This is a genomic window from Mitsuaria sp. PDC51, assembly GCF_900113225.1.
Classification (GTDB): domain Bacteria; phylum Pseudomonadota; class Gammaproteobacteria; order Burkholderiales; family Burkholderiaceae_C; genus Roseateles.
On record NZ_FOZE01000002.1, the window covers coordinates 1,918,432 to 1,975,821 of the forward strand.

The window sequence follows — 57,390 nt, forward strand, 5'->3', positions numbered from 1 at the left end:
CCGTCGCCGCCGCGGTCGCCGGACGCGCCCAGCCGCCGAACAGGCGATCGGCCAGCGCCTTGAGCTCGTCGGCCGAGATGTCGCCCGCCACCACCAGCGCGGCCTGGTCCGGCCGGTAGTGGGTGGACCAGAACTGGCGCAGCGCGGCCGCGTCGGTGGCCTTGATCGCCGTTTCATCGCCCAGCGAGGCCTTCGCCAGCGGATGGTCCTCGCCGTAGACCACCCGGTTGGCGACGATCGCGGCCACGGCCGGCGGCTGCTCGCGCTGCTGCTGCAGCGCGGCCAGGCGCTGGTTCTGCATGCGCGCGATCTCGGCCGCATCGAACGCCGGATGCAGCGCCACGTCCGCCATCAGCGCCAGCGTCTGCGGGAAATTGCGCTTGAGGCTGCTGGCTTCGATGCGGGCCTCGTCGCGGCCGGCGCCGCTGCTGATCGCGGCGCCCAGTGCGGCGGCCTCGTCGGCGATCTGCTGCGCGGTGCGCGTCTGCGTGCCCTGCTGCAGCATGCCGGCGGTGAAGCTCGACAGGCCCGGCCGGTCCGCCGGATTGGCGGTCTGGCCCGCGCGCACGACCAGCGTCGCGCTCACCAGCGGCAGTCCCGGGTTGGGGATGTGGATCAGCGTCAGGCCGTTGGCCAGCGTCAGGCGCCGGCCCTCGGGCAGCACCGGCGCCTTGGCCTTGCCGCCCTTGGGCGGCGTCTTGCGCCAGGCGACGTCGGGGTTCATCGACTCGCGCTCGCCCTGGGCGGCCTTCGTGGGCGCCGGCGGCGTCGGCACCTCGGCGGCGAGCTTCTGCTCGCCCGGCGTGGCCAGCACGACGACGCGGGCGTTCTTCTTCAGCTGCTGCGCCACCACGTCGCGGACCTGCGCCGGCGTGATCGCCTGGTAGCGGGCCAGGTCCTTGCCGATGTAGTTCGGGTCTCCGGCCTGCTGGTTGTAGTAGTTGATCTGGTCGGCCAGGGCCTGGACCTTCTCCAGCCGCGACAGCGTGCCGGTCTCGATCGCGGCGCGGGCGCGGGCCATCTCCTCGGGCGTGGGCGGATTGGTGGCCAGCTCGGCGACGGCGTCGTCGACGATCTTCTGGATCTCGTCCAGCGACTTGCCGGGCCGCGCCACCACCTCGATCGAGAACACCGAGCCCAGCGACAGCGAGTACTGCTGCACCTGCACCGACTGCGCCAGCTGCTTGTCGTAGACCAGCGTCTTGTAGAGGCGGCTGGACTTGCCGCCGCCCAGCACGTGCGAGGCGATGTCCAGTTCCGCGTCGCCCGGCTGGAACACGGCGGGCGTGTGCCAGGCCACGTCCAGGCGCGAGAGTTCGATGCGGTCGGTCACCTCGATGCGTTTTTCCTCGGTCAGCCGGGGCTGCGTCACGTGGACCGGCGGCACCGGATCACCGGCCTTGAGCGGGCCGAAGTATTTCTGCACCAGCCGCTTGGCCTGCGCCGGGTCGAAGTCGCCGGCCAGCACCAGCGTGGCGTTGTTGGGCCGGTAGTAGCTGCGGGCGAAGGCCTTCACGTCCTCCAGCTTGATCGACTGGATGTCCGCATGCGAGCCGATCACGGTGGCGCGGTAGGGATGGCCCTCGGGGAACAGCGCCTGGTACAGCGCTTCCTCGACGATGCCGTAGGGCCGGTTCTCGACCGACTGGCGGCGCTCGTTGCGGACCACGTCCTGCTGGTTGGCCAGCGACACCGAATCGACCTCGTCGATCATGTAGCCCAGCATGTCGGACTTCAGCCACAGGCCGAGTTCGAGCTGGTTGGACGGCAACGTGAAGAAGTAGTTCGTGCGGTCGAAGTCGGTCGTGCCGTTGGAATCGGTGCCGCCGGCGGCGTCGATGATCTTGTCGGCCTGGCCGCGCGGGATGTGGCGGGTGCCGGCGAACATCAGGTGCTCGAACAGGTGGGCGAAGCCGGTCTGGCCCTTGGCCTCGTTGCGGGGACCCGCATGCACCCACAGGTTGAAGGCCACCAGCGGCAGGCGGTGGTCCTCGACCAGGATCACCTCGAAGCCGTTGGGCAGCTTGACCTTCTCCAGCTTCACGTTGAGCGTGCCGCCGACGGTGGAGACGGCGCTGGTGCCGGCGGCGGCCGCCGGCGCGGCGACGGCCGCGTGAAGGCCGCCGAGCGCGGTCAGGACAGCCAGGGTGATGGCGGCGGGCGCCGCGGGCATGAATCGCATGGTGGGACGCTTCCCTTCAAGGTTGGTGCGGCGCACGCTATCCAAAGCGGGCGGCCCTCACAAGTGCCGGAACTCAGGCAGATCAAGGCGGGGCGAGGGTACCGCGCCCGCGCGGCCAGCGGGCGTCAAGGCCGCGTCGACGCGGCGTCGATAGGGCGTGGATATGGTGTCGACATGGCGTCGACATGGCATGGAAGCGGCACCGATACGGCACCGCAGCCGCCTCACAGCGGGCGCAGCATCCATTGCTGGTGCAGCGGCTGCGGCACCGCCCCCAGCGCCCGCAAGGCCGCGCCGCCGAGGTCGTCGCGCTGCAGCTGCGGCACGCGCAGCCGGCGCTGCGGATGCACGGCCACCAGCGCCTGGACCAGCGCGCGCGCGTCGGCCTCGCGCGGGGCGACCAGGCTGTGGACCATGACGGTCTCGTCGGGCAGGCTGAAGACGACCTGCGCGGTCGCGTCGCCGCCGGGCGCCTCCCCCTCGCCGGAAGCCCCGACCTGCCAGGCGTGGTAGTCGACGCCATGGCGCAGCGTCGCCGCGGTCACCTGCAGCGGCAGCTCGGGCAGGCGCTGCTCCGCGGCTTCCAGCCAGGCGAGCGCGACCGGCATCTCCACCGCATGCGGCGCGGCCCGGCCCTGCGGCGGTGCCGTCGCGATCATGCCGGGCTCGGCGGTGTAGCCGTCCAGCCGATGCCGCGCGGTGAAGCCCCGGCCCTCGTAGAGCCGCCGCGCGCGCTCGTTCTGCGCGAAGACCTCCAGCTCCACCGCGCGCAGCCCGGCGGCGGCGGCGCGGGCGATGAGGTCGTCCAGCAGGGCCGGCGCGGCGCCGGTCCCGCGCGCGGCGGGCAGCGCGCCCATCGTGGCCAGGCGCCAGCGCCCGGCCAGCGGCCGCGGCGCGACGAACGCGAAGGCCAGCGCCGCGCCCGCCGGGTCGAGCGCCACCCGCGACAGCGCCAGGTCCACGCCCTGCCGCGCCAGGAACATCGGCCACTGCGCCGGCGGGATCTGGAACGGGCCGATCAGGTAATCGGAGAAGGCCACGGTGAAGGCGGCATGCAGCGCCTGCGGGGCGATCTCGTCGCCGCGGACGAAGGCGAAACGCGGGGCGGAGGTGCTCGTCGGGTCGGAGGGCGATGCCGTCATGGGGCTCCTAACGATCGGTGGGAACGGCGATGGTGCCGCGCGCGGGCCGCGGCGCCGCTCGTCACGGCGCGCCGGCGCCGTCCAGCCAGGCGGGGATCGCCAGCCACAGCGGCGCGGTGAGCGCGAACAGCAGCGTGCCCACCACGATGGCGCCGGAGGCCTCGGCCTCGAGCGTGCGATAGCGCTGCGCGAACATCATCGCGTTCGATCCGGGCGGCAGCGCCGCCATCATGACGATCACGGCGAGCGGCATGCCCGACAGGCCGAAGCCCCAGTGCGCGATGCCCAGCACCAGCGCCGGCAGCACCAGCAGCTTGAGCGCGGCCAGGCCCAGCAGCGAGCGGATCGCGCCGCGCGGCAGGCCGTAGTAGGCCAGCGACATCCCGATCAGCACCAGGCACAGCGGCACCACGGCGCTGCCCAGCATCTGCAGCACCTCGTCCAGCACGGTGGGCAGCGGGATGCCGGTGAGGTGCCAGGCGAAGCCGCACAGCACCGGCAGCACCACCGGATGGATGACGGTGTTGCGGATCGTCGTGGCGACGGTGCGCCCGAGGCTGGCGCCGCCGGCGCTGTGGCGCGCCAGGTCCATCTCCACCAGCACGGTGGCGACGGTGAGCAGCGTCAGCGCGTGCAGGCTGACGACGGTGATGTGCACCGCCAGGCCGCTCTCGCCGAAGACGCCGGCCACCAGCGGCACGCCGACCTGCAGCGTGTTGCCGAAGCTGGCGGTGATGCTGCGCACCGCCGGGGCGGCGGGGCTGTCGGGATGGCGCTGGCGCTCGTAGAGGTAGACGGCCACCAGCATCAGCACCACCGGCGCGAAGAAGGCGGCGACGGTGAGCCAGGGCAGGGCGGAGAACTCCACCCGCGCGGTGGTGCGGAACATCAGCGCCGGGACGAACAGGTAGAACGCCAGGTTCGAGAGGATGCGGGCGGGGTCGTTCTCGCCGCCGGCCTTGCCCAGCCAGCGCATGTGTCCGACGAACCAGCCCATCCCCGCGGCGATGAAGATCGCCAGCAGCTTGTAGAACAGGACGGCAGTCATGGCCGGGGAGTATGCCCAAGCGCCCGCGCGAGCCGGGCGCCGCCCGCACAGCGGGCCGGGGCCAACGCAAGGGCCGTGTGGCCGTGAGGCCGGGGACCCGTGTAGCCGTGTAGCCGTGAGGCCGCGGACCCGGGGGCTGGGCTACGAGGCCAGCGGCAGCTCGAGCGCGAAGCTGAAGCGGCTGCCCTCGTCCACCGAGGTCTGGACGGTGATCTCCCCGCCCATCAGGCGGACGAGCTGCTGGCTGATCGCCAGGCCCAGGCCGGTGCCGCCGGCGCGGCGCGAGAGGTCCGCCACCTGCTCGAAGGGCTGGAACAGCCGCTCCATCTGCTCGCGCGCCATGCCGATGCCGGTGTCGGAGACGGTGAAGCGCAGCATCAGGCTGCTCGGGCCCTGGGCCACGACGTCCACCGACAGCCCGATCCGGCCGTGGTCGGTGAACTTGACCGCGTTGGACAGCAGGTTCAGCAGCACCTGGCGCAGCCGCTGGCCGTCCGCGCGCACCCGCGTCGGCAGCTGCGCGTCGAGGTGGACGTCGAAGGCCAGGCCCTTCTCGGCGGCGCGCGGCCGCATCGATTCGCTGCAGATCTCGAGCAGCGCCCGCAGGTCCAGCGGGCTGAGCTGCAGGGTCAGCTTGCCGGCCTCGATGCTGGCGACGTCCAGCAGGTCGGTGATCAGCACCAGCAGGTGCTCGCCGGACTCGCGCATCAGGCGGATGCGTTGCTGCTGCGCCTCGCTGAGCGAGGCATCCATCTGCAGCAGCTGCGCGAAGCCGAGGATGGCGTTGAGCGGCGTGCGGAACTCGTGGCTCATCGTCGCCAGGAAGCGGCTCTTGGCCTGGTTCGCCGCCTCGGCGCGCTGCTTGGCCTGGGACAGCTCGACGGTGCGCTCGGTAACCAGTTCCTCGAGGTGGTCGCGATGCTGGGTGAGTTCCTGCTCCGCCAGCCGGCGCAGCGTGATGTCGCTGACCAGGCCCTCGATGCGCGGCGCGCCGTCGAGCACCAGGTGCAGGCTGAGCTCGACCCACAGGTCGCGTCCGTCTCGCGTGGTCACCAGCAGCGGCACCTGCTGCAGCAGCCGGTGGCGCTCCAGCGCGAGGGCCAGGCGCCGGTACTCGTCGCGCTCGATGCGCACCACGCGCCGCAGCGTGACGCCCTGCGCGTCCTCGGGCCGGCCCAGTCCCAGCATGTGGGCCAGCGCCTTGTTGACGCGCAGCAGCCGCCCATGGCCGTCGGCCTGGAAGATGCCTTCGGCGGCGTTCTCGAACAGGCTGCGGTAGCGCTGCTCGCTGCTGCGCAGGCCCTCGGCGAAGTCGCGCAGCTTGGCGCTCATCGCGTTGAGCTGGTCGGTCAGGTCGCCGATCTCGTCGGCATGCTCGGGCTGGATGTGGGCGCCGAGCTCGCCGCTGGCCACCCGCTGCGCCAGGCCGCGCAGGCGCGAGACCGGCCGCTCCACCAGGCGGCGCACCAGCACGTAGCTGGTCAGCGCGATCGCCGCCAGCACCGTGGCCAGCAGGCTGGCCACCAGACGGCGCGTCTCGCCCAGCGTCTGGTCGATGTAGCTGCGGGTGTAGACCAGCGTCGCGCGGCCGAGCGCCCCGGCCGCGCCCTGGGCGCCGGCGCGATGGCTGAGTTCGAATTCCAGCGTCAGCGGCCGCACCGCCGGCGTCTCGCGGGCGCGCTGCAGGGTTTCCAGGCCGGGCGCGGCCAGGGTGATGGACTGGACCTCGGGATCGGCCATCACCGCGTCCAGCAGCTCGGACAGCGCCGCGCTGTCCAGGTTCCAGACCGGTTCCGCGAAGCCGCGCGCCACCAGCTGCGCCATGCGCTGCTGGCGCTCGGTCAGCGCCTCGTTGAGTTCGTGCTCGTGGCGGTCGACCCAGTACAGACCGATCAAGCCCACCAGCACCGTCGCGCTCAGGCTCAGCGCGGCCACCAGCCGCGTCTGGATGCTCAGCGTCGATCGGCCCATGACCGCATGCCCTCTCCTGACTCGCACGTTGTTTGCGGCCGAGTGTCGCGCAAATGCGGGAGCGCGCCCGGCACGCAGGCACGAACCGGCCCCCAGGATTTCACGGGTTGCGATTCGAGGGCGCGCGAAAGGGGCGCCGCGGGCACTCGCGGCGCCTGGGCTGCGGCCACCGCCGCGGATGCCGCGGACGCCGCTAGGGCGCCGGCTCGAACTGCGGCGCGAGCTGCGCGGCGCTCCAGCGCCACGGCAGCGCGCCCGGCCGGCGCAGGCCGGCGGTGACCCGCAGGCGCAGCCCGCGCGCGTCGTCCCGCCAGACGATCTCCGCATCCGCCGCCAGGTGGAGCAGCTCGCCGCCGGCGTAGTCCGGCACCAGCAGCCCGGCGCGCGGATGGCGCAGCAGGTTGCCCAGCGTCATGAAGAAGCGGTTGCCGGGGAAGTCGGGGATCAGCAGTTCGATTCCGCCATCCAGCCGCCGCTGCACCGCGACGAAGCCCGGCGGACCGCCGCGATGCGACACGTCCACGCCCTCGGCGCGACCGTCGCCAGGCACCGGCGCCGAGGCGCTGGCGATGAAGAGGGTGTCGGCGGCCTCGATCAGCGCCAGCGCGCGGGCATCGAGCGCCGCGCCCAGCGGCTGCGCCAGCGCCGGCGGCGTGTCGTCCCAGCGCAGCGGGTCGCGCGCCTGGATGTACTTCGGGCAGTTGCCGAAGCTCTGCACGACGGCCACCTCGAGCCCGCCTTCCGACATCGCCGCGAGCCGGCCGTTCATCCGGTTGCGACGCCGGGTGTGCGGCTCCAGGCCGAGCAGGCCGAGCGGCGCGCCCGGCCCGCGCGCGCGCAGCGCGGCCAGCGCCGGGTCCTGCCCGTCAAGCGCCGTCGTGATCGTCATCGTCCGCGCGTCGGGCGTCGCGACGAAACCCGGCGGGCCGGCCAGCATCGTCGCCCAGGGCTGCCCGGCGGCGTCGAGCGCGCCTAGCAGCATCGTCGGCAGCTTGCCGAAGAGCTCGCGATGCTGGTCCGGCATGTGGTCGCGGATCACCTGCGGGCCGATCTCGGCCATGCGCTCGCGCATGCCGACGCGCGCCTGCAGCGTCTGTTCGCCGGGGTGCCAGGACTTGTCCATGGGGAGCCTCCGGCGTCGTTCAGAGCTGGTCGGTGAGCGGGACGAAGCCAGGCAGCGCCTCGATGCGCGCGAGCCAGGCGCGCAGGCGCGGGTAGTCGCTCAGCGACACGCCGCCGATCGGCGCCTGCGAGGTGTAGCCGTAGAACGCGAGGTCGGCCAGCATCGGCCGGTCGGCCACGAGGAAGGCGACGCGGGCGAGCCGGTCCTCGATGAGCGCGAAGAGCCGGTGCCCCAGCGCCAGTGAGGCCGGATCCACCGGCTGGCCGGTCAGCGCGCGGTAGCGCGGCGAGGCCGCGCCCGGGCCGAGCAGGCTCACCGACAGGCTGAACCAGCGCTGCTGCCAGGCGGCCTCGACCGCGTCGCGGGGCAGCCAGCCGGCCTCGGGGGCGTAGCGGGTCGCGAGGTAGACCAGGATCGCGTTGCTCTCCGGCAGCACGAGCTCGCCGTCCTCCAGCACCGGCACCTGCGCCAGCGCGTTCAGCGCGAGGAAGGCCGGCTGGTGCTGGTCGCCGCGGCGCAGGTCGAGGTCGACCACCTCGTAGGGCAGGCCCAGCAGCGACAGCAGCAGCTCGACGCGGTGGCAATGGCCCGACGCGGCCAGGCGGTGCAGGCGCAGCGGGGCGGCCGGGGCGCTCGCGGCGCCGGCGGTCGTGGCCATGGGTGTCGAAGCCGGAGAGCTTGCGGCGAGGGAAGAGGCATTCATCGAGCGGGCTCCATCGTGGATCAGCAAGGCCTCTACCGTATCCATTGCGGCGCGTGACCGGAATGGCTGGAGGAGATCATTGAGAATTGCAGCTGTCGAAATAATGAGCGCCGTTCCGCCCGGACGGCGAATCGCCATGGACCACCTGGAACGCCTGCGCTGCTTCGTCGCCGTCGCCGATACGCAGAGCTTCGCCGGCGCGGCGCGCCGGCTGGCCTGCTCGGCGCCGGCGGCCACCCGCGCGATCGCGGCGCTGGAGCAGCGCCTGGGCGCGCAGCTGTTCCAGCGCAGCACGCGCTCGGTGCGGCTGACCGAGGCCGGTGAGCGCTTCCTCCTCGACTGCCGCCGCATCCTGGGCGACCTCGACGCGTCGGAAGCGGCCGTCGCCGGCGCGCAGGCCGAGCCGGCGGGGCTGCTGGCGCTGACGGCGCCGTCGATGTTCGGGCGCCTGCATGTCGCGCCGCTGGCGGCCGAGTTCCTCCAGCAGTACCCGCGGATGCGGATGAAGCTGCTGCTGGTCGACCGCGTCGTGTCCTTGCTGGACGAGGCCCAGGACCTGGCGGTGCGGATCGCCCACCTGCCGGACTCGGGGCTGACGGCGGTGCCGGTGGGCGCGATGCGGCGGGTGATCGTGGCGTCGCCGGACTACCTCGCCCGGGCCGGCGAGCCGCGGTCGCCGCGTGAGCTGGTGGGGCATCGCATCGTGGCCGGCTACTTCGATGGCCAGGGCATGACGCCCTGGCGCTTCCGCGAGGGATCGCAGGCGCTGACCCCGACGCTGATGGTCAACGACAGCGCGGCCGGCATCGCCGCGGCCGAAGCCGGCGTGGGACTGGCGCGCTGTCAGGTCTACCAGGCGGCGGAGGCGGTGCGGGCCGGGCGGCTGCGCATCGTGCTGGCGGACCACGAGATCCCCGCCGCGCCGGTGCACCTGGTGCACGCCGCCGGCCGGCGCGTGCCCGCGCCACTGCGGCTGCTGATCGACCACATGGCCGCGCGGCTGCGCGACCAGCCGGTGCTGGCCGGCGAAGCTTTCCTGCGCTGAGGTGCCGCCATGAACAAGTGGCCCGTCGGGCCCCTGGGTCGTTCGGTGACGCCACGGCGCCGCGGCGGAGCCGTCGATCAGCCCTTCGCGGTCGCCTTCTTGGCGGCGACCTTCTTGGCGGCCGGCTTGGCGCCGGTCTTGGCGGCGCGCGGCTCGAACTCGAACACCACCTTGCCTTCCTTCTTGTCGTAGCTCAGGAAGGCCTTGAACTTGCGGCGCGTCTTGTTGGAGACGAAGTTCTCCAGCAGGTCCGTCTTGCCGGTGGCCAGGAGCTTGCTCACCTGCTCCGGCTCGACCGGCTGCTGCAGGATGATCTTGCCGCTCTTGAAGTCGCAGGTGACCTTGTCGCCGACCGCGTGCTCGCAGACGTAGTTGCTGCCGAAGTCGAAGACGCGGCCGCCGCACTTGGGGCAATGGCCCAGCGAGGTCTGCCCGCTGAAGTCCACCGGCTCGCCGTTCTCCTCGGCCTTCTTCGCGTCCTCGCCGAAGTCGAACTCCAGCTTCCAGTTGTCGATCTCGGCATCGAAGACCAGCGCCAGCTCGGCCGTGAAGGGCCAGCCCGCCTTGGAGCGGAAGCCCTCCAGCGGCCCGACCTTCTTGTCGCGCAGGAAGGCCTCGACCTCGTGCAGCTCGAAGCTGCGGCCGCCCGGGATCTTGGGGATGGAGAAGCCGCAGCCCTCGCCATCACCGCTCCTGCCGGTGCAGGTGAAGCGGCGGTAGTTCTCCTTGACCACGCCGCCGCACTTCGGACAGGGGGTCTTCAGCGTCGCGTAGTCGCCGGGGATGGTGTCGCGGTCGTACTCCTTGGCCTTGCGCACGACCTTCTCGGTCATCGCGGCGATCTCGGCCATGAAGGCCTCGCGCTTCAGGCGCCCCTTCTCCATCTCGGACAGCTGGAACTCCCAGTTGCCGGTCAGCTCCGGCTTGGTCAGCTCCTCCACGCCCAGGCCGCGCAGCAGCGTCATCAGCTGGAAGGCCTTGGCGGTGGGGATGAGCTCGCGGCCCTCGCGCAGCATGTACTTCTCGGCCAGCAGGCCTTCGATGATCGCGGCGCGCGTGGCCGGCGTGCCCAGGCCCTTTTCGGCCATGGCCTCGCGCAGCTCGTCGTCGTCGACCAGCTTGCCCGCGCCTTCCATCGCCGACAGCAGCGTCGCTTCCGTGTAGCGCGCCGGCGGCTTGGTCACCAGCGCCTTGACGTCGGTGTCCTCGGTGCGCACCACCTCGCCGGTCTTCACCGGCACCAGCATCGCGCCGCTGGTGCCCGGCTCGGCGTTCTCGTCGGTGGCCTCCTTGCCGTAGACCGCCTGCCAGCCCGGCTTGACCAGCACCTTGCCGTTGGTCTGGAACGCATAGGACTTGGCCGCCGTCTTCACCGTCGAGATGCGGGTCGTGACCTGGAACTCGGCCGGCGGGAAGAACACCGCCAGGAAGCGCTTGACGACCATGTCGTAGAGCTTGGCTTCGGCTTCGGTCAGGCTGCGCGGGGGCTGCAGCGTCGGGATGATGGCGAAGTGGTCCGACACCTTGGCGTTGTCGAAGACCTTCTTCGTCGGCTTGATGTAGCCCTTGTCCAGCGCCGTGCGCGCGTGCGGCGCGAGCGCCTGCAGCGGGCCGGGCAGGTCCTCGCTGGCGATCATCTCGGCGGTCTGCTTCGCCACGCCCAGGTAGTCCTCCGGCAGGTAGCGCGAGTCGGTCCGCGGATAGGTCAGCACCTTGTGCTTCTCATACAGCGCCTGCGCCAGGCCCAGCGTCGTCTTGGCCGAGAAGCCGAAGCGCGAGTTGGCCTCGCGCTGCAGCGTGGTCAGGTCGTACAGGCCGGGGCTGGCGGTGGTGCTGGGCTTGGATTCCTCGGTCACCGTGGCGGGCTGGCCCTTGGCGGCGGCCGCGATGGCCTCGGCCTCGGCCTGCGTCCACACGCGGTCGGCGCGCTGCTCGGGGTCCTCGGCGTTCTTCTTGAACGCGGGGTCGAACCACTTGCCCTCGTACTGGCCGGCCTCGGCGTCGAAGGTGCCGCGGATCTCCCAGTAATCGCGGTAGACGTGCTTGCGGATCTTCTCCTCGCGCTCCACGACGATGGACAGCGTCGGCGTCTGCACGCGGCCCACGGTGGTCAGGAAGAAGCCGCCATCGCGCGAGTTGAACGCCGTCATCGCGCGCGTGCCGTTGATGCCCACCAGCCAGTCGGCCTCGGAGCGGCAGCGCGCGGCGTCGGCCAGCGGCAGCATCTGCTGGTCGCTGCGCAGGCGTTCGAAGCCCTCGCGGATCGCCTGCGGCGTCATCGACTGCAGCCACAGCCGGCTCACCGGCTTGGTCACCTGCGCCTTGGCGCTGCCCGCGTACTGGACGATCAGGCGGAAGATCAGTTCCCCTTCGCGCCCCGCGTCACAGGCGTTGATCAGCGAAGTCACGTCCTTGCGCTTGATCAGCTTGACCAGCGCGTTGAGCCGGCCCTTGCTCTTGTCGATCGGGTTCAGGTCGAAGTGGGGCGGGATCACCGGCAGGTGGGCGAAGCTCCACTTGCCGCGCTTGACGTCGAATTCCTCCGGCGCCTTGATCTCCACCAGGTGGCCGACGGCCGAGCTGACGACGTACTCGTCGTTCTCGAAATATTCGTCGTGCTTCTCGAACTTGCCCGACAGCGGGGTCAGCGCCTTGACGATGTCCTGCGCCACCGACGGCTTCTCCGCGATCACCAATGCCTTGCTCATGCGCTTGTTTCTTTCGTCTTCGTTCAGGCGTCCGAAATCCTCGTGAACGCCTGCCTACAATCCGGCCTCGCGCGCGCCCACGCACCTACGTACGTGTGTGCACGCGCGCGCACCCATGAATTCAATGTACCGGACTCGCTCCATGCCGCAACAGCGTCCCGATTCGCAGCTCCCGCCCACCGCTCCGGAGACCGGCGCCGCCGCCGTCCCGGCCGACAAGGCCAGCAAGGGCAAGAAGGCCAGGAAGGCGGAGAAGGCGGAGAAGGCGGAGAAGGCGGAGAAGGCGGAGAAGGCGGAGAAGGCCGGCAAGGGGAAGAAGGCTGACAAGGCGGACAAGTCCGGGAAGGCCGGCAAGCCGGGCAAGCGCAGCGCCCGGATCGAGGTCCGGGCGTCCGGCGTGCATGGCCGCGGCGTCTACGCGGTCGAGCCGCTGAAGGCGGGCGAGAAGCTCATCGAATACAAGGGCGAGCGCATCGACTGGGACGAGGCGCTGCGCCGCCATCCCCACGATCCGTCGCAGCCGGACCATACCTTCTACTTCCACCTCGAGACCGGTGGGGTCATCGACGCCGCCGTCGACGGCAACCGCGCGCGCTGGATCAACCACGCCTGCACCCCCAACTGCGAAGCGCGGGAGAAGAAGGGCCGGGTGTTCATCCACGCATTGACGGACATTTACCCGGGCGAGGAACTGTTCTACGACTATGGTCTGGTGATCGAGGAACGCTATACGCCCAAGCTGAAGAAGCGTTTCGAGTGCCGCTGCGGCACGCCGGGCTGCCGCGGCACGATGCTCGCGCCCAAGGGGCGCTGAGGGCGGATCGGTCTCCCGGCCGGGAAGGTGCCGAGCGGGCGCCGAACGGGCGGCGGGGGGACCCTGTCAGGTCCTACAGCCACCGATTCGTGGTGCCGCTCCCCCGGAAGGGGGGCGTCTCCCTCTAGACTCCGCCCATCCACGACCACCGGACCGACCGGCCCGGGAAGACCAAGACGGGAATCGCAGGATCACATTCGCGGCGATGCAAGAACATCAGAACTGGGGCGCCGAAGCCCTTTGGCAAGACCTGGAGCCGCTGCTGCCGGGGCTCAGCATCGAGGTGCTGGCGCGGGTCGAATCGACCAACGCCACCCTGGTCGAGCGCGTGCGGCGCGATGAAGGCGCCGCGGCCAGCGGCGGCGGCGGCGGTGGTGGCGGCCGGGCGGGCGATCGTCCCTACGGGCGCCGCCAGCACGACCTGCATCCCTGCCTGCTGATCGCCGAGCACCAGACCCATGGCCGCGGTCGCCAGGGCCGCAGCTGGCACAGCACGGCCGGCGCGTCGCTGACCTTCTCGCTGTCGCTGCCGCTGGAGATCGCGGACTGGTCGGGTTTGTCCCTGGTGGTCGGCGCGGCCATCGCCGAGGCGCTCGATCCCGACGGCCGCCGGCTCGGCCTGAAGTGGCCCAACGACCTGTGGCTGGACGAGCGCAAGCTCGGCGGCATCCTGATCGAGACCGTGCCCGCCGGGTCGTCGCGCATGGCGGTGATCGGCGTGGGGCTGAACGTGTCGGACCGCGCCAAGGTGGCCGAGTCGCAGCTCAACACCGGCTTCGCCTGCCTGCAGGAACTGCTGCCCGACATCACCCCGCCGCAGGCGCTGGCGCGGCTGGCGCCGGTGCTGGTGAAGGCGCTGGCGGCCTTCCCGCGCGAGGGCTTCGGTGCCTGGCGCGAGCGCTTCGCGGCGCGCGACCTGCTGCAGGGCAAGGCGATCACCGCCGGGGCGCTCGAAGGCACCGGGGCCGGCGTGAACGAACGCGGCGAACTGCTGATCGACACCGCCCAGGGCCGCCAGACGGTCAGCGGCGGCGAGGTGAGCGTGCGACTCGGCGGCGCGTCCGCCGGCGCGCAGGGGTAAGCCGCGATGCTGCGCGCCGCGGTCGTCCTGCTGTTCGTCGCCAATGTGCTGGTGTTCGCGTGGAACAAGGGCTGGGTCGGCGGGGCGGCCGCCACCGCGCCGCGGCTGGAGCAGCAGGTCAATCCGCAGCGCCTGTCGCTGCTCAACCAGCAGGCGGTGACGCAGCTGGCCACGCGCACCTGCGTCGAGCTCGGACCGCTGATCGGCGACGAGCTGCTCAAGCGCGCGAACGCGACGCTGGCCTCGGCCGGCGTGCCTGGCGCGGCGATCGAGTCGCGCGTGGTCGACACCGGCGGCGTGTGGGCGCTGGCCACGATCAAGATGCCCAGCAAGGACTTCCGCGAGCGCAAGGAAGAGACCTACCGCAATGCCCGGATCGCCTTCGAGCCGCTGCAGGGCTTCCCCGACGAGCAGCCGACGCTGGTGCTGAGCAAGCACGACAGCGAGGCGGCGGCGCAGGCGGCGCTCGACGCGATGACCCGTCGCAACTACAAGGGCCTGCGCGTGCTGCGGCTGCAGGAGCCGCTGCGGCAGACGACGCTGCGCCTGGCGCGCCTGGATGGCGTGCAGATCGGCAAGCTGAACGCGCTGTCCAACCCGCCCTGGGGCGAGAAGCGCAAGGACTGCGCCGCCGAGGCGCCGACGGCGGCCTCCGAGGCCAGCGCCGCCGGGTCAGGCGCCAGCGCCACCAACGGAGCCGGTTCGGGCGCCGCCGCGCGTTGAGGCCCTCAGGACCTTTAGGGCTTTTAGGGCGTTGAGGGCCCTTTGACGCCAGCCCTCGGCCAGCGCAGCGCCACGATCGCCAGCACCAGCGCGGCCAGCCAGAAGGCGCTCATCGCGCCACCGCCGCCACCACCGCCCGACGAGGGTTCGGTCGGCGTCGTGGGCGTCGTGGGCGTATTGGTCGTCGGCGCGACCGCGGCGACCGCGGCATTCGCGTCCAGCATGCCGGCGCCGCAGGTGCTGGTCGTGCAGTTGCACTCGAGCTGCGGCTGCGCGCTGTTGCCGGCCACGCATTGCGCGACGCCGCTCGCCGTCGGGAACGCGCGGGCCGAGCTCTGCAGCGCCGCCTTGATCTGCGCCGGCGTCAGCGCCGGATTGCTCGACAGCATCAGCGCGATGGTGGCGCTGACCAGCGGCGTCGAGAAGCTGGTGCCCGTGCCGATGTAGTTGAACGCGCCGCTGCCCGCCACCGGCGTCGTCGTGCCGACGTTGCTGGTCGACAGGATGGGATACAGGCAGGTGCTGCCGGCGGTGGTGTTGACGCAGTTGCCGCCGGGCGCGCTGATCGTCACCTGCGGGCCGAGGTTGGAGAACCCGACCTTGGTGCCCACATGCCGCAGGCCGGCCACCGCGATGACGTTGTTGCAGTTGGCCGGCGTGCCGACGGCGATGCCGCCTTCCTTGGTCGGGTCGTCGTTCTCGACGCCGTTGCCCGCCGCCACCACGACCGTCGCGCCCGCGTTGTAGGCAGCGTTGATCGCGTCCTGGTAGGTCGAGCCACAGCTGCCGTCGCCGCCCAGGCTCAGGTTGATCACCTTGGCCTTGTTGGGATTCGTCGGCAGGCCCGGCACGTCCACGCCGGCCGCCCACCGCATGCCCGCGGCGATGTCGGAGGCCCAGCCGCCGCACTTGCCCAGCACCCGCACCGGCAGGATCTTCGCGTTGTAGGCCAGGCCGGCCATGCCCTGGCCGTTGTTGGTGAGCGCCGCGATCAGGCCCGATACCCGCGTGCCGTGCCAGGAACTGTTGCCGATGTCGTCGGACGTGCAGGTGCTGCCCAGCGCGCCCGAGTCGATGTCGGCCTGGCTGACCCAGTCGCCGGGATCGCTCGCATCGCTGTCGGCGCCGTTGCCGTCGTTGGCGGCGGCGATCTGGGTGGAGGTCGCCGTGCCGCCCTGGTTGTAGCCCACCAGGTCATAGCCGCCGACGAACTGGCCGCTCAGGTCGGGATGATCGAAGCGCACGCCGGTGTCCAGCACCGCGACGACGACGCCGGTGCCGGTCGCCCGGTCCCAGGCCGCAGGCGCGTTGATCGAGGAGACCACCGTCGCGTCCGGCGCCTTCAGGTACCACTGGCCGGCGGTGACGCCCGCCGAGGCGGCGGTGGCGTACAGCGGATCGTTGGGCACCGAGAAATGCCGCCACCAGCGGTCGACCTCGACCGACTCGACCTCGGTGTCCTGGGCCAGCCGGCGCGCCAGCTCGGCCGAGCTCATGCCGCTGGCGGTGTAGACGTGGGTGCGGCTGTCCAGGCTGAGGCGGGCATGCAGGGACGCGGCATGGCGCAGCCCCAGCGTCGTGCCGCGGACCTGGGCGACGTCCCGGGCCTCGGAGGCCGTCACCCGCGTCGCCAGCGGGCGCGCCTTCACCGCGTCGGCCTGGGCCTTGAAGCGCACGATCACCCGGGCGAAATCGGGCTGCTGGTCGGGGCGGACCGCCGTCCCGGTCACCGCGCTGGCGCCGCCAGCTCCGAACAACCCGAACACGGCCACGGCAGCGGCCAGGCGCTTGGGCAAAGACAGCACGGACATGCGACGGCTCCACAAAACTGGGCTAACCAGTTTAGGGTGGCCATCACCGAGAAATCACTAATCCCCTGACACATTCGCAGCAGAGCATTACCGATGGGGGATTTCTCACGCCAGATCGCGCCAGCGCCGAGGGTGCTTGTGACGGTTCGTATCGGGGATGCGAACGACGTTGCGCAAAAGAAAAGCCCCGCCGGGGCGGGGCTTCGGGGCAAAGCCAGGATCGCTTACTTGGCGACGACCTTGACCATCTCCAGCACCTTGTTCGAGTAGCCCCACTCGTTGTCGTACCAGGACACCAGCTTGACGAAGGTGCCGTCCAGGGCGATGCCGGCTTCGGCGTCGAAGATCGAGGTGCGCGGGTCGCCGCGGAAGTCGGTGGCGACCACCTTGTCCTCGGTGTAGCCCAGCACGCCCTTCAGGGCGCCTTCGCTCTGGGCCTTCATCTCGGCGCAGATCTCCTTGTAGGAGGCCTCGTTGTTGAGCTCGACGGTCAGGTCGACGACCGAGACGTCGGAGGTCGGCACGCGGAAGGACATGCCGGTCAGCTTCTTGTTGAGCTCGGGGATCACCACGCCCACGGCCTTGGCGGCGCCGGTGGAGCTGGGGATGATGTTCTCGAGGATGCCGCGGCCGCCGCGCCAGTCCTTGTTGGACGGGCCGTCGACGGTCTTCTGCGTGGCGGTGGTGGCGTGCACGGTGGTCATCAGGCCGCGCTTGATGCCCCACTTGTCGTTCAGCACCTTGGCCAGCGGGGCCAGGCAGTTGGTGGTGCAGCTGGCGTTGGAGATGATGGCCTGGCCGGCGTAGGTCGTGTGGTTGACGCCGTAGACGAACATCGGCGTGTCGTCCTTGGACGGGGCCGACATGATGACCTTCTTGGCACCGGCGGCCAGGTGCTTCTCGCCGGTTTCCTTGGTCAGGAACAGGCCGGTGGCCTCGACGACGATGTCGGCGCCGACCTCGTTCCACTTCAGCTCGGCGGGATCCTTGACCTGGGTCAGGCGGATGCGCTGGCCGTTGACGATCAGGGTGTTGCCGTCGACCGCCACATCGCCGTCGAAGCGGCCGTGCACGCTGTCGTACTTCAGCATGTAGGCCAGGTAGTCCGGCTCCAGCAGGTCGTTGATGCCGACGATCTGGATGTCCTTGAAGTTCGCCACAGCGGCGCGGAACACCATGCGGCCGATGCGACCGAAGCCGTTGATACCGATCTTGATGGTCATGAGGAAAGTCTCCTGCGAGTGAAATGAATCGATGACGTCATGGGCGCGTCGCCCAGCCAGTGGACGTCGTGCCGCGGAGGTGTTCGGTCGGTGCATCCGCGAGGCCCGGCACGAGGACCGGGCGCGGGCGCCGGAAACGCACGATTTGAACAGATCGGCGCGCCCACTCGTTTCGAACGGGTTACCGGGTTTCACCGCGCGGAACCGCGCGGTTACATCACGGCGCCAGGGGCGCGGCGGCCGCCGTCGTGGCCGGCTGCAGGCGCAGCGTGCCGCAGGCGACCTTGATCTTGACCATGCGGCCCAGCAGGTGCTCGAAGCGATCCGGCGTCAGGTCCATCTCCAGGCCGGCCAGCCAGGCCAGGAACTCGGCGCGGTTGGGGTCGCGCTCGGTACCGATCTCGCCGACGCGGTTGGCCAGCGCCGGCTTGCCCAGCGTCCAGGCGACGGTGAACGGGCAGTTCATCGTGTTGAAGTCGAACTCGGCCTGTTGCTGGCGGATGCCCTTGATGTTGGACAGGAACTCGCCCAGCGTGACCTCGTCCTTGAAGCTGGCGCGGCCGGCGTCGTGCTTGCGGTAGATGAAGTGCTGGACGAAGCTCATCGGCCGGTCCTCGGCCGAGAGGCAGGGCAGGCGGTAGCTGCGGGCGCGGTCGAGGATCGCGTCCTGCGTGTTGCCGCTGGTGGAGGCGTACAGGGCCTGGACCTCGGGCGGCTGGTCCGGGGCGGTGAAGGTCATGCGGACCATCACGTTGCCGACGGTCTTCTGGTCGAAGCGCGAGGCATTGACCTGCAGCTGGTCGTCCGGCGTGCGCAGGCAGGCGCGTAGCGCGCGGGCGCGGTCGGTGTCCTGGAGCTCGACCGGCTGGGACCAGCGCACCGGCACCGGCTCCCGCAGGCGGAAGACGAAGGTCTGCACCGCGCGCACCGTGCCGCGGGCGGCGGCCTGGCAGGGCAGGCGGTAGGCGGCGACGCGCTCGCGCACCGCGTTGACGAAGCGCTCGTCGGCGAAGCGGGCGAGGACCTCGACCTCCGGCGGCCGGTCCGGCGCCGTGAACGCCAGGCCGACGCGCACGGTGCCGTCCAACTGCAGGCGGCGCGCCTCGGCGGGGTACTCGAGCGGGGCCTCGGGCTGCTGCAGGCAGCGCAGCGGGCTGGTGGCCGGGTCGACGGGAAGCGGCGAGATGTCGTTCTGCTGGGCCCGTGCCGGCCCGTGCGCGATCAAGGCGGCGAGCAGGCCGTGCAGGGCCGTGGCGGCCAGACGAGATCGAGTCATGGGAGTCCTCCGTGTTGTCCTGTCCCTGGGCCCGCGCGCCGGCTCGTGGGGCGGGTCGCTGGCGGGCGCGGGCAGTCTAGGCGCGGCGGCGTGAAGCGGCCGTCAGGAAACAGGGGACTCGGCGGCCTCCGATGGGTGGAAACGACAAAGGGGTGCCAGAGGCACCCCTTCGAGGGAGACGACGGGACCCACTTGGGCCCGGGGCGCCGATCAGCCCTTCAGCCGGGCCTTGCCGAGCACCACCTTGACGGTGTCGGCGACGTTCTCCGGCGTGAAGCCGAAGTGCTTGAACAGCACGTTGGCCGGGGCCGATTCGCCGTAGGTGTCCAGGCCGACCACGGCCGAGACGCCGTACTTCCACCACAGGTCGGTCACGCCAGCCTCGATGGCCACGCGCGGCAGGCCGTCCGGCAGCACGCTCTGCTTGTACTTGGCGTCCTGGCGGTCGAAGAGGCTGGTGCAAGGCATCGAAACCACGCGCACCGGGATGCCGGCCACGGCCAGCTGCTGCTGCGCCGCGATGGCCAGCTGCACTTCCGAGCCGGTGGCGATCAGCACCGCCTGCGCCTTCTTCTTCAGGCCGATGTCGGCCGGTTCGCTCAGCACGTAGCCGCCGCTGGTGATGGCGTCGACGGCCTCGCCCGACTTCTTCAGGTAGACCAGGTTCTGGCGGCTCAGCGCCAGCGCGCTCGGGCGCTGGGCGTTGGCCAGGGCCATGGTCCAGGCGACGGCCGTTTCCGCCGTGTCGGCCGGACGCCAGACGTCCAGGCCGGGGATCAGGCGCAGGCTGGACACATGCTCGACGGACTGGTGCGTCGGGCCGTCCTCGCCCAGGCCGATGGAGTCGTGCGTGAACACGTGGATCACGCGCAGCTTCATCAGCGCGGCCATGCGGATGGCGTTGCGGCTGTAGTCGCTGAAGGTCAGGAAGGTGCCGCCGTAAGGGATGAAGCCGCCGTGCAGCGCGACGCCGTTCATGATCGCGGCCATGCCGAACTCGCGCACGCCGTAGTTGATGTGGCGGCCGCCGTTGGAGCTGCCGTCGGCTTCCAGGCGGAAGGCGGGCGTGCTCTTGGTGTTGGTCAGGTTGGAGCCGGTCAGGTCGGCCGAGCCGCCCAGCAGCTCGGGCAGCGCGGCGGTGAAGGCTTCCAGCGCCAGCTGGCTGGCCTTGCGGGAGGCGACGGTTTCGGCCTTGTCGTGCGCGCCGATGACGGCCTGCGCCGCGACGTCGGCGAAGTTGGGCGGCAGCACGCCGGCGATGCGGCGCGAGAACTCGGCGGCCAGCTCGGGGAAGGCGGTGGCATAGGCCTCGAACTTGTCGTCCCAGGCGGTTTCCACCGCGGTGCCGGCGGCCTTGGCGTCCCAGTCGGCGTAGACCTCGGCGGGCAGCACGAAGGGCTCGTGCGACCAGCCCAGCACCTCGCGGGTCAGCTTGATTTCCTCGGCGCCGAGCGGCTCGCCGTGGGCCTTGGAGGTGTTGGCGCGGTTCGGGCTGCCCTTGCCGATGTGGGTCTTGGCGATGATCAGCGAGGGCTTGTCCTTGCTGGTCTTGGCCAGCGCGATGGCGGCGTCGACCGCGTCCACGTCATGGCCGTCGACGGGGCCGACGACGTTCCAGCCGTAGGCCTCGAAGCGCTTGGCGGTGTCGTCGCCGAACCAGGGGCCGACCTGGCCGTCGATGGAGATGCCGTTGTCGTCGTAGATCGCGATCAGCTTGTTCAGCTTCCACGAGCCGGCCAGCGAGCAGGCTTCATGGCTGATGCCTTCCATCAGGCAGCCGTCGCCCAGGAACGCGTAGGTGTGGTGGTCGACGATGGTGTGGCCGTCGCGGTTGAATTCCTTGGCCAGCTGCTTTTCCGCGAGCGCCAGGCCGACGGCGTTGGTGATGCCCTGGCCGAGGGGGCCGGTGGTGGTCTCCACCCCCGGGGTGATGCCCACTTCCGGGTGGCCCGGCGTCTTGGAGTGCATCTGGCGGAAGGCCTTGAGTTCCGCGATCGGCAGGTCGTAGCCGGTCAGGTGCAGCAGCGCGTAGATCAGCATCGAGCCGTGGCCGTTGGACAGCACGAAGCGGTCGCGGTCAGGCCACAGCGGGTTGGCCGGGTTGTGGCGCAGGTGGCGCTTCCACAGCGCGACAGCGATCTCGGCCATGCCCATCGGGGCGCCCGGGTGACCGGAGTTGGCCTGCTGGACAGCGTCCATCGCCAGGGCACGGATGGCGTTGGCCATCTGGGTGGTGTTCGGGGTGGAAGCGGCAGCTGCGGCGGTGTCGGCCATGGTGGGGTCTCGGCGGGGTGAAGGGCAAACCCGGCATTCTAGTGACCCGCCGCGGAGCCGCTTTGGGCGCTCCGCGTTGTTGCGAATCCTCGCCATAGCCGCGCTATGGCTCCGGTTCGCGCCTAGCGGAGCATCCCAAAGCGACTCCGCGGCGGGTCACTAGAGGGGAGCGCTTTAAACTCGCCGGCTAATTTTTCTGGTGAATCGATGCGAGCCATGATCCTCGCGGCCGGGCGCGGCGAGCGCATGCGGCCGTTGACCGACCACACGCCCAAGCCGCTGCTGAAAGTGCGCGGCAAGCCGTTGATCGAATGGCACATCGAGGCCTTCGCCCGCGCCGGCATCCGCGACATCGTCATCAACACCGCCTGGCTGCACGAGCAGTTCGAGGCGACGCTCGGCAACGGCGCGCGCTGGGGCCTGCGGCTGCATTACAGCCATGAAGGCGCGCGCTACGGCCGCGCACTCGAGACCGGCGGCGGCATCGCGACGGCACTGGACCCGCTGTGCGCCGACGGCGGCGAGGCCTTCTGGGCAGTCTCGGCCGACATCTTCATCCCCGACTTCGTCTTCGATCCGGCCCAGGCCGCGGCCTTCGCCGAGAGCCCGCTGCTGGCGCACCTGTGGTTCGTGCCGAAGCAGCCGCGCCATCCGACCGGAGACTTCGGCATCGACGCGGCCGGCTTCGCGACGATCGACGGCAACCTCGAGGTCTACAGCAACATCGGCCTCTACAAGCGCGCCTTCTTCGACGGCGTGCAGCCAGGAGAGCACCAGCGCATCCGCGTCAGCCTGGACCGCGCGATCCAGGCGCGCGCGGTGACCGCGGAGCTCTACACCGGGCCCTGGGCGAACGTGGGTTCGCCGGATCAGTTGGAAGAACTCAATGGGAAATGAGCCCGTTCGCTTCGAAGGCGAAATCACTTGGCCCGAATATCGCCATGTCCGGCGCCGCCTGTTGCCGTGGTGGGGCCGGCCAGCATTCATCTGGACGATCGCGTTTCCGGTCCTGATGTTCTGGAACATCGACATCGACGCCGCCCGCAACGATCCAGGCGAATTCGTATTCCAGCTCTTGCCTATGGGACTGTTGCTGCTGATCGCCGCCTGGGCGATCAAGGCGGTCGAGCGTTGGCAGTGGAAGTCCCACCTCAAGCTGCAAGGCCGGACCAGCGGAGAGGTCGGGACCGCCGGCCTGCGATTGAAGACTGAGTTTGTGACCGCCGAGCTGCCGTGGACCAAGATCACGGGATACAAGATCGATGATCAACTGGTCCTGCTTTATTACACGCCGCTGTGCGCGTACTTTCTCCCGCGAAGCTTTTTCGCCGATGAGACTTCGTGGAAAGCGCTTCAGGCCGTGGTGAAGCGACACGCGAACGCGACGACAGCTCGCTGATCCGCCCCGCCACGGCGGTCCCCAGGCATTCAGGAACACGCGGCCCTCACCTCGGTGAGGGCCGGCGCTCAGCGCGCGTTCGCCACCGGCCGACCGGCCCAGCGCTCGCACTGCTGGCGCACCAGCTCGTTGAGCAACTGCTCCTTCTCCACCACGCCGCGCGCCCAGGTCGCGTCGTTGCCCTGCCAGCGCATCTCCTCGCGCACGTAGCGCAGCGCCGGCTCGGCCTTCAGCGCCACCGCGTGCGGCTCCAGCGCATGCAGCGTGACGTTCAGGTCCTCGCGCAGGCTGCGGTGCTCGCCGCTCTTCGGGTCGACGAAGGTGCCGTCCAATCCGAAGCGGCAGGCCTGGAAACGGTTGAAGGTGTAGGGCAGGTAGTCGTCCTCATGCAGCGCGAAGGGGTGATCGTGCGAGATCCACCGCGCCAGGCACTGGATCAGCGCTGCCAGCGCCGAGGCCTTCTCGATCGTCAGCGGCGTGTCGAGCACCCGCACCTCGATCGTCCCGTACTCGGGCTTGGGCCGGATGTCCCAGTAGAAGTCCTTCATGCTCTTCACGACGCCGGTGTGCGTCATCTTCTCGAAGAACACCAGGAAGTCGTCCCAGGTCAGCACGAAGGGCGCGCGCCCCGACAGCGGGAACGCGAACACGGAGTTCAGCCGCGCCGAATGGAAACCGGTGTCGTTGCCCTGCACGTAGGGCGAGGACGCGGACAGCGCGATCAGGTGCGGGATGAAGCGCGAGAGTCCGTGCAGCAGCCGCAGCGCGTGGTCCGGCCCCTCGCAGCCGATGTGCACGTGCTGGCCGAAGACGGTGAACTGCTTGCTCAGGTAGCCGTAGAGCGAGGAGATCTCCTGGAAGCGCGGCTTGTCGAAGATGCGCTGCTTGCTCCAGTGCTGGTAGGGATGCGTGCCGCCGCCCGACAGGCCGAGGTTGAGCTTGTCGGCGCTGCGCACCAGCGCGTCGCGGGTGATCGTCAGCTGCTCCAGCACCTGCTCGTAGTTCGTGCAGACGTTGGTGCAGAGCTCGATCATCGAGTCGGTGATCTCCGGCGTGACATCGCCGGGCAGGGTCTCGCCCTTCATCACGCGCAGCAGGTCCTTGGACCCCGGCATCAGGTCGTAGTCGTGACGGTTGACGATCTGGAGCTCCAGCTCCACGCCCATCGTCAAGGGCTTGGATGTGGCGAATGGTTCGAGGCTCATCGCTTCGCAGCCTCCTTCACAGGGGTTTCAGGGTGATGCTCGCCGGCCAGGCGCAGGCCCCATTGCACGGCGATCGGTCCGACCAGCTCCATGAGCGCGATCGTCGACAGGATGACCGGCGCCAGCAGCGCGGCGGTCTGCGGGTGATGCAGCTGCACCTCGCTGAACAGCACCAGCATCGTGCCCGACACCGGGCTCAGGCACACCGCCAGCGCGACACCCTGGCGGGTGTCGATGCCGCTCAGCCGCGCCATGCCGGTCAGGGCGATCGCCTTAGCCACCAGGCGCAGCAGCAGCAGGGCCAGCGCCAGCACCGCACCCGCGGCCAGCGCCTGCAGCGTCCAGGCGGAACCGACCGCCACGAACAGCATCAGCACCAGCACGCCGCCCGCCGTGCCGAAGTGGCGCGGCCAGACCCAGGGGCGCTCGGTGGTGTTGCGCAGGATCATGCCGGCCAGCAGCGGCACCAGCAGCGTGGACAGATTCAGCACCCGCGCCACGCTCAGCGCCACCAGCACCAGGCCCAGCAGCATCAGCACCGAGTTCTCGTTGCGCAGGTCCAGTCGCCGCATCAGGCCCGCCGTCAGCCGCGCCAGCAGCGCCGCGACGATCACTGACCCGACGAAGGCATACAGCGGCTGCGCGACGGCCTCGAGCCAGTCGCCCTTCTGGTCCAGCGCCAGCCAGCCCAGCAGCAGCTTGTGCGCGAGCACGCCGTAGATGGTGTTCAACGAGGTCAGCGCCAGCATGCGTTCGCTGACCTGGCCGGCCGCGCGCAGCTCGGCGCCGACGCGGCCGACGACCGCGGCGCTCGAGGCCATCGTCAGCACCGCGCAGCTGATGGACACCAGCGGGCTCACGCCCAGCAGCGTCAGGCCGTAGCCGACGACGACGAAGCTGACCACGGCCTCGGCCGCGCTGGCGCCGAGCAGCGCCTTGTTGTTACGCAGCCAGCGCAGGTTCACGCGCGAGCCCATCTCGAACAGCAGCAGCGCGAGCGCTAAATCGACCACGAGCCGCAAGCGCGCGTCCAGCGCGCCGTTGGCGAAGATGCCATGGCCCAGCGCCGCCAGGATCATGCCGACGACGCTGTAGCCGACGACGCGCGGCAGGCCCAGGCGGCGGTTCACGAATTCGCCGAGCACGCCGGCGGCCACCATGGTCAGCGAGGCCCAGAACAGCCAGTCCGGGCGCGGCGGCCAGGCGCTGAACTGCAGGAAGTTCGCAAGGTCGTTCATCAAAACGAAGGTTCTCCTCGATTCGTGGACGGCGGCCAATCCGGCCGGGGGAAGCCCCCGATCATCGGGCCATTCCGGTCGCCATGGAGCGAAGCCGGGGCAGGCGCTGGCAGCCTTTACTTGTCGGCTTTACCGATTGCCGGTCATCGGCACTCGGCGGGAGCGCCATTTGCCACGCTCGTGCCGTTCTCATCCAGCGCTCGGCAATTGGCGGGTCCGCCCTTGGGGGACCAGCGTGGCCGAGCGTCCAGGGTCAGGACTTGCCGGCGTCGATCGGCCGCGCGACGGCGGCTCCGGCATCGGCCGGCGGCGAAGAGCGCACGACCTTCAGGTCGCCGCTGGCCAGCCAGTCTGCCATCGATCCGCGCGAACGCTGGCGCAATGCGCCCTCGAGGTCCGTCACGCCCCCCGCGACACCGCCCGCGACGTCGACACCATGAACGGCCCCGGCGATGCCGGTCACGCCTTCCCAGCCGTTGCGCCCGGCCCGCTTGACCGCATACAGCGCCTCGTCGGCCAGGGCCACCGTCGCGGCCCAGTCCAGCGCGCGCGGCAGCGCCGGCGACAGCGGGAAGGCCGCGAAGCCGACCGAGCAGGTGACGTCCACCTGTCGGCCCTCGCCGAGCTCGAAGGGCGCGCCGCTGACCTGCAGCCGCGCGCGCTCCGCGAGCTCGGCCGCATGCCGGCGGGAGGTGCCGCGCGCCACGATCAGGAACTCCTCGCCGCCCCAGCGGACCAGGTAGTCGGCCTCGCGGAACACGGCGGTCAGGCGGCCGCGCATCTGCTGCAGGACCGTGTCGCCCGCCGCGTGGCCGAGACGGTCGTTGAGCGCCTTGAAGAAGTCGAGGTCGAGCAGGAAGAAGATCAGGTCGCCATCGTCGGGCGGCGCATAGCCGTCGTCGCGCGCCTGCTCGTGACGACGCACCGCGAGCGCCACGTCGGCCTCGATGTGCTGCGTCAGGAAGCGCCGGTTGCGCAGGCCGGTGAGCGGATCCGACAGGCTGGACTCTTCCAGCGCCACGCTCTTGGCCTGCAGGTCGGCGGAGAGCCGTTCCAGCTCCGCGGTGCGGGCCTTCACCTTGATCTCCAGCGCCAGCTGCGAGCGCCGCAGGTAGGCCGTGCGCAGCGCCACCAGCGCATAGACCAGCGCGATCAGCGCCGCGCCGCCGAGCGTGCGGGCCCACCAGGTCTGCCACCAGTCCGGCAGCACGCGCACCGGGATGCTGAGCTCCAGCGGGCTCCAGACACCGTTGCGGTTGGTGCCGCGCACCCGCAGCCGGTAGCGGCCGGGATCGAGGTTGGTGTAGACCGCCACGCGCAGGTCGGCGCCGGTGCTGATCCATTCCGGATCGAAGCCCTCGAGCTGATAGGCGTAGCGGTTGCGCTGCGGCTCGCTGAAGTCGAGCGCGGCGAACTCGACGCTGAAGCTGCGGTTGCTCGCGGTCAGGGTCAGTCCTTCCTCCGGCAGGCGGCCCGCGCCCAGGCGCTGGCCGTCGACCCGCAACTCGGTCGCGACCAGCGCCGGCTGGTAGGTCCAGGCCTCGAAGCGCTCCGGCGTCACCACCAGCACGCCCTTGCTGCCCCCGAAGAGCAGGCGCCCGTCGCGCGTCTTCAGGTAGGCGCGGAACCAGCCGGTGCCGATGTCGACGCCATCCGCGCTGGTCAGCTCGTAGTAGCTGTCCTTGGCCGGGTCGTAGACGAAGCTCTGCGTCCAGATGCGGCCGTCGCGGTCCTCGAGCAGGTTGGCGCCGAAGGCCCGGCCGATCACGCCGTGTTTCTCGCTGATGCGCTCGAACGCCGCCTCGCGGCCGTCCCAGCGCGCCAGCAGGTGCAGGCCGGACGCGGTGTCCACCCACAGGCGCTGCCGCGAATCGACCAGCAGGCCGACGATGGAGTGATGGCTCAGGTCGTGCCCCGGCTGGGCGCGCACCGCGATCAGTTCCCTGGCGCCCGGCGCGAACCGGTACAGCCCCTTCTCGGTGCCGACCCACAGGCCGCCGTCGGCGGTCTCGGACAGGGCGTTGACGTCGCCCGTCAGCGGCTGGCCGCCGTCCTGGCGCAGGCGCTCCGGCGCGGCCTGCGGGCCGGCGTCCGGCGGCAGCCGATAGAGCCCGTCCTGCGTGCCGATCCAGAGCGTGCCGTCGCGGCCCGCCAGAAGCCGCCGCGCGCGACCGGTGCCGGCCTGGATGACGCGCAGCAGCTGGCGGTCGCGGGTGTACTGGTGCAGGCCGCCGTCGCTGCCCAGCCAGACGCTGCCGTCCTTCATCTGGACCAGGCTGGAGATGCGTCCGCCCGACAACCCGCCGCGCTGGCCGGGCGCGGGTCGCAGCGTCGCGATCGAGCGCAGCTGCTCGTCGAGCACCGTCACGCCGCTTTCGTTGCTGCCCAGCCAGATCTCGCCGGTGTCGAGCTGCACCATCGCGCGCGTGCTCGGGTCGACCAACTGCGGCAGCTGGCCCGGGTCGCGGCCGCGCACCCAGGTGCTGGTGTTGGCCGGGTTGTGGCGCTGCAGGCCGCCGCCGTAGCCGCCGGTCCAGATCCAGCCGGCGCGGTCGCGCATCAGCGCGCGGACCTCGTTGCCGCCCAGGCTGTCGCGATTGAGCGGATCGTGCTTCATCACCCGCAGCAGTGCGCCGTCGGCCGTCGCGCGCAACTCCAGCCCGCCGTTGCGGCCCAGCCAGACATGCCGTTCATCCACCGCGACGAAGCTGTTCACCGAGCCGTGGATGGCGTCCTCGGCGCGCTCGAGCATCCGGCCCTCGCCGGTCTTCGGATCGATCAGCGCGAGGTCGCCCTGCTGGGTGCCGGCCCAGAGCCGGCCGTCGGGCGCCTCGAACAGGCTGAGCACGATCTTGCCGGCCAGGCCGGGACGGCCCGGCGTCGAGAACACCGGCTCGAAGGCGTCGGCGCCGGCGCGCTTGCGCGCCAGGCCGCGCCAGGTGCCGACCCACAAGGAGCCCTCGCGGTCGATCGCCAGTGACTGGACCCGGTCGTCGGGCAGGCTGCCGGCCTGCCGGGGCTGGTGGCGGAAGTGCTGGAAGCGGCCCTCGACCGGGTCGTAACGGTCCAGGCCGTGGCCGATCGTGCCGATCCACAGCTGCCCGTCGCGGTCCTCGGCCAGCGCGCGGATCGTGCCGGCCGACACCGCGCCCTGCGGCTGCTGCGGGCTGGCGTCGGAGCGGAACAGCGAGAGCTTCTCGCTCTGCGGGTCGTAGGCGGCCAGGCCGTCGGCCTCGGTGCCGATCCACAGGCGGCCGTCGCGCGCCACCAGCAGGCAGCGGATGAAGCCCAGGCTGCGGGCGGACCGCACGCCGTTCTCCAGCGGCGCGCCGGGCTGGCGGAAGTGGTAGCCGTCGAAGCGCACCAGGCCGGCGCCGGTGCCGATCCACAGGAAGCCGGCGCGGTCCTGCGCCAGCGCGGAGATCACGTTGAGCGGCACCGGGGCGTCGATGCCGACGGTCTCGAAGCGCGGCTCGGCCAGCAGCGGCACCGCCGCCGGCGCGGCCCGTTCCGGCAGGGGGGCGTCCGGCAGCGCCGCGACGCCGCCCGGCGCGACGGCCAGGGCCAGCGCGACGGCGGCGCACAGGCTCGGCAGCAGGGGCAGGGCACGTCGTCGCAGCATCGCCGGGGATGCTAGCGGCGCCCTTCTCCGCGGTTGCGGCAGCGGCGCGACAGACGAGCCCCGTCAATGGGGGGCTTGGCGGGCGGTGTGCGGATAAACCCCGACGACGGCGCGCCGCGGTGCGGCGGGCACGCCTGGCGAGGCGGCATGGGCCTACTTCGCCAGCGGGAGCGTGATGGCGTCGATGCGCGCGAGGATCTCCGGCGTGAGCCGCGGCGTGACGGCCAGCGCGCCGAGGTTGTCCTGCAGTTGCGAGAGCCGGCTCGCGCCCAGGATCACCGTGGAGACCCGCGGGTTGCGGTTGATCCAGGCGATGGCCAGCTGCGCCAGCGTGCAGCCGAGTTCCTGCGCGATCGTGGCCAGCTCGCCGACGGCGGCATTGCGCTGCGGCTCCTGCAGCTGCTCGCGCAGCCAGGACATGCTCTCCATCGCGCCGCGGCTGCCCGCCGGGATGCCGTCGCGGTACTTGCCCGTCAGCAGGCCCGATGCCAGCGGGCTCCAGGTCGTCAGGCCCAGGCCGATGTCCTCGTACAGGCGGGCGTATTCCTTCTCGACGCGCTGGCGGTGGAACAGGTGGTACTGGGGCTGCTCCATCACCGGCTTGTGCAGGTGGTGGCGCTCGGCGATCTCCCAGGCGGCGCGGATCTCGTCGGCGCTCCATTCGCTGGTGCCCCAGTACAGCGCCTTGCCCTGCGTGATCATGTCGCTCATCGCGCGCACCGTCTCCTCGATGGGCGTGTGCGGATCGGGGCGGTGGCAGTAGACCAGGTCGATCTCGTCCAGGCCGAAGCGCTTGAGCGAGCCATCGATGGCCTGCATCAGGTACTTGCGGTTCAGCGTGTCCTTGTAGTTGACGGTCGTGCCCGACTTGTCGATGCCCCAGTAGAACTTGGTCGAGACGACGTAGGTGTGGCGGCCCCAGCCCAGCTGGCGCAAGGCCTGACCCATGATCTCCTCGCTCTTGCCCAGCGCGTAGGCCTCGGCGTTGTCGAAGAAGTTGATGCCGGCGTCGCGCGCGGCGGCCAGCATCTCGACGGCCGAGCCGGTGTCGACCTGGTTGTGATACGTCACCCAGGAGCCCAGGGACAGTTCGGACACCTGCAGGCCGCTGCGGCCGAGTCGACGGTATTGCATGCGCTTCTCCTCGTGCGTGGTTCGGGTCGGGGCGCAAGGGTAGCGGACGCACCGCGGGCTGGCCGCGCGGCATGCCGAATGCCCCGGAGGGCGGGGACGGCTTGTGCGAGAGGCGGCACCGACCATGACCAAGACACCCCTGCTCAACTGGATCAAGAAGGACGAGGCCGCCGCGCCGGCGGAGACCGTCGACCACGCCCGCCGCCACCTGGTGCGCGGCGCGCTGGCCGCCGGCGCGCTGGCCGGGCTGCCGCTGGCCGGCTGCGGCGGCGATGGCGGGGACGACGGCGGCCCGCGCGTCGCGGTCGTGTTCAGCCACGGCGTGGCCAGCGGCGATCCCCTGGGCGATCGGGTCATCCTCTGGACCCGCGTGCTGGCGCAGGACGCCGCGGACACGCGCGACGTGCCGGTCACCTGGGAGGTGGCCAGCGACGCCGCCTTCGGCACCCTCGTGGCCAGCGGCAGCGCGACCGCGCGCGCGGCCGGCGACTTCTGCGTCAAGGTCGATGCCACCGGCCTGCAGCCGGGCACGCGCTACTGGTACCGCTTCAAGGCCTACCAGGCGGTGTCGACCGTGGGCCGCGCGAAGACGCTGCCCACCGGCGACGTCGCGCAGGCGAAGCTGGCGGTGTTCTCTTGCGCCAACTATCCGACCGGCTACTTCAACGTCTATGCCGAGGCCGCCAGGCGCGCCGAGGCCGAGGGCTACGACCTCGCCGTGCACCTGGGCGACTACCTCTACGAATACGGCCCTGGCCAGTACGCGAGCGGCAACGCCCAGGCGCTGGGCCGGGTGGTCGAGCCGCAGCAGGAGATCGTGGTCCTGGCGGACTACCGGCGCCGCTACGCGCAGTACCGCTCGGACGCCGACCTGCAGCGGCTGCACGCGCTGCTGCCGATGATCGCCGTGTGGGACGACCACGAGATCGCGAACGACGCCTGGCGGGGCGGCGCGCAGAACCACCAGCCGGCGACCGAGGGCGACTTCGCCGCGCGCCGGGCCGCCGCGGTGCAGGCCTGGCACGAGTGGCTGCCGGTGCGCGATGATGCCGATCCGCTGACGACCTACCGCGGCTTCGACTTCGGCTCGCTGATGTCGCTGCACATGCTGGATACGCGGGTGATCGCGCGCAGCGAACAGCTGGACTACGCGGACTACCTCGGCGTCTCGGGCCTGGACAGCGGCCGCTTCCAGGCCGACATGGCCCGCGCCGACCGCACGCTGCTGGGCGCGACGCAGGACCAGTGGCTGCAGGCGCGCCTGCAGGCATCGACGGCGACCTGGCAGGTGCTGGGGCAGCAGGTGCTGATGGGCCGGATGGACATCCCGTCGCCGGTCCTCTTCGAGGCCAACGCGCCCGGCACCGGCGTGACCGTGTCGCAGTACGCGGCCATCGTCGCCAAGGCGCAGAACGACCCGGCCAGCCTGACGCCGCAGGAGCAGGCGGTGCTGAACGCGCCCAGCCTCCCCTACAACCTCGATGCCTGGGATGGTTACCCGGTCGCCCGCGAGACGCTGCTGGGCGCGGCGCGCCAGCTCGACAAGAACCTGGTCGTGCTGGCGGGCGACACCCACAACGCCTGGGCCAACGACCTGCTGGACGGGGCCAACCGCCAGGTCGGAGTCGAGTTCGCGACTTCCTCGGTGACCTCGCCGGGCTTCGAGGAGTACCTGCCCAACGAGGACCCGCAGCAGCTTGCCGGCGCGCTGACGCAGCTGATCGGACCGCTGGTCTACGCGGACACCTCGCGACGCGGCTACATGGTGATCACCGCCACGGCGGCCGAGTGTCGCTGCGACTGGATCTTCGTCAGCACCATCCTGAGCCGCGACTACACCGCGTCGCTGGCGCAGTCGCTGCGCACCTTGCCGGGCGCGGGGCAGCGCAGGCTGGTCGCGGTGTGACTGGCGGCCGTCGCCCGGTCGCAAGGATTCGCGCGCCGATGCGCGCTGGCGCAAGCCGCTGCAAGCCCGCCGAGCCACGGCGAAAGGGCCGGCGCTATAGTCGTCCGCAGCCGGCTGCCTGACGCGGCCGGCACCAGTTTTCCCGGGTCGACGTCATGTCCCAAGCTCCAGACTCCGCCGCTCATGCCGCCTCGACGGCGCCCGATGCCTTCGACGCCGCCTTCGACGGCCAGGCCCCGCCGCTGCGTCTGGCCGTGATCGGCGCCGGACCGGCCGGGCTCGCGCTCGCGCTGCTGGCCGCGCGTTACCTGCCGCAGGCGCAGGTGAGCCTCTTCGACGCCCGGCCGCTGGAGCGCGATGTCTCCGGCGATCCGCGCACGCTGGCGCTGTCGCTGGGCAGCATGCAGCTGCTGCAGCGCCTGCGCGTGTGGCCGGCGGCGCAGGCGCAGCCGATCCGCGAAGTCCATGTGAGCCAGGCGCCGCCGACGCTCTCCAGCCCCTGGTTCGGTCCCTCGGGCGAGCCCGAGGTCCGCATCAGCGCCGCCGAGCAGGCGGTGCCGCAACTCGGCGCGGTGCTGGCCTACGGCCAGCTGGTCGCGCCGCTGCAGGCCGCCTGGCAGCAGGCCAGCGCGCTGGAGCCGCGGCGGCTGGTCAGCCGCTTCGGCCAGGCGGTGGACGGCCTCAAGCAGGACCGGCCGGACGAGATCGAGATCGATGCCGGCATCGCCGAGCGCTTCGACCTGGCGGTGGTGGCCGAGGGCGGCGTGTTCTCCGAGCAGGCCCGCAAGTCCCTGACGCGCGACTACCGGCAGAACGCCTGGGTGGGCACGGTGACGCTGGCGCCGGACAGCCCGGTGGGCGTGGCCTATGAGCGTTTCACGCGGCGCGGGCCGCTGGCGCTGCTGCCGCTGCCCGACCGCGACGGCCAGCGCCGCGCCGCGCTGGTCTGGTGCCAGCCGCAGGACGAGGACGAGGTCGAGGGCCTGAGCGACGCGCAGCGGCTGGCGGTGATCCAGCAGCAGTTGCCGGATCGCGTCGGCCGCCTGCTGGGCATCAGTCCGCTGAAGTGTTTCCCGCTCGGCCTGAATGCCGAACGCACGCTGGTGGAGGGCCGCCGCATCCGCATCGGCAACGCGGCGCAGACGCTGCATCCGGTGGCGGGGCAGGGCCTGAACCTGGGACTGCGCGACGCCTTCGCGCTGGTCGAGGCGCTGCGGCGCGATCCGCAGGTCGACCAGGCGCTGCGGCGCGTCGAGTGGCAGCGCGCGCCGGACCGCTGGGCGACGATCCTGACCACCGATTTCCTCGCCCGCACCTTCGCCTGGCGCTGGCCCGGACTGCCGGCGGCGCGCGGGCTCGGCCTGGCGGCGCTGCAGGCGATGCCGCCGCTCAAGCGGGCGCTGGCCGGGCAGATGATGTTCGGCCGCCGCTGAGCGGCCACCGCCCGCCACCTCCCGATGAGCAGTTCCCCGGGCCCGGCGCCCGCCGCTGCCCCGCACGGCGAGCACGCCGAGCCCGGCACCCGCGCCTACCGCCGCATCGCGTTCGCGCTGTTCCTGGCCGGCTTCACCACCTTCTCGCTGCTGTACAGCGTGCAGCCGCTGCTGCCGCTGTTCGCGGCGGAATTCCAGGTCGGCGCGGCGACGAGCGCGCTGTCGCTGTCGCTGGCGACCGGTGCGCTCGCGTTCGCGATCCTCTGCGCCGGGGCGCTGTCGGAGAGCATGGACCGCAAGCGGCTGATGTTCGCGTCGATGGCGATGGCGGCGCTGCTGAACCTGATCGCCTCGGTGGTGCCGGGCTGGCACGGGATGCTGGTGGCGCGGGCGCTGGAGGGCCTGGTGCTGGGCGGCGTCCCGGCGGTGGCGATGGCCTACCTGGCCGAGGAGATCCATCCGAAGGGCCTGGGCCGGGCGATGGGCCAGTACGTCGGCGGCACGGCCTTCGGCGGGATGATGGGCCGGGTCGGGGTGAGCCTGCTGAGCGATGCCTTCGGATGGCGGCCGGCGCTGTTCATCGTCAGCGTGCTGGGGCTGCTGGCGGCGATCGGCTTCTGGCTGCTGCTGCCGCCATCAAAGCACTTCGTGCGCCGCCGCGGCGTGACGCTGTCGGAGCATGTGGCCACGTGGCGGGCGCATCTCACGCATCCGATGCTGCCGCTGCTGTTCGGGATGGGCTTCCTGATGATGGGCATGTTCGTCGCGGTCTACAACTACGCCGGCTTCCGGCTGATGAGGCCGCCGTTCTCGCTGAGCCAGAGCGCGATCGGGCTGATCTTCTGCGCCTACCTCTTCGGCATTGCCGCGTCGGCGACGGCGGGCAGTCTGTCCGACCGCTTCGGGCGGGCGCCGGCGCTGCTGTCGGGCATCGCGCTGGCGACGGCGGGCGTGGGGCTCACGCTGCTGGCCTGGCTGCCGGCGGTGATCCTGGGCATCGTGCTGCTGACGATCGGCTTCTTCGTCGCGCACTCGGTGAGCAGCGCCTGGGTCGGCGCGCTCGGCGGACGCAGCAAGGGCCATGCGGCTTCGCTCTACCTGCTCGCGTACTACCTCGGCTCCAGCACGCTCGGCGCGATGGGCGGGTGGTTCTGGGACCACGGCGGCTGGGGCGCGCTGAGCGGGTACGCGATGGCGGTGCTGGCGGTGGCTGTGATCGCCGCGTGGGCCCTGCGGGCGCGCGGGCGCGCCGCCGACGCCTGAGTCCGGCGAGCCACGCGCGCACCGCAGTGGCGCGTGCCGGCGGCACGTCCACAGACCTGACACCACGCTGAACGCCGCGCTCCGGGTTTGCGAGTACGTAATCGCATGCGTGCAATCCGACACGCTTGATGCACCATGTTCCGAGAAGGCTGACGCCGTGCGTCCGGCTGTTTGTTGTACCGGCGCTCGAGGGTTGGCGTTCCGACCCCTCATGGACCAGACCATTCGGAGACAAACATGATGTTCAGCGCGCGTTGGATCACCGCTACCGCCCTGGCCGCCGCCAGCTTCGCCGCCCTCGCGGCCGACCCGATCAAGATCGGCGTCTCCGGCCCCTTCACCGGCGGTTCGTCGTCGATGGGCGTCAGCATGCGCGACGGTGTGCGATTGGCAGCTCAGGAAATCAACAAGAACGGCGGGGTCTTGGGCCGCCAGATCCAGCTCGTCGAGCGCGACGACGAGGCCAAGAACGAACGCGGCGTCCAGATCGCCCAGGAACTCATCAACCGCGAGAAGGTCGTCGCCACCGTCGGCTTCATCAACACCGGTGTCGCGCTCGCCGCGCAGCGCTTCTACCAGGACGCCAAGATCCCGGTGATGAACAACGTGGCCACCGGCTCGGTGATCACCCAGCAGTTCAAGGACCAGCCCGAGAACTACGTCTTCCGCAACGCCGCCCACGACTCGATCCAGGCGCCGATGATCGTCGAGGAGGCCATCACCCGCCGCGGCTTCAAGAAGGTCGCCATCCTGGCCGACTCCACCAACTACGGCCAGCTCGGCCGCGCCGACCTGGAGAAGGCGCTCGAGCTCAAGGGCATCAAGCCCGTCGCCGTCGAGAAGTTCAACATCAAGGACGTCGACATGACGGCCCAGCTGCTCAAGGCCAAGGAGGCCGGCGCCGAGGCCATCCTGACCTACGGCATCGGCCCCGAGCTGGCGCAGATCGCCAATGGCATGACCAAGCTTGGCTGGAAGGTGCCGATGGTGGGCAGCTGGACGCTGTCGATGGCCAACTACATCGACAATGCCGGCCCCGGCGGCGAAGGCGCGCGCATGCCGCAGACCTTCATCCAGGAACCGACCACGCCCAAGCGCCAGTCCTTCATCGTCAACTACCTCAAGACGTTCAACCCGAAGAACAGCCGCATCGACTCGCCGGTCTCGGCCGCGCAGGGCTACGACTCGATCTATCTGCTGGCCGCGGCGATCAAGCAGGCCGGCAGCACCGAAGGGCCCAAGGTCAAGGCCGCGCTCGAGGACCTGAAGGCGCCCGTCGAGGGCGTCGTCACGACCTACAACAAGCCCTTCACCAAGACCGACCACGAGGCCATCACCGCCAACATCCCGGTGTTCGGCGAGGTGAAGGGCCAGCGCGTGGTCTATGCCTACGAGGCCGACTTCAAGGCGGCCTCCGAGGTCAAGGTCAAGGACGTCAACGCCAAGGGCGCCTTGACCCAGAAGAAGTGACCCCACGAAACGGCCGCCCGGTGCGGCCGTTTTTTCTTCCCTGACGTCCCGGACTCCGTATGCAGATCCTGACCCAACTGGTGTTCAGCGGCATCGCGCTCGGCATGATCTACGCGGTCATCGCCTTCGGCTACCAGCTGACCTTCTCCACCTCCGACACCCTCAACTTCGGCCAGGGGGACGCGCTGATGCTGGGCGCGCTCGTGGGCCTGACGCTGGTCGGGCACGGCGTGAACTACTGGCTGATGATCCCGCTGGTGTGCCTGTTCGGCGCGCTGCAGGGCGCCTTCGTCGAGCGCATCGGCGTGCGCCCCGCCATCAAGATCAAGTCGGAGTTCGGCTGGATCATGTCCACCATCGCGCTGGGCATCATCTTCAAGAACGTGGCCGAGAACGTCTGGGGCCGCGACGACCTGAAGTTCCCGTCGCCGCTGCCGGAGGCGCCGATCAAGCTGCTCGGCGCCAACGTGCTGCCGATGGAGATCCTGGTCGTGGTGGGCGCGCTGCTGATGATGCTGGCGGTCGAGCTCTTCAACCGGCGCTCGATCTACGGCCGCGCGGTCGTGGCGACCTTCAACGACCGCGACGCCGCCAAGCTGATGGGCATCAACACGGGTCTGGTGATCACCTTCTCGTACGCACTGTCGTCGCTGACGGCGGCCTTCGCCGGGGTGCTGATCGCGCCGCTCACGCTCACGGGCGCCACGATGGGCGCGGTGCTCGGCCTGAAGGCCTTCGCGGTGGCGATCATCGGCGGGCTGACCTCGGGCATGGGCATCATCGTCGGTGGGATCATCCTGGGCATCGCCGAGACGACCACCGGCTTCTACCTGTCCACCGGCTACAAGGACGTGCCGGGCCTGGTGCTGCTGCTGATCGTGCTGGCGCTCAAGCCGGCCGGCCTGTTCGGCAAGACCGCGATCAAGAAGGTCTGAGCCCCCATGACGACCAAGATCAATCCGAAGAAATTCGTCGCGGGCGCCGTGGCCATCGTGGCGCTGTTCGCGTTCCCGCTGGTGTCGGGCAACCCGTACTACATCCACCTGGTCGAGACCATCATGATCTACGCGATCGTGCTGTTCGGCCTGGACATCGTGGTCGGCTACACCGGGCAGGTCTCGCTGGGCCATGCCGGGCTGTTCGGCATCGGCGCCTACACCGCCGGCGTGCTGATCACCAAGTTCGGGCTCTGGATCCTGGTGACGCTGCCACTGGCGGTCGGCGTGACGGCCGCCTTCGGCGCGCTGCTGGCCCTGCCGGCGCTGCGCGTGACCGGGCCCTACCTCGCGATGGTGACCCTGGCCTTCGGCACCATCATCCAGATCCTGATCAACGAGATGGACTTCCTGACCAACGGGCCCATGGGCATCACGCTCACCAAGCCCAAGCTGCTGGGCCACCAGCTCGACGAGACGGAGTTCTACTGGCTGGTCGCGGTGATGCTGCTGGCGTCGCTGGTGTTCGTGCATCGCGTGCTGCGCTCCCACCTGGGCCGCGCGTTCGAGGCGCTGCGCGGCAGCCCGGTGGCGTCGGACTGCATGGGCGTCTCGGTCTACCGCTACAAGGTCTACGCCTTCGTGGTCAGCGCCGGGCTGGCCGGCCTGGCCGGCGCGCTGTACGCCTACTCCGAGCAGTACATCTCGCCCAACACCTACAACTTCGAGCTGACGGTGATGTTTTTGCTGGCCATCATCATGGGCGGCCGCAAGACCCGCACCGGCGCGCTGCTGGGCGCCGCGATCATCGTGCTGCTGCCCAAGCTGCTCGACGACCTGCAGCTGTTCCGCTACGTGTCGGTGGCCTTTGCGCTGCTGGTGGTGGCGGTGACCGTCGTGGCGCTGCGCCGCGGCAAGGTCGGCGGCGTGCAGGCGGCGGTGCCGGTGGTGGGCAGCATCGCGCTGGCGGGGCTGTCCTTCGTGCTGGAGACGATGACCGACTGGCGCCTGTCGATCTTCGGGCTCATCACGCTGTTCGTCGTCTACTACCTGCAGGACGGCATCGTCGGCTTCGTGCGCGGCGCGCTGCACATCAAGGCCAAGCCGGTGGGCGAGGGCGGCCCGGTGGCCGAGAAACCCGCGGACGCCATCGCGCGGGCCGGCGGCGCGGATGAGCTGCTCATCGACGCGCGGGGCGTGCTGATGCAGTTCGGCGGCCTGAAGGCGCTCAACAACGTCGACCTGCAGGTGCGCCGCGGCACGATCCACGGCCTGATCGGCCCGAACGGCTCGGGCAAGAGCACGATGATGAATGTGCTGACCGGCATCTACGTGCCGACGGCGGGCGAGCTGCGCTTCGTCGACCGCTCGCTGGTGGGGCGCACCTCGGCCGACATCGCGCTGTCGGGCATCGCGCGGACCTTCCAGAACGTGCAGCTGTTCGGCGAGATGAGCGCGCTGCACAACGTGATGGTGGCGCTGCATCACAGCTTCGGCAGCAACCTGGTGCAGGTGGCGCTGCACTCGCCGCGCTACAACGCGGAGGACGCGCAGGCCCGGGCCCGGGCGCTCGGCCTGCTGGAGTTCGTCGGACTGGGGGAGCTGGCCTTCGAGGAGGCGCGCAACCTGCCCTACGGCAAGCAGCGGCTGCTGGAGATCGCGCGGGCGCTGGCGCTGGACCCGAAGCTGCTGCTGCTGGACGAACCCGCGGCCGGCCTGACGGCGCCGGACATCAAGGAGCTGATGCGCATCATCGGCAAGATCCGCGACCACGGCATCACGGTGATCCTGATCGAGCACCACATGGACGTGGTGATGGGCATCTGCGACGTGGTGTCGGTGCTGGACTTCGGCCAGAAGATCGCCGAGGGCAGGCCGGCGCAAGTGCAGGCCGATCCCAAGGTGATCGAGGCCTACCTCGGCGGCCAGCCGGCCTGAGCGCGGAGCGGAACAGACATGCTCAAGATCGATCAACTGCATGCCGGCTACGGCAAGGTCGAAGTGCTGCACGGCATCTCGGTGGAGGTGCCCAAGGGACGGGTGGTGACGCTGATCGGCTCCAACGGGGCCGGCAAGACGACGACGATGCGGGCGGTGTCCGGGATGATCGCGCCCAGCGCCGGGCAGATCACGCTCAACGGCAAGCGCATCGACGGCCTGGAGTCGTACCACATCGCGCGGCTGGGGCTGGCGCATTCGCCGGAGGGACGGCGCGTGTTCGCCACGATGAGCGTCACCGACAACCTGCGCCTGGGCGCGTTCCCGCGCTACACGGGCGCGCGTCCGAAGGGCGATGTCGACGCCGACCTGGAGAAGGCGATGGAGCTCTTCCCGCGCCTGAAGGAGCGGCGCCAGCAGCTCGCGGGCACGCTCTCGGGCGGCGAGCAGCAGATGCTGGCAATGGCGCGCGCCACCATGCTCAACCCCGAGGTCGTGCTGCTGGACGAGCCCTCGATGGGGCTGGCGCCGATCCTGGTGGACGAGGTGTTCCGCATCATCGAGCGGCTGAAGGGGGAAGGCGTGACGATGCTGCTGGTGGAGCAGTTCGCCGCGGCCGCGCTGGCGGTGGCCGACTACGGTTACGTGCTGGAGAACGGGCGCATCTCGCTGCACGGTCCGGCGGAGAAGCTCCGCACCGATCCGGCGGTGAAGGCGGCCTACCTGGGCGGCGGGCATTGACGCCGGGCCCGGGCGCCCGCCCGACCCGCGCGACGACTCCGATCGGGCATCGCGCGCCTCCAAGCAGTTGGAATCGCCGCGATGTCCATCGCGAATGCAGGAGTGCCGCGGGTCGACGCGCTGCCTAGAGTGACTGCCTCGCCCCGCTCCGGGGCTTCTCCTCCAGCGAGGTGCAGTCATGACGAACACTCCCCAGCGCGAGCCCGATCGACCGCCGGTCGAGGCCTGGCAGGCGCAGGGCCTCTATCCGTTCTCCCGCGATCCGGAGACGCCGGTCGAACTGTTGGAACGACAGCTGTTCGACCAGGTTGCGTGGCACCTGTCGCGCTTTCATCCGGTGTTTCGCACCCTGGCGCCGGAGGCGGTGGCCCTGCAGTTCCGGGTGCTCCGGCAGGCCGTCGAATGCGGTCCCGAGGAACTCCAGGCGCTGTTGACCGAGGTGCTCAACCTGCCGGCGGAGGACCGCCAGAGGATGGCGGAACTGCTGAAGGACGTGTCCTTGTCCTCGGTGATCCGCGAATCCCATGTGGTGACCCAGCGCCTTCAGCTGCTCGACGGGCTGGAGACGCTCCTGTTCGATGAAGTGCTGCGACCGCACGTCAAGGAGCGTGGGGAACTGCACCGCATCGTCGCGCGCAACCCCTGGCTGTTCGGAGACGAGTTCGCGCTTTCAGTGGACAACCGATCATTGACGGAGGTGCTGCGCAAGCACCGGGAACTGCTGGGACGCAATGTCGCGATCGATGAGCCCATCGAGGCGGTCGGCGACAAGCGCTCGATCATCGACCTCATGTTCTCCCGTGCGACCAGGCGGCACCAACCGTCGACGCTGGAGCACCTCGTCGTCGAGTTGAAGGCGCCGCGTGTCGCGATCGGGCGCAGGGAGATCAACCAGATCTCCGACTACGCGCTGGACGTCACGGGCGACGAACGATTCCTGTCTGTGAAAGTCAAGTGGTCGTTCTGGCTGGTGGGGCGGGACATCGAAGAAGGCTCGCGGAACCGCGCGAGGCTGCAGGAAGAGCTGCATTTGCGCAGCCCGTTCAACTATTCCGTCCACGTCGTGACCTGGGCGCAGTTGATCGACGAGAACCGGGCCCGCCTGCAATTCCTCCAGGAAACCCTGGACTACAAGGCCAGTCGGCAGGCGGGACTGAAACATCTGCAGCGTCGCTATCCCGACTGCCTCGGAGAGGTGGTGCAGCGCGCGCAGGAGCCGCAGGCCCCGTATGCGCGCGCGGGGTGAGACCGATCAGACAAACATGCCGCCCGACGCTTCCACGCGCTGCGCGTTGACCCAGCGGTTGTCGTCCGACAGCAGCGAGGCGACGACCGGTCCGATGTCATCCGGCAAGCCGACGCGGCCCAGCGCGGTGACCGACGCGACAAGGGCGTTGACCTGTGCGTTGTCGCGCACCGTGCCGCCGCCGAAGTCGGTCTCGATCGCGCCGGGCGCGAGCGTGTTCACGCGGATGCCTCGCGCGCCGAACTCCTTGGCCATGTAGCGCGTCATCACCTCGACGCCGCCCTTCATCGTCGCGTACGCGCCGTAGCCGGGCATCGCGAAGCGCGCCAGGCCGCTGGACACGTTCAGCACGCTGCCGCCGTCGTTCATCAGCGGCAGCAGCGCCTGCGTCAGGAAGAACGGGCCCTTCAGGTGCACACGCATCAGTTCGTCGAACTGGGCCTCGGTGGTGTCGGCCAGCGGCGCATGCACGCCCATGCCGGCGTTGTTGACCAGGTGGTCGAAGCGCTCGCGCTGCCAATGCTGCTGGAGCGTCTGCTTCAGCGCCTGGGCGAAGGCCGGGAAGCTGCCGCTGTCGCCCACGTCGAGCGGCAAGGCCGCCGCGCGGCCGCCCAGCTGGCGGATCTCGTCGATGACCGCCTGCGCCTCGGCCTGCTGGCTGCGGTAGGTCACGATGCTGTCGATGCCACGGCGGGCGAGGTGCACGGCGGCGTTGCGGCCCAATCCGCGGCTGCCGCCGGTGATCAGCGCGATGCGGGTCGGGGTGGAGGTGGAAGCGGAAATGGAGGCGGAAGTGGAAGCGGTGGTCGTCGTCATGGTGAGCTCCTGCTGGGGTCGGTGAATCGGATGCAGGAACTTTATTGATCGATGGATGGCGTATAAATCGTCATGAACCGATTTGACCGTTCACGCGAAACGAACAAATGAGCGATGCCCCCCTCCGCTTGCCGGCCTCCCCGCCGCCCTCGATCGAGACGCTCCAGGTCTTCGTCCGGGTCGCGGAACTGGCCAGCTTCACCCAGGCCGCGCAGAGCCTGGGCCTGCCCAAGGCCAGCGCGTCCACGGCCGTGCAGCGGCTCGAGGCCAGCCTGGGCACGCGGCTCTTCCACCGCACGACGCGGCGCGTGCAGCTGACGCAGGACGGGCAGGCCTGCTACGAGCGCTGCAAAGACCTGCTGGCCGACCTCGACGACATGCAGACCATGTTCCAGCCGGCCGCCAGCGGCCTGCGCGGCCGGCTGCGGGTGGACATGCCGATGCGGATCGCCCAGGACCTCGTCGTCCCGCGACTGCCGGAGTTCCTCGCGGCGCACCCGGGGCTGGAGGTCGAGCTCAGCAGCACCGATCGCCGCGTCGACCTCGTGCGCGAGGGTTTCGACTGCGTGCTGCGGGTGGGGCCGCTCGGCGATTCCACCCTGGTGGCCCGGCCGCTGGGCGCGCTGGCGATGGCCAACCTCGCCAGCGCCGCCTACATCGCCGAGTTCGGCATGCCGGAGTCCCTCGAGGACCTGGCCCGCCATCGGCTCGTCCAGTACGTGACGACGCTGGGTCAGCGATGCCCCGGCTTCGAATGGTGCGACGACGCCGGCGCGACGCACTTCGTGCCGATGACCGGCGCGCTGACGGTGAGCGATTCCGGCTCCTACGCGGCGGCCTGCCTGGCCGGGCTGGGCCTCACGCAGGTGCCGCGCCACGGGATCGAGGCGGAGGTGCTGGACGGCCGGCTGGTGGAGGTGCTGCCCCGCTTCCGGCCCGCGCCGATGCCGGTGCACCTGCTCTACGCGCACCGGCGCCAGTTGCCGCGGCGGGTGCAGGCCTTCATGCAATGGCTGGCCGAGCTGCTGGCGCCGCGGCTGTTGCCGCTATCCTCTGCCTCCTCGGTACCCACCTCCTGAACCGCCTTGCGTTCCGATCCCGTCCTGGACCCGCCGTCCGCGCTGTCCCAGCAAGCCCGCGCCGTGCTCGCCGCCGGCGATGTCGCCGCGGCGCAACCGCTCGGCGAGGAGTGGCTGCTGCTGGCGCTCGAGCAGGCGGACGAGGCGCAGCAGGCCCAGGCGCTGCTGCACCTGGCGCGCTGCGATCGCGCGCTGCATCGACCGGGCGAGGCCCGTGGGCGCAGCGAACTGGCGGCCCGGCTGTTCCGCCAGCAGGGTGACGCGTCCGGCGAGGCCGGGGCCCTGTCGGTGCTGGCGCACAGCGCGTCGCTGGCCGGGCATCACGAGGAGGCGATCGAGGCGGCGCTGCTGGGGCTGCGGCTCGCGCAGCTGCGCGGCGACGGCGCGGCGCTGGTGCTGGCGCTGGAGGACCTCGGGGCCTGCCACGTGTGGGCCCGCAACTTCGACAAGGCGGCCGAGGTGCTGCGCCAGGCGGCCGACGCCGCCAACGCCAGCAAGCCCAGGCGCAGTCCGCTGACGGCCTGCCTGTGGCTGGCGATGGGCTCGCTGCTGGCCTACGCCGGCGAGCGGGAGCAACGGGGGCAGTTGCCGCCGCTGGGGCCGCTCGAAGGCCACCTGATCAACGCGCGCCACCTGCTGGCCGAAGGCGATGCCGAAGCGCAGTGCTGGTGGACGCTGATGCAGACGATGGCGCAGATCTGGAAGGGCGCCTCGGCGTTCGCGCAGCCGGAACTGCAACTGGCCTTGGCACAGTTGCCGGCGCAGGAGCGGCATTGGCTCGCCTCACTGGCGGGCTGGGTGCAGGCCGAGCTGGCCTGGGCAAGGCGGCTGTGGCCGCAGGCGCGTCGGGCCGCGGCGCAGCTGGTGACCGAGGCCGACCTGGTCCAGCACGAGCCCCTGGCGCAGCTGGGCGAGCTGATCGCCAGCCAGATCGAGGAACAGCAGGGGCAGCCGCAACGCGCGCTGCAGCGCCTGCGCGCGCTGCGCGAGCGCGAGGCGCGGGTGCGGATCGCCAGCCTCGCGAGCCGCGAGTCGACGGTGCAATGGCAGCTCGACGCGCGCCGCAGCGAGCGCGACCGCGTGCAACTCGCCAGCGAGGCGCAGCGGTTGGAGAAGCTGTCGATGGAGGATCCGCTGACGGAGCTCGCCAATCGCCGCAGCTTCGAGGATCACGCGCGGGCGCAGCTCGCGGCCGGCGGCGTGGTGAGCCTGGCCTTGATCGACGTCGACCACTTCAAGCAGGTGAACGACCAGCACTCGCACCTGGTCGGGGACCAGGTGCTGAGCCAGATCGCGCGGCTGATGCGCCAGCATGTGCGGGAGCACGACGTCGCGGCGCGCCTGGCCGGTGACGAGTTCGTGCTGCTGCTGCGCGGCGCGACCGAGGAGGTCGCGCAGCAGGCCTGTCGCCGGCTGGACGAGGCGGTGCGCCGGCACGACTGGAACGCGGTGTCGGACGGCCTGCGCGTGAGCATCAGCATCGGGGCCGCGCAGCGGCAGGAGGGCGATACGCTGGAGACGCTGATGGCGCGCAGTGATGCCGCGATGTACGCCGCCAAGCGCGAGCGTCAGGGCGCCGGCGTGCGCCTCACCGACGAGAGCGAAGGCGAAGGCGACGCGCCGGATTGAATCGGCCGGAAGGACCGTGTTCATCGGGGCCGTCGGGCGACGGCGTCGGCGCAAATACACAAGAACCTGCGTGGCGGTTTCGCCGAAAACGCGCCGTGGGTGAAGGTCGACCGGTTCGATCGGTGCCAAGAATGGAAACCTCTTTCGCACCTTGCCTGCCAGGAGGTTTCATGACTGATGCCCATGCTGCCGGATCGTCGGGACGGATCGCCCCGATGGGAGATCCGAGGTTTCCTTCCATTCCGGGTCCGTTGACCGATGCCGGTCGACGACGACTCGACTACGTTCAATCGCTGATCGACTGCCGCTCCCGGAAGCGGGTCGTCGCGCCAGGGGAAGATGCCCGACCGTTCGACCTGCCCGAACGATTGATCGCGATCTACGCCCGCAATCCCGATGTCCTGAACTATCCGCCGCGTGCGGGTGAGCTGCAGGCTGCGCTGATGGAGATGCGCCATGGTTGCGGTGGTTGTTGACGCGAACGTCGCGCTGGGCATCGCGCCGTATGTGTTCCACGCCGAATGCGCTCACTCGCTGCTCAAGCGGAGTCGATCAGGGGGCTGGCCGCCGGGGACCGTCCAGGACTACGCGGCCATGATCGAGTCCTATCGCGTGGCCCTGCATCCCGAGATCACGCCCTTGCTCGAGCATGTGGACGCCGCGGTCAAGCGCCATGTGCAAGGCTTTGACCTGCTGTATCTGGACCTGGCGCTGGCCACGGGCGCGTCGATCGCGACCAAGGATCGGGGCTTGATCGCCGCGGCGGAGCGTGTCGGTGTGCGCTTGTTCTGAGCTGCGGGGCCCTCAGTGCCCCTGCTCTCTCGCCCGCCTGAGCAGCAGCTCCCGTTCCCGCGCATTGGCGGTCATCGCGGCGGCGCGCTCGAATTCCTCTTTCGCCTCGGCATTGCGTCCCAGCCTGGCGAGCAGGTCGGCACGCACGCTCGGCAGCCAGGGGTACTGCTTCAGCGCCGGCTCCTCCATCAGCTGGTCGACGATCTCCAGACCGACCGCCGGCCCGAAGGCCATCGACAGCGCCACCGCGCGGTTCAGCTCCACCACCGGCGAAGGCTGCCGGATCGCCAGCACCTCGTAGAGGGCCGCGATGCGCGGCCAGTCGGTGTCCTCGGCGCGCCGTGCCCGCGCGTGGCAGGCCGCGATCGCCGCCTGCAGCGCGTACGGCCCCGGACCCTCGCCGGCACCCGCGTTGTCACCCACGTCGCCCCCGGGCTCGGCGGGGAGCCGCTCGGCGGTGGCCAGCGCCGCCAGCCCCCGCTCGATCGATCCCTGGTCCCAGGTCGACCGGTCCTGCTCCAGCAGCAGCACCGGCTGCCCCTGCGCATCGACGCGCGCCGAGGCCCGCGAAGCCTGCAGTTCCATCAGCGCCAGCAGCCCGTGGACCTCGCCCTCGCGCGGCGCCAGCCGCACCAGCATCCGCGCCAGCCGCAGCGCCTCGTCGCACAGATCCTGACGGATCCAGCGCTCGCCGCTGGTGGCGGCGTAGCCCTCGTTGAAGATCAGGTAGAGCACCTCCAGCACCGCCGCCAGGCGGCCGGTCAGGGCCTCACCGCGCGGCAGCTCGAAGGGCACGTTCGCCTCGCCCAGCGTGCGCTTGGCGCGGACCAGCCGCTGCGCCACCGTCGGCTCCGACTGCAGGTAGGCGCGGGCGATCTCGCCGGTCGTCAGGCCGGCCACCATCTTCAGCGTCAGCGCCACCCGCGCCTCCAGCCCCAGCACCGGGTGGCAGGCGCAGAACATCAGCCGCAGCACGTCGTCGCCGATCTCCCGCGCGGCGCGCTCGTCGTCCAGGTCGTCGACGAAGTCCGGCACGATCATCGCCTCGCGCGCATCGAGCTCATGCCCCAGCTGCTCGAGCTTGTCGCCGCTGAGCTTCACATGGCGCAGCCGGTCCAGCGCCCGGTGTTTGGCGGTGGTCATCAGCCAGGCCGCCGGCTTGTCGGGCAGGCCCTGCCTCGGCCAGGTCTCCAGCGCGGCCACCAGCGCGTCCTGCGCCAGCTCCTCCGCCAGCGACACGTCGCGGGTCAGCCGTGACAGGGCACCGATGATCTTGGCGGACTCCTGCCGCCAGACGGTGGTGATCGCGCGATGGGTCTCGTCGGTCATGCGCGCGATCGTACGGCCTGGGCGGCGGGGATGCCGCTCCGCATGCCGCGCGTGGGGTCGGGCGCCGGACCGCGGGCACCGGCGCCAGCGGCGTCGCCGCCCGGGCGGGCCCGCCAGGGCTCAGGCGCCGGGGAACTGCGTGATGTCCATGTACATCAGCTCCCAGATGTGCCCGTCCGGGTCCGCATAGGCCTGGGAGTACATGAAGCCCATGTCCTGCGGCTCGCGCGGCACGGTGCCGCCGGCGGCCCGGGCCTTGGCGATCAGCTCGTCCACCTGTGCCTTGCTCTCGCAGGACAGGCAGGTCAGCACTTCGGTCGTGGTGTGCGCGTCCGAGATCTTGCGCGGCGTGAAGGTCTGGAAGAACTCCTCGACCAGCAGCATCGCGTAGATGTCGTCCGAGATGACCATCGACAGCGCCTGCTCGTTGGAGAACTGCGGGTTGAATTCGTAACCCATCGCGCTGTAGAAGCGCTTGCTGCGCTCGACGTCCTTGACGGGCAGGTTCACGAAGATTTGCTTGTGGCGCATGGTGCTTGTCCTGAAGCGGGGTGAGGGGGTCGAGCCCGAGCGGGTGAAGAAGCGGTCGCATCGTGCCCTCCGGCGGGCGGCGCCCCGGTCCTTCCGGGGCGTCCACACTGGCACGACGGCCCAGGCCCGCCGGTTTCGACAGGTCTCGACACGATCAGCGAGAAAAACCGGGACGAGCTGTTCGTCCCGACGCGCCCTCAGGCCTTCGATTCCTCGTAGCAGGGCACCAGCGAGCGCACTTCCACCGTGCACCATTCGGCGGCCGGGCATTCGCGGGCGATCGCCAGCGCTTCCTCGCGGGTCTTCACGTTCAGCCAGAAGAAGCCGCCAACCATTTCCTTGGCCTCGGCGAAGGGGCCGTCGATCGTCGTCATGCGGCCGTCGCGCTTGGCGACGCGGGTCGAGCCGTTGACCGACTGCAGCGACTGCGCCGCCTGCAGCAGGCCTTGCGCCTGCAATTGGCCGGCGAAGGCGGTCATGCGCGCATAGGCCTCGCGGCCCTCTTCCGGCGTGCGCGCCTCGCGTTGGCCGACAGGTTCGTTGATCAGCAGGATGTAGCTCATGCGGGTCTCCGTGGGATGCGGGCGAAATGCCGGGGAGGCGGATCAGCGGGCTATTGGACACCATGGACCGGATGTCCAGCCGAAGGTCAGGGGCATCGGCGGCGCCGGGGCGGTCGTCCGCGCCGCCGGCCGTCGATCCATCCAGCGGACTGTCGATCCGTCGTTTCCCCGGGCGGCCGGCGATCGACCGCTTCCTACACTGCACCGCATGACTCCCGCCCCGTCCCGACCGCTCTGGCGCGATGCCCGTCGCCTGCGTGCCTCCTGGCATGCCTGGATCAGCAACGATGTCCAGCCCAGCGGCCCCGCCTGGATGCAATGGGTCTGGACCCTGGTCTTCTGCGCCGCGCTCTCGGCCGGCTTCACCGTGCTGGGGTTCGTCATGAACTTCCGGGTGGTGGACTGGTTCGACCTGCGCCTCTGGGGATGGTGGTACGGGAAGAACCTGACGGTGTGCCTCACCATCGGCGTGGTCATCCAGGTGCTCTTCGCGATCCTGACGCCGCGCCTGGGCGGTCGCGCCCGCATCCGCCAATGGAGCGACTGGCGCCGCACGCTGTTCTTCTCCGGCGTGCCCATCCTCGGCACCGTGATCGGCTGGCTGCCCGGCATGTGGCTCGCGGGGCTCACCTCCTGGGTCCGGCTGGACTGGGCGCAGGGCGGCAAGGTCATCGGCATCACCTCGGTGCTGTCGCTGGGCATCACCTTCGTGCTGCATCACTGGTTCGCGTCGAAGAACCGCCAGCTCAAGGCCGAGCGCCGCGCCACCGAGGCCCAGCTGCGTCTGCTGCAGGGCCAGATCGAGCCGCATTTTCTGTTCAACACGCTGGCCAACGTCCACTCGCTGATCGATTACGACGCGGCCAAGGCCAAGGACATGCTGGGCGCCTTCACGGCCTATCTGCGGGCCTCGCTCGGTGGCCTGCGGCGCGAGACCGGCCCGCTGGAGGACGAGCTCGCGCTGGCCGAGGCCTACCTGACGGTGCTGCGCACGCGCATGGAGGACCGGTTGCGCTTCGAGGTCCGTGCCACCCCCGAGGCCCGCGCGGTGATGCTGCCGCCGATGCTGCTGCAGCCGCTGGTGGAGAACGCGGTGCACCACGGCCTGGAGCCAAAGATCGACGGCGGGACGGTCCAGGTCGATGCGGCGCTGCGCGCCGGCTTCCTGGTCGTCGAGGTCCGGGACGACGGTGTGGGGCCGGGCGCGTCGCGCCGCGCGGGCAATGGCATCGCCCTGTCCAACCTGCGCGAGCGCTTGATGACGCATTACGGCGACCGTGCCTCGCTGGACCTGGTGGCCGCCGAGCCGGGATGCCTCGTCACGCTGCGCGTGCCGCTGGACGGCTGAACGTCGCCACCGCCACCGCCACCGCCACTGCCCTGCCGCCCTCATTCGCTCCGTCCTTCGCTCCCTTCCATCCGCCCCTCCCGACCATGACCGCACCCACCGCCCTGATCGCCGACGACGAACCCCACCTGGCCCGCGCGCTCGCCGCGCTGCTGGCCGCCGTCTGGCCCGAGCTGAATGTCGTCCACGTCGCCCGCAACGGCTCGGAGGCGGCCGAGCGGATCGCCGCGCTGCGGCCGGACCTGGCCTTCCTCGACATCCAGATGCCGGGCCTGACCGGCCTGGAAGTCGCCGAGGGCATCGAGGGCGCGACACGCGTCGTCTTCGTCACCGCCTATGACCAGTACGCGGTGCAGGCCTTCGAGCAGGAAGCGATCGACTACGTGCTCAAGCCGGTGGAGCCGGAGCGGCTGGGCCGCACGGTCGAGCGCATCCGGCGCGCGCTCGCGAAGCCGGAGGCCGACGGCGACGCGGCGCTCGACGCCCGGTTGCTGGCGGCGCTGCGCACGCTGCACGCGCCCGCGGGCGGCGGGGCCCGGCCCGCCGGCCCGCTGCGCTGGGTCCGCGCGACGCAGGGCGACCTGATGCACCAGGTCTGCGTCGACGACGTGCTGTTCTTCCGCGCCGACGACAAGTACACCTGTGTCCAGACCGCCGAGGCCGAATACCTGATCCGCACGCCGATCCACGAGCTGGTCGCGCAGCTGGACGGCGAGCGCTTCTGGCAGGTGCATCGCTCGACCATCGTCAACCTGGACCATGTGGCCGGCACGCGGCGCGACGAACTGAGCCGGCTGTTCGTCCGCGTGCGCGGGCATGCGAGCGAGCTGCCGGTCAGCCGCGCCTACGTCCACCTCTTCCGGTCGATGTGAACGGCGGGGCGCGCACCGCGCCCGCGACCGGCCAGCGGCGGCCCGCCTGTCATCGGCGCCGCCTACACTGCCGGCCTCATGCAGCTCGATCCCCGCTCGATCACCGTCATGACCGCGCTGATGGCGGCGGTCCTGGGGCTGGTGCTGCTCGGGGTGCGGCGCAACTATCCGTCGACGATCCACGGGCTGCGGCCCTGGGCGATGGCGCCGATGACCTGCGCCTTCGCCGCCGGCGTCTACGCGCTGCAGGGGCTGTGGCCCGAATTCGTCGTCGCACAGACCGGCAACGCGCTGCTGCTGACGGGCTGCGGGCTCTTCTATTTCGGCTCGCAGCGCTTCTTCGGCCGGCCGGTGACCTGGCGGCTGTGGGGCGCAATCGCGCTGCTGAGCCTGGCGGTGCTGACCTGGTTCCTGATCCGGCCCGACTACCGCGTGCGCATGGTCGTGTTCACCGGGACGATGACGGCCTGCGTGCTGGCGCACGCGCGGCTGGTCCTGCGGGACGGCCGCGGCTTCGCGGCGCGCCTGATCGCGGGCACGCTGCTGCTGCAGGCGGCCGTGCTGGTCGGCCGCGGTCTGGCGAGCTTCTGGGTGGACGGGGCGCAGTCCTCGCGCTTCGCGATGACGACGGTGCAGACCGCCTACATCGCCAGCTACTGCTTCAGCGTGCTGCTGCTGAGCGTGGGCGTCCTGCTGATGGCCAGCGAGCGGGTGCGCGAGGAATTCGAGCTGCTCGCCACCCGCGACGCGCTGACCGGCGCGCTGACCCGCCGCGCGGTGCTGCAGGCCGGCGGCGAGGAATTCGACCGCTGGCGTCGCTACGGCCAGCCGCTGTCGCTGGTGCTGCTGGACATCGACCACTTCAAGCAGGTCAACGACCGACACGGCCACCAGGCCGGCGACCGGGTGCTGAGCGGCGCGGTGGCGGCGATGCGCGGGGAACTGCGGGTGAACGACCGGCTGGGTCGTTATGGCGGCGAGGAGTTCGTGATCCTGCTGCCGTCCACCGACGCCGAGGCGGCGCGGGCCTCGGCCGAGCGCGTGCGCGCCGCGCTGGCCGCGCATGCGCCGGAGCCCGGCATCCCGCCGTGCTCGGCCAGCCTGGGCGTGGCCTGGGCGCAGCCCGGGGACACCAGCCTGGACGCGCTGCTCGCGCGCGCCGACGCGGCGCTCTATCGCGCCAAGGCCAACGGGCGCAACCGGGTGGAGTGAGGCGCGCCCGTCGCGCGGCTCACTTGAAGAACCAGTAGCCCACCAGGATCGCGCCGACCAGGCCCACCGCGTCCGCGATCAGGCCGCAGCTCAGCGCATAACGCGTCTTCTTGATGTTGACGCTGCCGAAGTAGACGGCCAGCACGTAGAAGGTCGTCTCGGTCGAGCCCTGGATGATCGCGGCCAGCTTGCCCTCGAAGCTGTCCACGCCATAGGTCTTGAGCACGTCCACCATCAGGCCGCGCGCGCCGCTGCCCGACAGTGTCTTCATCAGCCCGACCGGCAGCGCCGGCACGAAGTCGGTGGGCAGGCCCAGTGCCGCCACGCCCGCGGCGATGCCCTGGACGACGAAGTCCATGCAGCCCGTCGTGCGGAACACCGAGATCGCCACCAGGATCGCGATCAGGTAGGGAATGATCTGGACCGCGACGCCGAAGCCTTCCTTGGCGCCCTCGACGAAAGCCTCGTAGACGTTGACGCGGCGCCAGGCGCCGACCGCGATGAACATCACGATGATGCTCAGGATCACGCCGCTGCCCAGCAGCCCGATGTACTGCGACATTACCTCCGGCGGATAGCTGTGCAGCCAGCCGAAGACGGCGGCCATGATCGCGATGAAGCCGCCGACGAACACCAGCACCGGCGCGCTGAACAGGTTGATGCGCTGCACCCATGCCACCGCGACCAAGCCCGACATGAAGGAGATGAAGGTCGCGATCAGCGTGGGCAGGAAGATGTCCGCGGCGTTGAAGCCGACCAGGCCCTGGTCCACCGCCATCGCCTGGCGGATCGCGATCACCGAGGTCGGGATCAGCGTGATGCCGGCGGTGTTCAGCACCAGGAACATGATCATCGCGTTCGACGCGGTGTCCTTCCGCGGATTCAGCTCCTGCAGCTCCTTCATCGCCTTGAGCCCGAGCGGCGTGGCGGCGTTGTCCAGCCCGAGCATGTTGGCCGAGAAGTTCATCACCATCGAGCCGCCGGCCGGATGGCCGCGCGGCACCTCGGGGAAGATCCTCGCGAAGAACGGTCCCATCGCGCGGGCGAAGAGCTGAATCACGCCGGCGGTCTCGCCGACCTTCATCAGGCCCAGCCACAGGCTCATCACGCCGACCAGGCCGAGCGAGATGTCGAAGCCGGTCTTGGCGGTGTCGAAGATGCCGGTCAGCACCTGCGTGAAGATGGTCAGGTCGCCCTGGAACAGCCGCGCCAGCGCGACCGCGAAGCCGATCAGGAAGAACCCGATCCAGATGAAGTTCAGCACCATGGGCGCGGATTATTCCGGGCCGCGGCGATGCCGTGCGCTGCGCACGCCCGGTGTTGCGGGAATGCGAGCATCACGATCTGGCGGGCGGCCATAACCGGCCGCGGGGCCTAGCCTTCCTCCAGGAAGCGGTCCCGCACCTCCAGCACCTGCGGCAGCACGCCGATGAACAGCTCCACCAGCGCCGGATCGAAGTGTCGGCCGGCCTGCGCGCGCAGGTGCGCCACCGCCTGCTCCACCGGCCAGGCCGGCTTGTAGGGGCGGATGCTGGTCAGCGCGTCGAAGACGTCGGCGATCGCGACGATGCGGGCGTCCTGCGGGATGGACTCCCCGGCCAGGCCCTCGGGATAACCGCTGCCGTCCCATTTCTCGTGATGGGCCAGCGCGATGCGCCGCGCCATGCCGAGCAGGCCGGTCGCCTGATCGCCCAGGATCTCGGCGCCGATGGCCGGATGGCGGCGCATCACCATCCATTCCGCCTCGGTCAGCGGACCCGGCTTCTGCAGGATCGCGTCCGGGATGCCGAGCTTGCCGACGTCATGCATGGGCGCGGCATGCAGCAGGTCGTCGGCGTCCTGGTCGGTCCAGCCGGCCGCCAGCGCCAGCAGCTGGGCGTAGTGGCTCATCCGCACGACGTGCCAGCCGGTCTCGTTGTCCTTGTACTCGGCGGCGCGGCCCAGGCGCTGCACGATCTGCAGCCGGGTCTCGCGCAGTTCGTCCGCGCGCACCAGCGACAGGTGGGTCCGCACCCGCGCCCGCACCACCGGCGGGCTGACCGGCTTGGTGATGTAGTCGACCGCGCCGGCCTCGAAGCCCTCGGTCTCGTCGCTGGTGTCGGCCAGCGCGGTGACGAAGATCACCGGCGTGCGCCGCGTCGCCGGCTGCGACTTGAGCACGCGGCAGACATCCAGCCCGGAGAGCCCCGGCATCATGATGTCCAGCAGGATCAGCTGCGGCGCCTCGCTCTTCGCGAGCTCCAGGGCCTTCTGGCCGTCGCGGGCGAACAGCAGCCGGTAGTCGTCCTGCAGCACATGCCGCAGGACCTGCAGGTTGGCGGGCTCGTCGTCGACGAGCAGCAGCTTGGGACGGTGATCGGCGTTCACGACAGGCCTTGCGGGGCATTCGGCGTGCTCAGCCGGGTGCGCAGCGACTGCAGCAGCAGCAGGGCGGCGTCGAAGTCGAAGTCGTCCAGCGCGCGCGTCAAGGGCCCCAGCGCCTCGGCGCCGAGCGCCAGCCGCAGCGCGCTCAGCGACTCGTCGTCGAGTTCGCTGCGCTTGAGCGCGGCCGCCAGGCGGTCCACCAGCTGCTTCGAGGCGCGCAGGTCGCGCGCGGCCGCCTCGGCCGACGGATCGGCGGGCCGATCGGCCGACATCGGCATCGGCGCGCTGGCCGCGAAGCCCGAGGGCCGGCCATCCAGCTCCGCGACCGCGTCCAGCGTGTCCTGCAGCGTCAGCGCCAGCGTGTCGACCAGCGCCATCAGATCCTCTTCGCGCCCCAGGCGCAGGGCGGTCTCGACCGGCTGCGCGTGGGCGAGCAGCCGCGGCATCGCCAGGCTGCCGGCCACGCCGCGCCAGCGGTGCACCAGCCCGCGCAGTTCGATCCACTGGCGCGCCTGCGTCAGCTGGTGCAGCCGCGCGACGCCTTCGCGCTGTTCCTCGGCGAAGCGGCGCAGCCCGCGTTGCCACGCGGTGACGCTGCCCCACAGCCGCAGTCCCTGCTGCCAGTCGAGCGGCTCGGTGCCGGGGCCCGCTGAGCCCAGGCCCGCCGCATGGCGTGTCGACGGCGCCGGCCCGGCCTCCCCGGCGCCGCGGCCCGGCGACAGGCCCAGCACCCGAGCGAGTTCGGCGAACAGCCGGGCCGGCTCCACCGGCTTGACCGCGAAGCCGTCCATGCCGGCGGCCAGCGCCGCCTGCCGGTCTTCCTCCAGCACGCTGGCCGTCAGCGCGACCACCGGCGTGTGGCCGCGGCCCTGCGCATGCTCGAAGTTGCGGATCCGCCGCGTCGCGCCCAGGCCGTCCAACCCCGGCATGTGCACGTCCATCAGCACCGCGTCGAAGCGCTCGTCGGAGAAGGCCTTCAGCGCCTGCAGCCCGTCGGCGGCGAGCGTGACCTGATGCCCCTCGCGGCCCAGGATCAGCTGCAGCAGCTCGCCGTTCTGCGCGACGTCGTCGGCCACCAGCAGCCGCAGCGGCGGGAGGGCGACGGCCGCTTCGCTCGCCTGGGCCTCGGCGAGCGCCGCGTTGCCGGCCGGCAGCGGCAGCCAGACGTGGAAGGTGCTGCCCTGGCCGAGTTCGCTCTCGACGGTGATGCGGCCGCCCATGCGCTCGACCAGCTGCCGCGAGATGGTGGTGCCCAGGCCAGTGCCGCCGAAGCGGCGCGTCGTCGACGCGTCGGCCTGCGCGAAGGCGTCGAAGATGCGGTCCAGCCGGTCGGGCGCGATGCCGATGCCGGTGTCGACGACGGCCAGGTGGACCTGGCCGCCTTCATGCCGCATGCGCAGCGTGACCACGCCGCGCTCGGTGAACTTGATCGCATTGCCGACCAGGTTCAGCAGCACCTGCTGCACCCGCAGCGGATCGCCCTGGAAGAAGCGCGGCGCGGCGGACGGGTAGTCGAGGTGCAGCACCAGGTTCTTGCGCTGCGCCAGCAGCCGCAGCGAGTTCAGCGCCTGCTCGCAGACGGTGCGCAGCGAGAAGTCGACCGACTCCAGCTCCATCGCGCCCTTGTCGAGCTTGGCGGTGTCCAGGATGTCGTTGAGCAGCGCCAGCAGCGAGCGCGCCGAGCCGCGCACCGTCGTCAGGTGGCGGCGCTGGGCCTCGGTCAGCGTGGTGTCCAGCAGCAGCTCGGTGAAACCGAGGATGGCGTTCATCGGCGTGCGGATCTCGTGGCTCATGTTGGCCAGGAAGGCGCTCTTGGCCGCGGCGGCGGACTCGGCGCGCTCCTTGGCTTCCTCGAGCTGGCGCTGCAGCCGCTTGGGCTCGGTGATGTCGAGGATCACGCCATCGATCCACTGCGGCGCGCCCTGCGCGTCGCGCACCGCGCGGCCGCGCTCGGAGACCCAGCGCTCGCCGGCGTCGCGGGTGTGGACGCGGTACTCGAGCGCATAGGGCGTGTCGGCGGCGACGGCGGTTTCCACGGCCGCGTTCACCCGCGCCTGGTCGTGGCGATGGATCAGCGCGGCGAAGTGCTGGCGGCCTTCCAGGAAGTCGCGGGCGGTCCAGCCGGTCAGGTCCTCGACGGCGTCGTTGATCAGCAGCATCGACCAGTTCTCGTCCAGGCGGCAGCGGAAGGTCACGCCCGGGCTGTTGGCGATCACGGTGCGGTACTTGGTCTCGCTGTCGCGCAGCGCGGTCTCCATCACCAGCATGCGGCCGCGTTCCTCGACCAGCTCGGTGTTGAGCCGGCGCAGCACCAGCAGGCCGTTGGCGCCGGCCGTGATCGCGCTGATGGCCAGCGCCATCACGGTCACGGCCAGGGCGAGCCAGCCGGCGTTCTCGATCGAGGTGTTGCAGGGGCCGTCGGCCAGGCCGACGAAGCGCGCTGCGCCCATCGCCGTGTAATGCATGCCGGCGATGGCGCCGCCCATCACCACGCCGCCCAGCGCGATCGCCCAGGGCCGGCTGAGGCGGCCGGCCAGGCCGAAGCGGATCCACAGCGCGAGCATCGCCAGCAGGACCGCGACGACGATGGAGGCGCCGAACCAGGCGGGGTCGTAGCGCAGCGCGGCGGACATCTCCATCGCCGCCATGCCGGTGTAGTGCATCGCGCCGATGCCGGCGCCGACCAGCACGCCGCCGGCGACCAGGCGCCAGCGGTCGAGTTCGCGGCGCGAGAGCAGGGCCAGCGCGACCCAGGAGGCGATCAGCGCCGGGACCATGGAGGCGGCGGTGATGTGGGCGTTGAAGGCGATCTGCGCGCACAGCTGGAAGGCCAGCATGCCGATGAAGTGCATCGACCAGATGCCACCGCCCAACGCCAGCGCGCCCGTGGCCAGGATGGACTGGCGACGCCAGCCCGTGGCCGGCTTGGCCATGCCGGCGACCTGCAGCGCCAGCGCCGAGGTCAGCGAGGCGACGGCCAGCGACAGCAGCACCAGGGCCCCGTCGTAATGGCCGGTGAGCAGCAGCGTCGGGGCGCCATCGCGAAGCAGGAAGAACTGCGGCAGCGCCGCGGAGAGTTCGGACACGGACGGGCGAGGAGCGGCATCCTGGCGGCGCCATTCCGAGGGACAAGGGAGGAGGCCGCCATGGTGCCAAGAAGCCGGGACGGCGGCCCGGCACAAATCCTCGATATCCAGCGCCCAAATGAAAGCGCCCCGCGATCGCGGGGCGCTGTACGGAAACAAGCCCGGCCGCAGCCGTCGTCAGAAGGCGGGCACCACCGCACCTTTGTATTGGGTCTGGATGAAGCGCTTGACGGCCTCGCTCTGCAGCGCGGCGGCCAGCTTCTTCACCGCGGGAGCGTTCTGGTTGTCGTCGCGGGTGACCAGCCAGTTGGCGTAGGGCGACTCGCCGCCCTCGATCGCCAGCGCGTCCTTGGCCGGGTTCAGCTTCGCCTCCAGCGCGTAGTTCGTGTTGATCAGCGCCAGGTCCACCTGCGGCAGGATGCGCGGCAGCGTGGCGGCCTCGATCTCACGGAACTTCAGCTTCTTGGGGTTGTCGGCGATGTCCTTGGTCGTCGCCAGGATGTTGGCCTTGTCCTTGAGCTTGATCACGCCGGCCTTGTCCAGCAGCAGCAGCGCGCGGCCGCCGTTGGTCGGGTCGTTGGGGATCGCGACGGTGCCGCCCTCGGGCAGCGCGGCCAGCGTCTTGTGCTTGGTCGAATACGCGCCGAACGGCTCCACATGCACCGCCGCGACGGCCACCAGCCGCGTGCCCTTGCCCTTGTTGAACTCGTTCAGGTAGGGCTTGTGCTGGAAGAAATTGGCGTCCAGGCGCTTCTCGGCCACCTGCACGTTGGGCTGGACGTAGTCGGTGAAGACCTTGACCTCGAGCTCCACGCCCTGCTTGGCCAGCTCCGGCTTGACCAGGTTCAGAATCTCGGCGTGCGGCACCGCGGTGGCGGCGACGCTCAGCTTCTCGGCGGAGGCGGTGCCGGCGGTGACCAGCGACAGGGCCGCGACGGTGGCGGCGAACAGCTTCTTCATGCTTGCAAACTCCTCTGAGGAACGATGCCGCTCGCCTGCTTGGGGCGATCGGCGCTGAAAAGGGGGAGGCGGGGTCTGGTCGATGCCGGACGGGCTCAGCGGTGCGACACGCGGGTCACCAGCCAGTCGCCCAGCATCTGCAGCAGTTGCACCAG

General features: G+C 70.7%; 45 protein-coding genes (2 of these 45 cut by a window edge). 21 read left to right on the plus strand and 24 right to left on the minus strand.

All coding sequences use genetic code 11. The features are described 5' to 3' along the window. From BM393_RS19815 to BM393_RS19840, 6 genes are all read right to left on the minus strand, one after another. Positions 1-2,182: the 5' portion of a pitrilysin family protein gene (locus BM393_RS19815; RefSeq protein ID WP_254783505.1), read on the minus strand. 701 nt of this gene lie to the left of the window's left edge; 2,182 of the gene's 2,883 nt are visible here — the first part of the coding sequence; its start codon is at positions 2,180-2,182; the stop codon falls past the left edge of the window. A gap of 224 nt (positions 2,183-2,406) precedes the next feature. Continuing rightward, a complete protein-coding gene (locus BM393_RS19820) occupies positions 2,407-3,324 on the minus strand; it encodes an N-acetyltransferase (protein WP_091730853.1) in 918 nt (305 codons plus the stop codon). A 61-nt stretch (positions 3,325-3,385) separates the two neighbouring features. Beyond that, a complete protein-coding gene (locus BM393_RS19825) occupies positions 3,386-4,372 on the minus strand; it encodes an AEC family transporter (protein ID WP_091730857.1) in 987 nt (328 codons plus the stop codon). Between the two features lie 141 nt (positions 4,373-4,513). Then, positions 4,514-6,343, minus strand: coding sequence for an ATP-binding protein (locus BM393_RS19830; RefSeq protein ID WP_091730860.1), 1,830 nt, complete (start codon positions 6,341-6,343; stop codon positions 4,514-4,516). Positions 6,344-6,536: 193 nt separating this feature from the next. Continuing rightward, complete coding sequence (locus tag BM393_RS19835; protein ID WP_091730864.1) at positions 6,537-7,466, minus strand: pyridoxamine 5'-phosphate oxidase family protein; 930 nt, start codon at positions 7,464-7,466, stop codon at positions 6,537-6,539. A gap of 19 nt (positions 7,467-7,485) precedes the next feature. Next, positions 7,486-8,124: a glutathione S-transferase family protein gene (locus tag BM393_RS19840; RefSeq protein WP_091730867.1), complete on the minus strand. Its 639-nt coding sequence runs from the start codon at positions 8,122-8,124 to the stop codon at positions 7,486-7,488. A 181-nt stretch (positions 8,125-8,305) separates the two neighbouring features. On the opposite strand from BM393_RS19840, the gene BM393_RS19845 reads away from it, so the two are divergent. Beyond that, a complete protein-coding gene (locus BM393_RS19845; protein WP_091730870.1) occupies positions 8,306-9,214 on the plus strand; it encodes a LysR substrate-binding domain-containing protein in 909 nt (302 codons plus the stop codon). Between the two features lie 77 nt (positions 9,215-9,291). Here BM393_RS19845 and BM393_RS19850 read toward each other — a convergent pair whose 3' ends face one another. Continuing rightward, positions 9,292-11,922, minus strand: coding sequence for a DNA topoisomerase III (locus tag BM393_RS19850; protein WP_091730873.1), 2,631 nt, complete (start codon positions 11,920-11,922; stop codon positions 9,292-9,294). A 376-nt stretch (positions 11,923-12,298) separates the two neighbouring features. On the opposite strand from BM393_RS19850, the gene BM393_RS19855 reads away from it, so the two are divergent. The 3 genes from BM393_RS19855 (at position 12,299) to BM393_RS19865 (ending at position 14,540) form a co-directional block, all read left to right on the plus strand. After that, positions 12,299-12,736 carry an SET domain-containing protein gene (locus BM393_RS19855; protein ID WP_254783533.1) on the plus strand — a complete coding sequence of 146 codons (438 nt, stop codon included), beginning with the start codon at positions 12,299-12,301 and terminating at the stop codon, positions 12,734-12,736. A gap of 205 nt (positions 12,737-12,941) precedes the next feature. Continuing rightward, positions 12,942-13,817, plus strand: a complete 876-nt coding sequence (locus tag BM393_RS19860) for a biotin--[acetyl-CoA-carboxylase] ligase (protein ID WP_091730879.1) — start codon at positions 12,942-12,944, stop codon at positions 13,815-13,817. 6 nt (positions 13,818-13,823) lie between these two features. Next, complete coding sequence (locus tag BM393_RS19865; RefSeq protein ID WP_091730881.1) at positions 13,824-14,540, plus strand: hypothetical protein; 717 nt, start codon at positions 13,824-13,826, stop codon at positions 14,538-14,540. Between the two features lie 23 nt (positions 14,541-14,563). On the opposite strand, the gene BM393_RS19870 is transcribed toward BM393_RS19865, so the two are convergent. The 4 genes from BM393_RS19870 to tkt all read right to left on the minus strand — a co-directional run bounded on the left by BM393_RS19870 (position 14,564) and on the right by tkt (position 21,124). After that, positions 14,564-16,351, minus strand: coding sequence for a S8 family peptidase (locus BM393_RS19870; protein WP_091730885.1), 1,788 nt, complete (start codon positions 16,349-16,351; stop codon positions 14,564-14,566). A 224-nt stretch (positions 16,352-16,575) separates the two neighbouring features. Next, positions 16,576-17,574 (minus strand): type I glyceraldehyde-3-phosphate dehydrogenase, encoded by a 999-nt coding sequence (gap, locus tag BM393_RS19875; protein ID WP_091730889.1) that lies wholly within the window; start codon positions 17,572-17,574, stop codon positions 16,576-16,578. A gap of 217 nt (positions 17,575-17,791) precedes the next feature. Continuing rightward, on the minus strand, positions 17,792-18,850 hold the full coding sequence (locus tag BM393_RS19880; protein WP_091730893.1) for a hypothetical protein: 1,059 nt from the start codon (positions 18,848-18,850) through the stop codon (positions 17,792-17,794). A gap of 210 nt (positions 18,851-19,060) precedes the next feature. Beyond that, complete coding sequence (gene tkt, locus BM393_RS19885) at positions 19,061-21,124, minus strand: transketolase (RefSeq protein ID WP_091730898.1); 2,064 nt, start codon at positions 21,122-21,124, stop codon at positions 19,061-19,063. A gap of 207 nt (positions 21,125-21,331) precedes the next feature. Between tkt and BM393_RS19890 the strand changes: the two genes are divergently transcribed. Together BM393_RS19890 and BM393_RS19895 are read left to right on the plus strand one after the other, a co-directional pair. Then, positions 21,332-22,021 carry a nucleotidyltransferase family protein gene (locus tag BM393_RS19890; protein ID WP_091730902.1) on the plus strand — a complete coding sequence of 230 codons (690 nt, stop codon included), beginning with the start codon at positions 21,332-21,334 and terminating at the stop codon, positions 22,019-22,021. Continuing rightward, positions 22,011-22,523 carry a YcxB family protein gene (locus BM393_RS19895; protein WP_091730906.1) on the plus strand — a complete coding sequence of 171 codons (513 nt, stop codon included), beginning with the start codon at positions 22,011-22,013 and terminating at the stop codon, positions 22,521-22,523. The genes BM393_RS19890 and BM393_RS19895 overlap by 11 nt, the downstream gene beginning before the upstream one ends. 68 nt (positions 22,524-22,591) lie before the next feature. Here BM393_RS19895 and BM393_RS19900 read toward each other — a convergent pair whose 3' ends face one another. The 4 genes from BM393_RS19900 to BM393_RS19915 form a co-directional block, all read right to left on the minus strand. Further along, the gene (locus BM393_RS19900; protein ID WP_091730910.1) at positions 22,592-23,728 is read right to left on the minus strand and encodes a YbdK family carboxylate-amine ligase; all 1,137 of its coding nucleotides are present in this window, start codon (positions 23,726-23,728) and stop codon (positions 22,592-22,594) included. Continuing rightward, on the minus strand, positions 23,725-24,966 hold the full coding sequence (locus BM393_RS19905) for a cation:proton antiporter (RefSeq protein WP_233218104.1): 1,242 nt from the start codon (positions 24,964-24,966) through the stop codon (positions 23,725-23,727). The genes BM393_RS19900 and BM393_RS19905 overlap by 4 nt, the downstream gene beginning before the upstream one ends. A 253-nt stretch (positions 24,967-25,219) precedes the next feature. Beyond that, positions 25,220-28,588, minus strand: a complete 3,369-nt coding sequence (locus tag BM393_RS19910) for a ligand-binding sensor domain-containing diguanylate cyclase (RefSeq protein ID WP_091730916.1) — start codon at positions 28,586-28,588, stop codon at positions 25,220-25,222. 153 nt (positions 28,589-28,741) lie between these two features. Next, positions 28,742-29,722, minus strand: coding sequence for an aldo/keto reductase (locus BM393_RS19915; RefSeq protein ID WP_091730919.1), 981 nt, complete (start codon positions 29,720-29,722; stop codon positions 28,742-28,744). Positions 29,723-29,846: 124 nt separating this feature from the next. On the opposite strand from BM393_RS19915, the gene BM393_RS19920 reads away from it, so the two are divergent. The 8 genes from BM393_RS19920 (at position 29,847) to BM393_RS19955 (ending at position 40,654) form a co-directional block, all read left to right on the plus strand. Beyond that, positions 29,847-31,628, plus strand: coding sequence for an alkaline phosphatase (locus BM393_RS19920; protein ID WP_091730922.1), 1,782 nt, complete (start codon positions 29,847-29,849; stop codon positions 31,626-31,628). A 155-nt stretch (positions 31,629-31,783) separates the two neighbouring features. Then, positions 31,784-33,061: an FAD-dependent monooxygenase gene (locus BM393_RS19925; protein ID WP_091730927.1), complete on the plus strand. Its 1,278-nt coding sequence runs from the start codon at positions 31,784-31,786 to the stop codon at positions 33,059-33,061. 24 nt (positions 33,062-33,085) lie between these two features. Further along, positions 33,086-34,324, plus strand: a complete 1,239-nt coding sequence (locus tag BM393_RS19930) for an MFS transporter (protein ID WP_091730931.1) — start codon at positions 33,086-33,088, stop codon at positions 34,322-34,324. A gap of 237 nt (positions 34,325-34,561) precedes the next feature. Further along, positions 34,562-35,794, plus strand: a complete 1,233-nt coding sequence (locus BM393_RS19935; protein WP_091730935.1) for an ABC transporter substrate-binding protein — start codon at positions 34,562-34,564, stop codon at positions 35,792-35,794. Positions 35,795-35,853: 59 nt separating this feature from the next. Beyond that, entirely contained in the window at positions 35,854-36,729 is an 876-nt protein-coding gene (locus BM393_RS19940; RefSeq protein WP_091730939.1) for a branched-chain amino acid ABC transporter permease, read from the plus strand. A 6-nt stretch (positions 36,730-36,735) separates the two neighbouring features. Further along, on the plus strand, positions 36,736-38,667 hold the full coding sequence (locus BM393_RS19945) for an ABC transporter permease subunit (protein ID WP_091730943.1): 1,932 nt from the start codon (positions 36,736-36,738) through the stop codon (positions 38,665-38,667). 18 nt (positions 38,668-38,685) lie between these two features. Further along, positions 38,686-39,408 carry an ABC transporter ATP-binding protein gene (locus tag BM393_RS19950; RefSeq protein WP_091730946.1) on the plus strand — a complete coding sequence of 241 codons (723 nt, stop codon included), beginning with the start codon at positions 38,686-38,688 and terminating at the stop codon, positions 39,406-39,408. Positions 39,409-39,586: 178 nt separating this feature from the next. After that, entirely contained in the window at positions 39,587-40,654 is a 1,068-nt protein-coding gene (locus tag BM393_RS19955; protein ID WP_091730950.1) for a hypothetical protein, read from the plus strand. Positions 40,655-40,660: 6 nt separating this feature from the next. On the opposite strand, the gene BM393_RS19960 is transcribed toward BM393_RS19955, so the two are convergent. Continuing rightward, entirely contained in the window at positions 40,661-41,470 is an 810-nt protein-coding gene (locus BM393_RS19960) for an SDR family NAD(P)-dependent oxidoreductase (RefSeq protein ID WP_091730955.1), read from the minus strand. A gap of 107 nt (positions 41,471-41,577) precedes the next feature. Here BM393_RS19960 and BM393_RS19965 point away from each other — a divergent pair, with 107 nt between their 5' ends. The 4 genes from BM393_RS19965 to BM393_RS19975 all read left to right on the plus strand — a co-directional run bounded on the left by BM393_RS19965 (position 41,578) and on the right by BM393_RS19975 (position 44,970). Continuing rightward, entirely contained in the window at positions 41,578-42,549 is a 972-nt protein-coding gene (locus tag BM393_RS19965) for a LysR family transcriptional regulator (RefSeq protein ID WP_091730959.1), read from the plus strand. Positions 42,550-42,555: 6 nt separating this feature from the next. Then, entirely contained in the window at positions 42,556-44,178 is a 1,623-nt protein-coding gene (locus BM393_RS19970) for a GGDEF domain-containing protein (protein ID WP_091730962.1), read from the plus strand. Positions 44,179-44,348: 170 nt separating this feature from the next. Continuing rightward, positions 44,349-44,654 (plus strand): hypothetical protein, encoded by a 306-nt coding sequence (locus tag BM393_RS25385; RefSeq protein WP_141225407.1) that lies wholly within the window; start codon positions 44,349-44,351, stop codon positions 44,652-44,654. Continuing rightward, the gene (locus BM393_RS19975; protein WP_091730967.1) at positions 44,635-44,970 is read left to right on the plus strand and encodes a hypothetical protein; all 336 of its coding nucleotides are present in this window, start codon (positions 44,635-44,637) and stop codon (positions 44,968-44,970) included. Before BM393_RS25385 ends, BM393_RS19975 begins: the two co-directional genes overlap by 20 nt. Positions 44,971-44,982: 12 nt before the next feature. Here the strand turns inward: BM393_RS19975 and BM393_RS19980 are convergent, their stop codons facing one another. From BM393_RS19980 to BM393_RS19990, 3 genes are all read right to left on the minus strand, one after another. After that, positions 44,983-46,299 (minus strand): RNA polymerase sigma factor, encoded by a 1,317-nt coding sequence (locus tag BM393_RS19980; protein ID WP_091730971.1) that lies wholly within the window; start codon positions 46,297-46,299, stop codon positions 44,983-44,985. A gap of 120 nt (positions 46,300-46,419) precedes the next feature. Next, entirely contained in the window at positions 46,420-46,830 is a 411-nt protein-coding gene (locus tag BM393_RS19985; RefSeq protein ID WP_091730975.1) for a VOC family protein, read from the minus strand. 197 nt (positions 46,831-47,027) lie between these two features. Beyond that, positions 47,028-47,393, minus strand: coding sequence for a YciI family protein (locus BM393_RS19990; RefSeq protein ID WP_091730979.1), 366 nt, complete (start codon positions 47,391-47,393; stop codon positions 47,028-47,030). 208 nt (positions 47,394-47,601) lie between these two features. On the opposite strand from BM393_RS19990, the gene BM393_RS19995 reads away from it, so the two are divergent. From BM393_RS19995 to BM393_RS20005, 3 genes are all read left to right on the plus strand, one after another. Beyond that, positions 47,602-48,741, plus strand: a complete 1,140-nt coding sequence (locus tag BM393_RS19995) for a sensor histidine kinase (RefSeq protein WP_175538426.1) — start codon at positions 47,602-47,604, stop codon at positions 48,739-48,741. Between the two features lie 86 nt (positions 48,742-48,827). Beyond that, positions 48,828-49,613, plus strand: a complete 786-nt coding sequence (locus BM393_RS20000; protein ID WP_091730987.1) for a LytTR family DNA-binding domain-containing protein — start codon at positions 48,828-48,830, stop codon at positions 49,611-49,613. Positions 49,614-49,691: 78 nt separating this feature from the next. Next, complete coding sequence (locus BM393_RS20005; RefSeq protein ID WP_091730991.1) at positions 49,692-50,825, plus strand: GGDEF domain-containing protein; 1,134 nt, start codon at positions 49,692-49,694, stop codon at positions 50,823-50,825. A gap of 19 nt (positions 50,826-50,844) precedes the next feature. Here BM393_RS20005 and BM393_RS20010 read toward each other — a convergent pair whose 3' ends face one another. The 5 genes from BM393_RS20010 to BM393_RS20030 all read right to left on the minus strand — a co-directional run. Then, positions 50,845-52,092, minus strand: coding sequence for a nucleoside recognition domain-containing protein (locus BM393_RS20010; RefSeq protein ID WP_091730994.1), 1,248 nt, complete (start codon positions 52,090-52,092; stop codon positions 50,845-50,847). A gap of 107 nt (positions 52,093-52,199) precedes the next feature. Then, positions 52,200-53,192 (minus strand): HD-GYP domain-containing protein, encoded by a 993-nt coding sequence (locus BM393_RS20015; RefSeq protein WP_091730997.1) that lies wholly within the window; start codon positions 53,190-53,192, stop codon positions 52,200-52,202. Beyond that, the gene (locus BM393_RS20020; RefSeq protein ID WP_091731002.1) at positions 53,189-56,275 is read right to left on the minus strand and encodes an MHYT domain-containing protein; all 3,087 of its coding nucleotides are present in this window, start codon (positions 56,273-56,275) and stop codon (positions 53,189-53,191) included. Before BM393_RS20020 ends, BM393_RS20015 begins: the two co-directional genes overlap by 4 nt. A 177-nt stretch (positions 56,276-56,452) precedes the next feature. Beyond that, the gene (locus BM393_RS20025) at positions 56,453-57,235 is read right to left on the minus strand and encodes a MetQ/NlpA family ABC transporter substrate-binding protein (RefSeq protein WP_091731006.1); all 783 of its coding nucleotides are present in this window, start codon (positions 57,233-57,235) and stop codon (positions 56,453-56,455) included. Between the two features lie 95 nt (positions 57,236-57,330). After that, positions 57,331-57,390 carry the end of a methionine ABC transporter permease gene (locus tag BM393_RS20030; RefSeq protein ID WP_091731010.1) on the minus strand. It continues 624 nt past the right edge of the window, so only the last 60 of its 684 coding nucleotides appear in the window; the start codon falls outside the window, past its right edge; the stop codon is at positions 57,331-57,333.

What these genes read in the sequence shown, in the direction of transcription:
- BM393_RS19820 (WP_091730853.1), bottom strand. Translation starts at nt 3,324, where the DNA reads ATGACGGCATCGCCCTCCGACCCGACGAGCACCTCCGCCCCGCGTTTC.
- BM393_RS19825 (WP_091730857.1), bottom strand. Translation starts at nt 4,372, where the DNA reads ATGACTGCCGTCCTGTTCTACAAGCTGCTGGCGATCTTCATCGCCGCG.
- BM393_RS19830 (WP_091730860.1), bottom strand. Translation starts at nt 6,343, where the DNA reads ATGGGCCGATCGACGCTGAGCATCCAGACGCGGCTGGTGGCCGCGCTG.
- BM393_RS19835 (WP_091730864.1), bottom strand. Translation starts at nt 7,466, where the DNA reads ATGGACAAGTCCTGGCACCCCGGCGAACAGACGCTGCAGGCGCGCGTC.
- BM393_RS19840 (WP_091730867.1), bottom strand. Translation starts at nt 8,124, where the DNA reads ATGGCCACGACCGCCGGCGCCGCGAGCGCCCCGGCCGCCCCGCTGCGC.
- BM393_RS19845 (WP_091730870.1), top strand. Translation starts at nt 8,306, where the DNA reads ATGGACCACCTGGAACGCCTGCGCTGCTTCGTCGCCGTCGCCGATACG.
- BM393_RS19850 (WP_091730873.1), bottom strand. Translation starts at nt 11,922, where the DNA reads ATGAGCAAGGCATTGGTGATCGCGGAGAAGCCGTCGGTGGCGCAGGAC.
- BM393_RS19860 (WP_091730879.1), top strand. Translation starts at nt 12,942, where the DNA reads ATGCAAGAACATCAGAACTGGGGCGCCGAAGCCCTTTGGCAAGACCTG.
- BM393_RS19865 (WP_091730881.1), top strand. Translation starts at nt 13,824, where the DNA reads ATGCTGCGCGCCGCGGTCGTCCTGCTGTTCGTCGCCAATGTGCTGGTG.
- BM393_RS19870 (WP_091730885.1), bottom strand. Translation starts at nt 16,351, where the DNA reads ATGTCCGTGCTGTCTTTGCCCAAGCGCCTGGCCGCTGCCGTGGCCGTG.
- gap (WP_091730889.1), bottom strand. Translation starts at nt 17,574, where the DNA reads ATGACCATCAAGATCGGTATCAACGGCTTCGGTCGCATCGGCCGCATG.
- BM393_RS19880 (WP_091730893.1), bottom strand. Translation starts at nt 18,850, where the DNA reads ATGACTCGATCTCGTCTGGCCGCCACGGCCCTGCACGGCCTGCTCGCC.
- tkt (WP_091730898.1), bottom strand. Translation starts at nt 21,124, where the DNA reads ATGGCCGACACCGCCGCAGCTGCCGCTTCCACCCCGAACACCACCCAG.
- BM393_RS19890 (WP_091730902.1), top strand. Translation starts at nt 21,332, where the DNA reads ATGCGAGCCATGATCCTCGCGGCCGGGCGCGGCGAGCGCATGCGGCCG.
- BM393_RS19895 (WP_091730906.1), top strand. Translation starts at nt 22,011, where the DNA reads ATGGGAAATGAGCCCGTTCGCTTCGAAGGCGAAATCACTTGGCCCGAA.
- BM393_RS19900 (WP_091730910.1), bottom strand. Translation starts at nt 23,728, where the DNA reads ATGAGCCTCGAACCATTCGCCACATCCAAGCCCTTGACGATGGGCGTG.
- BM393_RS19905 (WP_233218104.1), bottom strand. Translation starts at nt 24,966, where the DNA reads ATGAACGACCTTGCGAACTTCCTGCAGTTCAGCGCCTGGCCGCCGCGC.
- BM393_RS19910 (WP_091730916.1), bottom strand. Translation starts at nt 28,588, where the DNA reads ATGCTGCGACGACGTGCCCTGCCCCTGCTGCCGAGCCTGTGCGCCGCC.
- BM393_RS19915 (WP_091730919.1), bottom strand. Translation starts at nt 29,722, where the DNA reads ATGCAATACCGTCGACTCGGCCGCAGCGGCCTGCAGGTGTCCGAACTG.
- BM393_RS19920 (WP_091730922.1), top strand. Translation starts at nt 29,847, where the DNA reads ATGACCAAGACACCCCTGCTCAACTGGATCAAGAAGGACGAGGCCGCC.
- BM393_RS19925 (WP_091730927.1), top strand. Translation starts at nt 31,784, where the DNA reads ATGTCCCAAGCTCCAGACTCCGCCGCTCATGCCGCCTCGACGGCGCCC.
- BM393_RS19930 (WP_091730931.1), top strand. Translation starts at nt 33,086, where the DNA reads ATGAGCAGTTCCCCGGGCCCGGCGCCCGCCGCTGCCCCGCACGGCGAG.
- BM393_RS19935 (WP_091730935.1), top strand. Translation starts at nt 34,562, where the DNA reads ATGATGTTCAGCGCGCGTTGGATCACCGCTACCGCCCTGGCCGCCGCC.
- BM393_RS19940 (WP_091730939.1), top strand. Translation starts at nt 35,854, where the DNA reads ATGCAGATCCTGACCCAACTGGTGTTCAGCGGCATCGCGCTCGGCATG.
- BM393_RS19945 (WP_091730943.1), top strand. Translation starts at nt 36,736, where the DNA reads ATGACGACCAAGATCAATCCGAAGAAATTCGTCGCGGGCGCCGTGGCC.
- BM393_RS19950 (WP_091730946.1), top strand. Translation starts at nt 38,686, where the DNA reads ATGCTCAAGATCGATCAACTGCATGCCGGCTACGGCAAGGTCGAAGTG.
- BM393_RS19955 (WP_091730950.1), top strand. Translation starts at nt 39,587, where the DNA reads ATGACGAACACTCCCCAGCGCGAGCCCGATCGACCGCCGGTCGAGGCC.
- BM393_RS19960 (WP_091730955.1), bottom strand. Translation starts at nt 41,470, where the DNA reads ATGACGACGACCACCGCTTCCACTTCCGCCTCCATTTCCGCTTCCACC.
- BM393_RS19965 (WP_091730959.1), top strand. Translation starts at nt 41,578, where the DNA reads ATGAGCGATGCCCCCCTCCGCTTGCCGGCCTCCCCGCCGCCCTCGATC.
- BM393_RS25385 (WP_141225407.1), top strand. Translation starts at nt 44,349, where the DNA reads ATGACTGATGCCCATGCTGCCGGATCGTCGGGACGGATCGCCCCGATG.
- BM393_RS19975 (WP_091730967.1), top strand. Translation starts at nt 44,635, where the DNA reads ATGGTTGCGGTGGTTGTTGACGCGAACGTCGCGCTGGGCATCGCGCCG.
- BM393_RS19980 (WP_091730971.1), bottom strand. Translation starts at nt 46,299, where the DNA reads ATGACCGACGAGACCCATCGCGCGATCACCACCGTCTGGCGGCAGGAG.
- BM393_RS19985 (WP_091730975.1), bottom strand. Translation starts at nt 46,830, where the DNA reads ATGCGCCACAAGCAAATCTTCGTGAACCTGCCCGTCAAGGACGTCGAG.
- BM393_RS19990 (WP_091730979.1), bottom strand. Translation starts at nt 47,393, where the DNA reads ATGAGCTACATCCTGCTGATCAACGAACCTGTCGGCCAACGCGAGGCG.
- BM393_RS19995 (WP_175538426.1), top strand. Translation starts at nt 47,602, where the DNA reads ATGACTCCCGCCCCGTCCCGACCGCTCTGGCGCGATGCCCGTCGCCTG.
- BM393_RS20000 (WP_091730987.1), top strand. Translation starts at nt 48,828, where the DNA reads ATGACCGCACCCACCGCCCTGATCGCCGACGACGAACCCCACCTGGCC.
- BM393_RS20005 (WP_091730991.1), top strand. Translation starts at nt 49,692, where the DNA reads ATGCAGCTCGATCCCCGCTCGATCACCGTCATGACCGCGCTGATGGCG.
- BM393_RS20010 (WP_091730994.1), bottom strand. Translation starts at nt 52,092, where the DNA reads ATGGTGCTGAACTTCATCTGGATCGGGTTCTTCCTGATCGGCTTCGCG.
- BM393_RS20025 (WP_091731006.1), bottom strand. Translation starts at nt 57,235, where the DNA reads ATGAAGAAGCTGTTCGCCGCCACCGTCGCGGCCCTGTCGCTGGTCACC.